Here is a 55,301-nt window from a genome sequence, read left to right as displayed (position 1 = left end):
CGACCGCGATCGCGAGGTCGAATCCGGACCCGCCCTTGGGGAGATAGGCGGGCTGCAGGTTCACGGCGATGCGGCGCTGCGCGATCCCGGCGCCCACCTGGCCGGCCGCGGACCGCACCCGCTCGCGGGCCTGCAGCATCGAGGAGTCCGGCAGTCCCACGACGTGGAAGGCCGGGAGCCCGGAGGCGACATCGGCCTCGACCTCGACGACGGTCCCCTCCAGACCCTGCAGCGCGACCGCGAGAGTGCTGGCCACGGTCATCACGCCACCGCCCGCAGGTGCTCGAGCGAGCAGGCATCCGGTCCGGCGAACACTGCGAGCACGTCGATCCGCAGGTCGCGGTGCGGCGGTGCGCTGCCCAGCAGGTACTGTCCGGCAAGACGGCGCAGCTGCTGGCACTTCCGCGCGGTGACCGCGGCCTGGGGCACGCCCGTCAGGAGCGATCGGCGGGTCTTGACCTCCACGAAGACGAGAGTGCGGTCCTCGAGAGCGATGATGTCCAGCTCGCCGCGACCGATTTGCACATTGCGGTCGACGACCCTCCAGCCGGAGGCTGCCAGGTGCGCGGCGGCGAGGTCCTCGCCGAGCCGACCCAGCTCGCGGGTGGTCAGACCCGGGACGAGGACGCCGTCGGGGACGGGGACGAGGAGCGGGGACGGCGCATCGAGACTGTTCATGGCCTCAGCCTGGGCCGCTGTCCGGACCTGCGCATCCGCGGCGCCACGAATGTGGAGAACCCTCCGCTGAGGAGGAGAGGCGCCTGCGGGGACGCTCCGTGGGAGCGCCCCGGTCCCGGAGCCCGAGCGCTCAGGGCAGGGAGATGTCCGGCTTCGCGATCTCCTCGATGTTGACGTCCTTGAACGTCACGACCCGCACCGAGCGGACGAAGCGGCTCGAGCGGTAGATGTCCCAGACCCACACGTCCGCGAGGGTCAGCTCGTAGAAGACCTCCCCGCCTGCCGTGCGGACCTGCAGGTCCACCTGGTTCGCGAGGTAGAAGCGGCGCTCGGTCTCCACCACATAGGTGAACAGGCTCACCACGTCGCGGTACTCGCGGAAGAGCTGCAGCTCCAGATCGGACTCGTAGTTCTCGAGATCCTGGGTGTTCACCGGTGTCCCTCCTGCTCCGCCGGGCGGATGTCCCGCGATGCTCGTGTGCTCGGTGCGCCGATGCTCAGCGCGCCGCCCAGCTTCCATGATGCGCGATGCTGCCTGTGGAGCCCGTGCTCCGCGAGCGCCGCGCGATGCACAGCCGCACCGTATCCCTTGTTCGAGTCCCACGCATACTGCGGGGCCTGTGCGTGCAGGCGGATCATGTGCGCGTCCCGCGCCACCTTCGCCACGACGCTCGCCCCCGCCACGCTGCAGCAGTCGCGGTCCGCCTTGACCTGGACCGCGACGCGGACCTCCTCCAGCCCGCGCGCCCGCAGGGCCGCGCTGAGCACGTCGACGGAGCCGTCGAGGAGGACGGCGTCGGGCACGAGCCGCTCCCCCTCCGGCGAGCAGAGTCCGTCCAGGGCCCGCAGGGCCGCCTCGGTCAGGGCCGCGGAGATGCCGATCCTGTCGATCTCCTCCGGCTCCACCCAGCCGAGGCTGGTCGAGAACGCGTCCGCGGCGATCTGCGGGGCCAGGGCCCCGCGCCGCTTCGCGCTCAGCATCTTGGAATCGCGCACGCCCTCCGGGAGCGGCGTCACGACCTCTCCCTCGCAGATCCGGATCGCGCAGGCGCCGACCGTGACGGGGCCGGCGAGGGCGCCGCGTCCCACCTCGTCGACGCCGACGACGACCGCCTCGGGGCCGAGCTCGGCTGCCAGGGCGAGCTCGACGTCGTAGGACGGCGCCGTCGAGGACGCCGCGGAGCGCGCTGAGGCGGGCATGCCGGCCCTCAGGCCGGGTCCGGGACGGAGGCGAAGGTCGCGTGTCCGTCGCCGAGACCGGTCCAGTGGCCCACGGGCCAGAAGATCGCGACGGCCTTGCCGGTGACGTTCTCGACGGGCACGTAGGCCTCCTCGCCGTGCGAGTAGTGGTACACGGAGTCCGCGGAGGCGAAGCGGTTGTCGCCCATCACCCACAGGGAGTCCTCGGGCACGGTCACGTCGAAGGCCTCCTGGCAGGCAGGAGTCTCCGGATTGATGTACGGCTCCTCGAGCGTCTCGCCGTTGACGGTGAGCGCGCCGCCCTTCTCCTCGCACACGACGTGGTCGCCGGGCAGGCCGATGAGACGCTTGACGAGGTGATCCTGCGAGGGATCCGGGACGAGACCCACCAGGCTCAGCGCCATCATGATGCGGGTGCGGATGCTGGGGTCCACCGTCGCGTCGCCCTCGATCCAGTCCGCCGGGTCCTGGAAGACGATGACGTCCCCGCGCTCGAGGTCGATCACGCCCGGACTCAGCTTCGAGACGATGATCTTGTCATTCACCTGGAGGGTGGGCTCCATCGAGCTGGAGGGGATGTAGAACGGCTGGATCAGGAAGGTCTTGACGAGCACGGCGATCACGAGCGCGCCCACCATGGTCACGAGATACTCGAGCCAGCCGCCGCCGCGCGTGCGCCTGCGGGCGCGGCCCGAGGGCGCGGAGGCGAGGTGCTCGTCCCGGGCGCCGGAGGTGTCGGGCTCGTGCCCGGGATCGCCGGCCGAACCGGTCGCGGGGGTGGAGGTGCTCATCGGGGCGATCCTATCCGTCAGATCCGTCCGCTCCTGGGAAGCGGCCAGAGGATGCGATGCGCTTCACCGACGACGCGCTCGATGGGGACCATGCCGCCTCCCGGCGCCCCCAGCAGGCTCCGCGAGTCGGTCGAGTCGGCGCGGTTGTCCCCGAGGAGGAACATGCGGCCCTCCGGCACCTCGAGGTCGAAGGCGATCCGGCTCGGCGCGGTGCCGGGGGCGAGATAGGGCTCCTCCAGGGGCACGCCGTCGACGAGGATGCGTCCGTTCGGGTCGCAGCAGGCCACACGCTCCCCGCCGAGGGCGATGACGCGCTTGACCCAGTAATGGCCGGTGCCGTCGTCCCCGCCGAAGAAGTCACGGCCGTCGAAGACGACGACCTCGCCGCGCTCCGCGGTGCGGCGGGTAGTGCGGTCAACGAGGATGATGTCTCCAGGGCGCAGCGTCGGCTCCATCGAGGCGGAGGGGACGGCGAACGGCTCCACGAGCACGTGCCGCACCGTGAACGCGGCGACCAGCAGGAGGACGACGACGGCGGCAGCCGCCAGAAGGGGCTGCCGCCGCAGGGGCCGGGGCTCGGGATCGCTCATGGTGAAGACGAGCTCCGGGTGTCTCGGGCGCGCGGTCAGTGAGCGCGCTTCTCCTTGATGCGGGCCTTCTTGCCCGTGAGCTTGCGCAGGTAGTACAGCTTCGCGCGGCGCACGTCACCGCGGGTGACGACCTCGATCTTCTCGAGGGTCGGGGCGTGCACGGGGAAGACGCGCTCCACGCCGACCCCGAAGGAGATCTTGCGGACGCGGAACGTCTCGCGGATGCCGTCGCCCTGACGGGCGATCACGTAGCCCTGGAAGATCTGGACGCGAGAGCGGTTGCCCTCGACGACCTTCACGTGGACCTTGACGTTGTCGCCGGCGCGGAACTCCGGGATGTCCTCGCGCAGCTGCGCCTTGTCGAGCTCGTCGAACTTCTGCATGATGTCACTCCCGCTGTCTGCCTCAGGTCCGACAGCTCGTTCAGGACGGGCCTCGTGACCCGTCCGGGGAACCGATGGTCCGGCCGGGTCCGTCGAACGGGTCCCTGCCGGTGTGCTGGGCCTCTGGCGGCGACTCCCATCGCCACGGACCTGCCCGGTCGCGTGATGCGCGGCTCCCCTGAGGCAGAGACGCGCGCGACGCGCACAGGGAGCCATTGTGCCAGGACGGAGCCCCGGCGGCAAGCGCGGGGGCCGATGGCGCCGCAGGTCAGCGGGCAGAAGTGCTGTCGTCTGCGTCACCCTGCGAAGCCAGCAGATCAGGGCGGCGCTGCCGGGTCCGCTCGAGAGAGCGCGCGTGCCGCCAGGCGGCGATGCGCCCGTGATCCCCGGACAGGAGGATCTCCGGCACCCGCCGCTCGACGCCGTCGGGATCCGTCCAGCTCGCGGGCCGGGTGTAGATCGGGTACTCGAGCAGCCCGTGGGAGTGGGACTCCTCGACCACCGACTCGGGATTCCCGAGCACACCCGGCACCAGCCGCACGACCGCCTCGGTGATCGCGAGGACCGCGACCTCGCCGCCGTTGAGGACGTAGTCCCCCAACGACACGAGGCGGATCCGGCAGCCGCGGGCGGCCAGGTGCTCGTAGACCCGCTCGTCGATCCCCTCGTAGCGGCCGCAGGCGAAGACCAGCCACGCCTCCTCGGAGAGGGAGCGCGCGCTGGCCTGTCGCAGCGGCTCCCCCGCCGGGTTCGGGAAGAGCACCACGGGCTGCGCCGAGGCGCCGAGCTCCGCCTGCCCCTGCGCGATGACGTGCGCGAAGGCCTCCGCCCACGGCTCGGGCTTCATCACCATGCCCGCCCCGCCGCCCACGGGAGTGTCGTCCACGGTGCGATGGCGGTCATGGGTGAAGCCGCGCAGGTCGTGGACGTTCAGGTCCACGAGCCCCTCGCGACGCGCCTTCCCGATCAGGGACAGGTCCAGCGGCGCGAGGTACTCGGGGAAGATGGTGATGACGTCGATGCGCATCAGCTGCGCTCGCTCTCGGCGTTCTCCGGGTCGAACAGGCCGCCGGGAGGATCGGCGAGGACGACGCCCGCCTCGAGGTCGATCTCGGGGACCAGCTGCTCGACGAAGGGCAGCATGACCCGGCCTCCGGCCGGGGTGCGGACGATGAGCAGGTCCTGGGCCGGATAGTGCTCGAGGTCCGCGACGGTGCCGAGCTCCGTGCCGTCGACGTGGCGGACGGCCAGGCCGATCAGGTCCTCCGGATACCAGGCGTCGGGGTCCTCGTCGGCCTCCTCCGCGAGATCGACCGCGAGGACGAGCTCCGTGCCGCGCGCCTCCTCGGCGGCCGTGCGTCCCTCGATCTCGGCGAAGCGGGCGTACCAGCGTCCTGCCTGGGTGCGCGTGGAGACGATCGTGAGAGGGCGCGGGGTCTGCGCCGTGCCCGTCTCGAAGACGGTCCCGCGGGCCAGGCGCACCTCCGGCTGGTCGGTGCGCAGGATCAGCGCGACCTCGCCACGCAGCCCGTGCGCCTTGCCGATGGTCGCGACGACCACGTCCCGTGTGCTCATGCCAGTCCCTCGTCTCCTTCGTCCTCGGCGGGGTCGCCGCCCCGGTCCTGCTCCTGCACCCCGAATCCGGCATCGTATCCCGCGTCCCCGCAGGTGCGGCCGAGCTCCTCGAGCGGGCCCTGCAGCCCTCCGGAGCTCAGGTCTCCTCCGACCGCATCCGCGAAGGGGGCGCGCACCTGCTCGAGCGCGGCGCGGACCGCGTCGTCGTCGACCGCCTCGATCTCCTGGTCCAGGATCCCGAGCACGGCCTCGACCTCGTCCAGGCGATCGGCGGGGACGGACTGCGGCGCCCTGCCCACGAGCTTGAACATGTTCGAGGTGAGGACGTTCGCGTTCGCGAAGACGGTGAAGGTCCCCGGGGTGTCGAAGACGTCGGCACAGGTCAGCGCCGCAGGCTTGGTGCCCGGCTCCCCCGGGGCCGCGAACCAGGCCGCGGCGGGCGAGGCGGGGGCGCAGCCTGCCGCGAGCTCGCCGAGCTCCGCCTGCAGCGCGCCCAGGTCCGCGCTCTCGCCGGCGGCGGCGTCGCCGCGGAACCATCCGGCGACCGCGGAGGCGCTCTCGCGCAGGCCGGGCTGGGCGTCGGCGAAGGCGGCCTCGACGTCGTCCCCGGTCATCGAGTAGAACATCGGGTCCGCGGCGCCGTTGCTCGGGGCGGTCGCCGCCCGGTCCAGGACGACGCGGGACAGGGGCGTGGCGTAGTCGGGATCGCCCCAGTAGGTGCGGCAGGCGAGGACGCTCGCCTCGTCGAGGACGGGCGCGGTGCCGGACGTGCTGGCGGGCGCCTCGCTCGCCGTGGTCGGCTCCTGCGGCGGGGTCCCGTCCGGCGCGCAGGCCGCGAGCAGCAGCGCTCCCAGCAGCCCGGCGCCCACGGCATGCCGGAGGCGGCGCCGGGAGCCGGCGCCGCCTCGGGTCGAGCGGTGTGCGGAGCGCGCGTCAGCGGCGATCGACATCGACGATGTCCACGCGGACCGGGTCCTCGGACAGCGCCGCGGTGACCGTGCGCAGGGCGCGGGCGGTACGACCGGAGCGTCCGATCACGCGTCCCAGATCCTCCGGGTTGACGCGGACCTCGAGGAGAGGACCGCGCCGGGTGGACTTCTCCTGGACGGCGACGTCGTCGGGGTTGTCGACGATCCCGCGGACCAGGTGGTCCAGGGCCTCGGCGCGGGCGCTCATGCTCAGGCCTCGTCGACCGCGGCCTGGGCGTCCTCGGTGGACTCGCCCTCGGCGGGAGCCTCTTCCGAGCCCGGCTCGACCTGGGCCTTCTCCTTGGCCTTCTTCGCGCCCTCACGGGACTCGGCGGCGGCCTTGTCGGCCTCGGCGACGAGGTCCTCGGCGGAGGCCTTGGCGGCCTTCGTCTTCAGGGTGCTCTCGCCGGCCTCGCCCTTGGCGGCCTGCCAGTCGCCGGTGATCTTGAGGATCGCGGCGACCTGCTCGGTGGGCTGCGCGCCCACGCCCAGCCAGTACTGCGCACGCTCGGACTTGACCTCGATGAACGAGGGCTCCTCGGTCGGGTGATACTTGCCGATCTCCTCGATCACGGCGCCGTCGCGCTTCTTGCGGGAGTCGGCGACGACGATGCGGTAGTACGGTGCACGGATCTTGCCCATGCGCTTCAGACGAATCTTGACGGCCACGAGAGTGGACACTCCTTCGAAGGATGTTCGGGTGAGCTCAGCCTCGGCCTGTGGGGGTCATGCGGGCGCCGGCGTCGTTCGGGGTGTCGCACCACGGCGGGTAGAGGGCCGGCCGGGCGCATACGAAGGACCAGTATGCCAGCCCTGCGGCAACGCATGCCAGCCGGGCCGTCTGTGCCGCTCGGCACAGGCCGGGGCCGGCGCCGGCTCAGAGCAGCTCGCCGCGCAGCACCACGGCGCTCAGCTCGCGCAGGGCTCGATGGTCCTCGCGCGGATCCCGGGGCACGACGAGCAGGTCGGCGGGATCGCCGTCCTCGAGGCAGGGGACGCCCAGGAAGCGGCGCGGCGCCCAGGCGGCGGCCGTGAGGATCTCCGTCGGGGTGAGCCCGGCCCGGGCGAGCTCGTCGAGCTCGTCGTGGATGATGCCGTGGCCCAGCACTCCCCCGGCATCGGTGCCGACCAGCAGCTGGACCCCGGCATCGAGGGCGTCCCGGGTGCGCTGCAGCCGCCCCTCCCGCAGGCGGCGCATGTGCGCGGCGTAGGCGGGGAACTTCCGCTCGCCCTGATCGGCGTACTCCGTGAAGTGGTCGACGTTGACGAGGGTCGTCACGACGGGGACCCCGGCCGCGGCGGCGCGGGAGATCGTCTCGTCGGTGAGTCCGGTCGCATGCTCGAGGCAGTCGAACCCGGCGTCGAGCACGAGCGGGAGGGTCTCCTCGTCGAAGGTGTGGGTCGTGATGCGCGCGCCGGCGGCGTGGGCGGCATCGGCCGCGGCCGCGAAGTCCGCGGCGGACCATGCCGGGGCCAGGTCCCCGGCGGCGCGATCGATCCAGTCGCCGACGAGCTTGACCCAGCCGTCCGCGCGCCCCGCCTCGGCGCGGACGGCGCCGGGCAGATCCGCGGGCTCGAGCTCGTGCGCGTAGCCGATGAGGTAGCGCCGGGTGCGGGCGAGGTGGCGTCCACAGCGGATCAGCTCCGGGAGGCGGTGGCCGAGGGCGCCGCGGGCGTGGTCCTGCAGCGGCCGGGTGTCGATGATGGAGCCGGCGTCCCGGATGAGGAGCACGCCCGTGTCCCGGTCGGTGATCGCCTGTGCCCGCGCCCGCGCGAGCGTCGTCCCGGCGCCGTCGTCACCGATCCCGATGTGGCAGTGCAGGTCCGCGAGCCCGGGCACGACGAAGCCGTCGATCTCGCGGATCTCGGTCCCGGACGGGAGCTCGGGGCGGGCGTGATGGATGCGGCCGCCGACGACCCAGGCCTCCGGGAGCTCGCTCTCGGGGCCCCGCAGCACGGGGCCTCTCAGGTGCAGCACCGACCCCTGTCCGGGGACGCGTGCGCCGCCCTCGTCGCCGTCGTGCCGCTCGCTGCGTCCGCTGCCGGGGGACGCGCCGCCGTTCCTGGTGTCCACGCACCGAGAGTAGCCCGCCCTCGGGGCGACAGCGCTCTTGACACGCCTCCGGCTCCATGGTTCATTAGTCGAGTAATGAACCAGTGCACCGCTCGGGCCTCACGGGGCCGAGCCCCCATGCCGCCCAAGGAGGCGCCGTGCTCGACGGAGACCAGCCCCTCTTCGTGCAGATCGCCGAACAGATCGAGGACTCGATCATGGACGGCAGCCTCCCCGAGGACACGCGAGCCCCCTCGTCCAACGAGCTCTCCGCCTTCCACCGGATCAACCCGGCGACCGCCGCCAAGGGCCTCGGGCTCCTGGTGGACCGGGGAATCCTCGACAAGCGGCGAGGCCTCGGGATGTTCGTCTCCCGCGGAGCCCGGGAGCAGCTGCGCCAGGAGCGGCGCACCGCCTTCGCCGAACGCTTCGTCGACCCCCTCCTGATGGAGGCGCGCCGCCTCGACCTCGATCCCGAGGGCGTCGCCCGCATGGTCCGCGAACGCGCCCGCCTCACCGAGCCCCCGACCCGCCCCACCACCGAGGAGTCGCCATGACCGCCGTCATCGAGGCCCGAGAGCTGACCAAGACCTACCGGCACGTCACAGCGCTGGACGCGGTCAGCTTCGACATCGAGGCCGACACCATCTACGGAGTTCTGGGCCGCAACGGCGCCGGGAAGACCACCGCCATGTCCCTCATGACCGCGCAGAACCTGCCGACCTCCGGCAGCGTGCGCGTGTTCGGACAGGACCCCTACGAGAACGCCCGCGTGCTCCGCCGCATGTGCTTCGTCCGGGAGGGCCAGAAGTACCCCGACGACGCCACCGCCCGCCACGCCCTGGCCGCGGCCCGCCTGTGCTTCCCCCGCTGGGACCAGGACTTCGCCGACCGGCTCGTGGAGGACTTCCGCCTGCCGCTGCGCCGGACCATCAAGAAGCTCTCCCGCGGTCAGCTCTCCGCCGTCGGGGTCGTCATCGGCCTCGCCTCGCGCGCCGAGATCACCTTCTTCGACGAGCCCTACCTGGGCCTGGACGCGGTCGCCCGGCAGCTGTTCTACGACCATCTGATGGCCGACTACGCCGAGCACCCCCGCACGATCCTGCTCTCCAGCCATCTGATCGACGAGATCGCGGACCTCATCGAGCGCGTGCTCGTGATCGAGGACGGCAGGATCCTCCTGGACTCCAGCACCGACGAGGCGCGGGCGCTCGCCACGAGCATCGTCGGGGATGCGGACGCCGTCGCCGCCGTGACCGGAGGACGCGAGGTCATCGATCGCCAGAGCCTCGGACGCGTCGCAGCCGTGACCGTCCTCGGCGCCCTGGACGATGCCGAGCGCCGCCGCGTGGCCGCCGCCGGGCTGGACCTCTCCCCCGTGTCGCTGCAGCAGCTCATCGTGCGGATGACCCAGCGCGGCGCATCCGCCGCGCACCCCGCCCCCGCCGAGCCCGATGTCGAAAGGACGATCCGATGACCGCCGCCGCCCTCGCACCTCCCCCCGCTCCCGGCCCGTCGACCCTGCGCCGCTCGCTCGACGTGGTCCGGATCCAGTTCATCAACCGTCAGACCTTCCTCTGGGTGCCGCTGATCGTGCTGGGCGGCGCCTGGATCGTGAACCTGCTGGTGTACGTGATCATCGTCGCGAACGGCGGCGGCGGACCGATGCACTCCGGCGCCGCCCAGGCGCCCGTGTGGTACTTCGCCGTGATCGGCGGGCAGGCCATGACCCTGACCTTCCCCTTCTCCCAGGCGATGAGCCTGACGCGTCGCGAGTTCTTCCTCGGCACCCTGCTGGCCGCGAGCATCAGCGCGCTCGGTCTCGCGGCGGTGTTCGTGCTGCTGGGGCTGGTGGAGCTCGCGACCGTCGGATACGGCATGGAGGGGTACTTCGCGCACGTCCCGATCATCTGGGGGCACGGTCCCCTGGGAGCCGGTCTCGCCTACTTCACCCTGACGATGCTCTTCTTCGTGATCGGGTTCTGGTACATGACCATCACGCGACGTTTCGGAGCGATGGTCGCGACGGCCGTCGCCCTCCTCGCCGCCCTCCTCCTGATCGGCCTGGTCGCCCTCGCCACCGCCGCCCGGGCCTGGAGCCGGATCGGGGCGTGGATCCTCGATGCCGGACCGGTGGGCGTCTCCGTGTGCGGGCTGCTGCTGATCGCCCTCCTCGCCGTCGGGACAGCGCTCACCCTACGTCGCATGCCCGTGTGAGCCCGGCATCCCCGCGCGGGAGGATCCGCGCGGCACGGACGAGCCCGGCGCATCGGACCCTCCCGGACCCGGCGCGCCGGGCTCGTCCCGTCGGCCTCAGAACCCCTTGCCGAGCAGCTTGCGCATCTCCGGGGGAAGCTGGCTGGGGTCGATGTCCTCGAGGCTCCCGGGCCCGCCCGCACCGCCGCCGAAGGCGGAGCCGCCCTCGGCCTGCTTCTGCGCGGCCTGCCGGGCGAACTCGGCCTCCTCGCGCGCGGCCTTCGCCGGGTTGCGGGACTTCGACTTCTTCCCCTGCTTGGGGGCGGCCTGCTTGCCGCGGGACTTCTTGCCCATGCCCATGCCCGGACCGCCGGGCATCGCGGGCATGCCGCCGCCGGCCATGCCGCGGCCCATCTGCCGCATCATCTGCTGGGCCTGCTTGAAGCGCTCGAGCAGCTGGTTGACGGCCTGGACCGTGGTGCCGGATCCCTTGGCGATGCGGGCGCGGCGGGAGCCGTTGATGAGCTTCGGATCGTGGCGCTCGGCGGGTGTCATCGAGCGGATCATCGCCTCGATGCGCGTGAGCTCCTTCTCGTCGAAGTTGTCGAGCTGCTCGCGGAACTGGCCCATGTTCGGCAGCATGCCCAGCATCTTCTTGATGCTGCCCATGTTCTTGAGCTGCTGCATCTGGGCGAGGAAGTCGTCGAGGGTGAAGTCCTCGCCGGAGGCGAGCTTCTTGGCGGCCTTCTCGGCCTCGGCCTGGTCGAAGGACTTCTCCGCCTGCTCGATGAGGGTGAGCACGTCGCCCATGTCGAGGATCCGGCTGGCCATGCGGTCCGGGTGGAAGCGCTCGAAGTCGCCCAGCTGCTCGCCGGTGGAGGCGAAGAGGATGGGGCGCTGGGTGACGCCCGTGATCGACAGGGCCGCGCCGCCGCGGGCATCGCCGTCGAGCTTGGAGAGCACCACGCCGGTGAAGCCGACGCCGTCGCGGAAGGCCTCCGCGACGCGGGCGGCGTCCTGGCCGATCATCGCGTCGACGACGAAGAGGGTCTCGTGCGGGTTCACCGCGTCGCGGATGTCCCGCGCCTGCTGCATCATCTCCTCGTCGATGCCCAGGCGGCCGGCGGTGTCGACGATGACCACGTCGTGCTGCTGGAACTGGGCGGTGGAGACGCCGTTCATGGCGACGAGGACGGGGTTGCCGACGCCGTTGCCCGGCTCCGGCGCGAAGACGGGGACGCCCGCCCGCTCGCCGACGACCTGCAGCTGGGTGACCGCGTTGGGACGCTGGAGATCCGCGGCGACGAGCAGCGGGGTGTGGCCCTGGTCCTTCATCCACCGCGCGAGCTTGCCCGCGAGGGTCGTCTTGCCGGCGCCCTGCAGACCCGCGAGCATGATGACGGTGGGCGGGTTCTTCGACCAGCTGAGCTCGCCGGTCGCGCCTCCGAGCACCTCGACCAGCTCGTCATGGACGATCTTGACGACCTGCTGTGCGGGGTTGAGCGCCTTGGAGACCTCCTCGCCCAGCGCCCTCTCGCGCACGGTGCCCGTGAAGGAGCGGACGACGGGCACCGCGACATCGGCGTCGAGCAGGGCGCGCCGGATCTCGCGGATGGTCTTGTCGACATCGGCCTCGGAGAGGCGGCCGTGGCCGCGCAGTCCCTTGAGGGAGGCGGTGATGCGTTCGGAGAGGTTGTTGAACACGAAGAGATTCCCCTTGGTCGTGCGGACCGCACCAGTGTAGAGGGATCGCGGCTGCGAGGCCCGTCCAGGAGGCCGCGCCGAGGCCAAGGGCACGCGCTCAGGTCGCGGCGGCGTCCATGAGGCCGCCGATGATCCTCCCGATCGCCGGGGCGTCCAGCGGCCTGCCCCGCTGATCGGTCAGGTAGAGCACGTCGACCGCCCGCTGGCCCAGGGTCATCACGTGGGCGCTGCGCACGAGCAGCTGGTGCACGGAGATCTCCGCGGCCACATCGGCCAGCAGGCTGGGACGGTTGCGGGCGTTGACCTGGATGACGGTGGCCTCCTTCGAGGCGCCGGGGAGCAGGGTCACCACCGGGGTGTCGTCCGCGGTCCGCGGCGGCGGGGCCGGGGCGAGCTCGAGGACCCGTGCGGCCGCCTGGTCGCGGCGCTCCAGCTCGCGGTCCAGGGCCGCGCGCAGAGCCGTCGGGTGGGGCAGGTCGGCCTGGGTGCCCGGAACCCACCACGAGTTCACGGCGACCTCGTCGATCGTCATCACGACCGCGCTGCGCACCTCGATGCGCTGGCGGGCGAGCACGCGGGCCATGGCCGCGAAGACTCCCGGTCCGTCCGGCGCGCCCAGGCAGATCTGCGTGATCGCCTCCTCGCTCGTCGAGGCCGGGTACAGCACGTGGGCGCCGCCGCCGCGGCGCACGGCGGAGATCACGGCCTCCTGCACGGAGCGCTGCGGGGCCAGCAGGAGGCGCGGGAGGGCGGCCGTGCCCGCGAGCGCATCACGGGCCAGACCCGTCAGGTGGTCCACGAGCGAGGAGCGCCAGGTCGACCAGGCGGCGGGCCCGGCGGCGATCGCATCGGCCTCGGTGAGCGCGCGCAGGAGCTCGAGGGTGCCGGGATCGTGGTCCACGGCCGCCAGCAGCTCCTGCAGGGTGCTGGGATCGGCGAGGTCGCGCCCCGTCGCGAGGGACACCAGGGTCAGGTGCTCGCGCACGAGGGTGCCGATCACCGCCACGTCGTCCTCGTCGAAGCCGAGATGGCGCGCCGCCGCCTCCGCGAGCGGGGCCCCCTCGGCCGCATGGTCGCGGGCGTCCGCCCGCTTCCCCAGGTCGTGGAGCAGCGCCGCGACCAGCAGGAGATCAGGACGCGAGACCGCGCCGAGGAACCGATGCGCCTCGCGCACGGTCTCGATCTGGTGGCGGTCCACGGTGAAGCGGTGCACCGCGGAGCGCTGGGGCCGGTTGCGGATCCCGGCCCATCCGGGGATCCAGCGGGCCACGGCGCCCTTCACGTCGAGCGCCTCATATGCCTCGATGATGTGCGCACCGGCGAGGACGTCGACGAACATGTCGCGCTGGGCGGGGGCGAAGGGGCGCGGCGGGGCGGCGGCCAGGCGCTCGAGGGTCGCATCGGCCAGCGGGAGCCCGCTCGCGGCGGCATGCGCGACCGCCGCGAGGTCGCGCAGGGGGTCCGCGGAGCGCAGATCCGCCGAGACCTCCTCGGACTGGACGATCACGCCGTGCTCGAGCCGGGTCAGGGCCGGACGCCGATCCGTGCCGGTGCCGCGGGTGGCCGCACCGCCGGGGGCGGTCGCCGCCCTCGCCGCGCGGATGCTCCGGTGCAGCTCCCAGCTGACCGCGCGGGCGGCATCGGCGAGGTGGGCGAGATGGTCATCGGCCGTCCCGTGCCCGGTCAGCGCGGCCACGGCGTCCTGGTCGGCCCGGCCCAGGCGGGTGGTCGGCTTCCCGGTCACGGCCTGCAGGGCGTCCCGGGCATCGCTCAGGACGCGGGCCGCGCCGTCGACGACCGGGTGGTCGTGGTCGGCGAGCCAGCTCTCCGCGAGGGCCCGGATGACGGTCACGTCCCGCAGGCCGCCGCGGTCGGACTTGAGGTTCGGCTCCGCGGAATGGGCGAGGGGGCCGTAGCGCTGGGCGCGGTCCTCGGCGAGGTCGACGAGCTCCCCGATGCGGCGGCGCGCCTCCCGCCGCCACTGCGCGCGCACCCGGGAGGAGGCGTCCCGCACCAGCTCCGCGTCCCCGGCGACGAGCCGCAGGTCCAGCAGGGACACGGCGGCCCGGAGGTCCTCGCGGGCGACCCGCTCGCACTCCTCGGGGCTGCGCAGGGCATGGTCGAGGGAGGTGCCGGAGTCCCAGACCGGGTACCACAGGGCGCTCGCGAGACGCGCTGCCTCCTCCGGTCCGATCCGGCCCGGATCCACCAGCAGCACCAGGTCGAGGTCGCTGACGGGTCCGAGGTCCCGCCGACCCAGGGAGCCGATGGCGGCGAGGGCGGCGCCGGAGGCGGGGGCGCCGGCCCCGTCCCACAGCCCGATCAGCCAGCCGTCGACGAGGGCGGCGTGATCGGTCCTGCGGGAGGGGCCGGCGTCCGGATCCGCGAAGCCGGCGTGCAGGACGTGCGTCAGCCGGCGGGACGGAAGCGCCTCAGAGGGCATCCGCGCCCCGTTCGCCGGTGCGGACGCGGACCACGGTGGGGACCTCGGTGACCCAGATCTTGCCGTCCCCGATCCGACCGGTCCGGGAGGCGGCGACGATCAGGTCGATGATGTCGGACTCGGCCGGATCGTCCGCGAGGACCTCGATCTTCGCCTTGGGGATCGTGTCGATCGCGTACTCCGCGCCGCGGTAGACCTCGGTGTGCCCGCCCTGGCGGCCGTATCCGGCGACCTCCGAGAGGGTCAGCCCGCTGACCCCGTACTCGCGCAGCGAGTCCGTGACGGCCTGGACGGCGTGCGGCTGGACGATGGCGGTGATGAGCTTCATCGGACCTCTCCTGCGGGGGTGGGCTGGGGCTCCGAGGATCGGACGGGAGCCGAGGTCGCGGGGGTCGCGGGTCGCCCCGGGACGACGGAGCGGCGGGAGGCCGGCGCCCCGACGAGATCGTAGCCGGACTCGGCGTGGTGGGTGATGTCGATGCCCGCGACCTCATCGGCCTCGGGGATCCTCCAGCCCATGAGGGCGCGCAGGACCAGGGCGATCACGGCTGTCAGGACCCCGGAGAACGCCATGGCGCCGAGGGCCACGAGGATCTGGACGATCAGGAGGTCCGCTCCCCCGCCGAAGACCAGTCCCCCATCGGTCGCGAGCACGCCGATCAGGACGGTGCCGACGAGCCCGCCGACCAGATGCACGCCGACGACGTCCAGGGAGTCGTCGATGCCGAAGCGGTGCTTGAGCCCGACGGCGAGGGCGCAGGCGCCGCCGGCGACCGCACCGAGGATGATCGAGGTCAGCGGGGTGAGGGCGGCCGCGGCCGGGGTGATCGCGACCAGGCCCGCGACCACGCCGGAGGCGGCGCCGAGGCTCGTGACGTGGCGGTCGCGGATCCGCTCCACGAGCGACCAGCCGAGCATGGCGGCGGCGGTCGCGACGGTGGTGTTCACCCAGGCCAGACCTGCGGTGGCGTCGGCGGTCCCGGCCGATCCGGCGTTGAAGCCGAACCAGCCGAACCACAGCAGCGCCGCGCCCAGCATCACCAGCGGGAGGTTGTGGGGCTTCATCGGCTCCCGCCCGAAGCCGGTCCGGTTGCCGACGACGAGGGCGAGCACGAGCCCGGCGACGCCCGCGTTGATGTGCACGACCGTGCCGCCGGCGAAGTCGACGGGCTCGGCGAGGCCGGCGAAGATGCCATCGGCTCCGAGCAGCCCGCCGCCCCACACCATGTGCGCGAGCGGCGCGTACACGAGGAGGACCCAGATCGCGCAGAAGACCATCCAGGTGCCCAGCTTGACGCGGTCGGCGATCGCTCCGGAGATCAGGGCCGTCGAGATGATCGCGAAGGTCATCTGGAAGCCCGCGGCGACCAGGAAGGGCACGCCGCTGCCGGCGAGGATCGACTGCTCGTCGGTGCCGGCGAGGCCGAAGAACTGCCGCGGGTCGCCGAGCACGCCGCCGATGTCCTCGCCGAAGGCGATCGAGAACCCGCCGAGGGTCCAGGCCAGCGCGACCACGCCGATCGCCGTGAAGGACATCAGCATCATGTTGAGGACGGTGCGGGCGCGCACCATCCCGCCGTAGAACAGCGAGAGTCCGGGGGTCATGAGCAGCACGAGCGCCGCGCTGACCAGGATCCAGGCGCTCGCTCCCGTGTCCAGGATGAAGGGCTCCATGTCGGGCTCCTGAGGGAGTGCGTCCGGTCCGGGGCTCCTGCCCTGCGGACCGCTCGGCCCGGCGGGCCGTGCGCTCATCGTGCGGTCGCAGCGGTCCGGAGGCCACGCCGAGAAGCTCCCGTGACCGTTCCGTGACATGCCGGTTCAGCATCCGGGACGGACGCATCCGCGTCCTGGACGGGCCCCGGGGGCGGGGGCGGATGCGCGACAGGGCCGATCCATCGCTCCGGGAGGGTCCCGGCGGGATGGATCGGCCCTGCGGTGCGGCGCGGAGGCGCCCGGTCAGTCGCCGATGAGGGCGTCCACGAAACCGTGGGGGTCGAAGGGGGCGAGATCGTCCATGCCCTCGCCGAGGCCGACCATCTTCACGGGGACCCCCAGCTCGCGCTGGACGGAGACGACGATGCCGCCCTTGGCGGTGCCGTCCAGCTTGGTCAGGACGATGCCCGTCACGTCGACGGCCTCGGAGAACACGCGGGCCTGCTGCATGCCGTTCTGCCCGGTGGTCGCGTCCAGCACGAGCAGCACCTCGGCGACCGGGGAGCCGTGGAGGTTCTTCTCCGCGACGCGGCGCACCTTGCCGAGCTCGTCCATGAGGCCCTTCTTGTTCTGCAGGCGGCCGGCGGTGTCGATGATGACGACGTCCGCGTCCTGCTCGAGGCCTTGCTTGACGGCCTCGAAGGCCACGGCGGCCGGGTCGGCGCCGTCGCGGTCCGAGCGGATCGTCTCGACGCCCACGCGGGACCCCCACGTGGCGAGCTGGTCGGCGGCGGCGGCACGGAACGTGTCCGCCGCGCCCAGGACGACGCCGCGCTTCTCCGCCACGAGCACGCGGGCGAGCTTGCCGACGGTGGTCGTCTTGCCCGTGCCGTTGACGCCGACCATGAGGATGACCGAGGGGATGGAGGTGCCGTCCGCGGCCTCGCGGCGGGTCGCGGCCAGGCGCCGGTCCAGGGCCGGGTCGATGATCTTCACGAGCTCCTCGCGCAGCACCTCCCGCACCGCGGCGGGGTCATTCGTGCCGAGCACCCGCATGCGCTCGCGCAGGCCCTCGAGCAGCTCGTCGGTGGGGTCGGGTCCCAGATCCGCGAGCAGGAGGGTCTCCTCGATCTCGTCCCAGGTGTCCTGGTCGACGCTCTCGCGGGTCAGCAGACCCAGCAGGCCGCGGCCCAGGGCTCCTGAGCGGGAGAGGCGGTCCCGGAGGCGGACCATGCGGTCCGCGGCAGGCTCGGGGGTGTCCAGCAGGACGGTGGTGTCGCGCGCCCCGGCCTGGTCCGGGACCGGCTCCGACGGTGCGGCGGGCTCGACCGCGGGGACCGCGGGAGCCGTCCGGGGCTCGGTCCCGGTGCCCGGGTCGCGGTCCTGGTCCCGCGTGTCCTCCTCGAGGGCGGGGGCCTCCGCGGCCTCCGGCGCAGCGCCCTCGGCAGGCTGCTCCGCGGCCCCGACGCGCTCTGCTCCCGGGCGCGGCTCGACGACGCCGACCGGCGCGGCATGCTCCTGGTCGAAGGGTTCGTCGTCCTCGGCCTCCGGCGCCTCCTCACGCCCGGCGGTGAGGGTGTCTCCCCAGGTCGGGGCGGCAGGACGCTCCTTGAGGGCGGTCGCTGCGGAACGCGGGGATCCCGGGGCGGTGCGCTCGCCGGGGCCCTCGCCGTCCCCGGGGCGGGACGACTTCCCGCGCGTGCGCATCCATGCCCACGCGCCGGCGCCGAGCACCGCGATTCCTCCGATGGAGCCGCCGACGACGGCAAGGATCTCCACGATGGGATCCACAGGTCACCTCCAGGTGTGCGGGGGACGCTCCAGGGCGCCGGGACACAGGCCAGTGTAGGGGCCCGCGAGGCCGCCCCCGACCTCAGCCGTCCTCGGGGCGGGTGCGCGAGGAGTGGCGCGCCCGCTCCTGCGCACGGGCGCGCGCCCGCCGCAGACGCGGCATCGCCGTGGCGAGCAGGATCCCGCCGCCCAGCAGCAGCGTGAGGAGGACGAAGACGATCGTGACACCCATGTCCCCATTGTCCCGCGGTGCGGCTGAGCATCGGCCGGACGGAGACGAGGACGCCCTCCCCGGACCGGGAAGGGCGTCCTCGGAGCGGCTCCGGCGGGAGCGCCGGGATCAGGAGAGGCCGGGGAACCAGATCGCGATCTCGCGCTCCGCGGACTCCGGCGCATCGGATCCGTGCACCAGGTTCTGGATGACCGGAAGGTCCCATTCGCGGCCCAGGTCCCCGCGGATCGTGCCGGGCGCCGCGGCGGTCGGGTTGGTGCTGCCGGCGAGGGAGCGGAACCCCTCGATCACGCCCTCGCCCTGGGCGACGACCGCGACCAGCGGGGCGGAGCCCATGTACTCCACGAGCGGAGCGTAGAAGGGCTTGCCCTCGTGCTCGGCGTAGTGGGCGGCGAGCTCCTCGGGGCTCGCGGTGCGCTGGGTCAGCGCGATGATCTCGTAGCCCTTCGCCTCGATGCGGCGCAGGATCTCGCCGCGCAGGCTGCGCTGGACGGCATCGGGCTTGAGCAGGATGAGGGTGCGTTCGGTCGTCATGGCGCTCAGCCTACCGATCCTCGCCGCCCTGGGCCTCCTCGGGATGGGCGGCCCGGTAGCGACGGTCGACCTCGTCCTTCTCGGCGTCGAGCTGGTGCCCCTTGTAGACGCCGAAGACGAACAGCCCCCCGAAGACGAGGCCGATCACCCACATGGCGGGGACCAGGATCCCCAGCAGCAGGATGGGGACCTGCAGGGCCATGCCCGCGTAGTAGGGCCAGGAGCCCCGCTTCAGCATGCCGCTGACCAGCAGCAGACCGACCGCGGTCGCCAGCCCGAAGGCCCAGGTCATCAGGCGATGCTCCGGGCTCAGCTGATGGGCGACCAGCAGGGCGAAGAAGACCACGAGAGCCTCGATGGTGAGCGTCGTCGAGGACAGCATCCGCTGGGCGCCGTGGGCGCGCGGGGAGGGGGTGAGGTCGCGCACCGTCCTCATGCCTCCCCGCCGTGCCCCAGCAGGTCGCGGACCTCCGCCGCAAGGGTCACCGATCCGGCGACGACGACGCCGCCGAACTGCTCCCCTCCCTGCTCGGCGAGATCGACGGCGAGCTGGATCGCATCGGGCAGCGATGCGGCCTCGTGGACCCGGTCCTCATCGTCGAACACGTCGCGGGCCAGGTCGCCGAGCCGGTCGGTCGGGATCGCGCGGGGGGAGGACGACTGGGTGAGGACGATCTCGTCCAGCAGTGGCTCGAGGACCTCGAGGATCGCATCGGCCTCCTTCTCCTGCAGCACGCCGACGAGCCCGATGGTGCGGGTGAACCGGAAGTTCTCGCGGACGGTCGCCACCAGGGTCGCGGCGCCCGACGGGTTGTGCGCGGCGTCGACGAGGACCGTCGGCGCCTGGCGCACGACCTCGGCGCGGCCCGGGGAGGTGATGGTGCCGAGGGCCGCGGCGAGCACCTCGGCGCCGAGCGGCTGGTCGCCGCCGCCCAGGAGCGCCTCGCAGGCCGCGACGGCGAGCAGGGCGTTGCGGGCCTGGTGCTCGCCCAGCAGGGAGAGGAACACGTCCTCGTAGCGGGCGGCGACGCCCTGCAGGGAGAGCATCTGCCCGCCCACGCCCGGCGTGCGCGAGAGCACGGCGATCTGCCGGCCCTCGATCGCGGCGGAGGCCCCGACCTCGTCGAGGCGGTCGCGCAGCACATCGGCCGCGTCCTCCTCGAGCTGCTCCGCGATCACGGCGAAGGCGTCGCGGGTCAGGATGCCCGCCTTCTCCCCGGCGATCTCCGCGATGGTCTCGCCGAGGTACTCCTGATGGTCGAGGCCGATCGCGGCGACGACGGCGACGTCGGGGTCCACGACCCCGGTCGCGTCCCAGGTGCCGCCCAGGCCCACCTCGACCACGGCGACGTCCACGGGAGCGGAGGCGAAGGCCTGGTAACCCATGGCCGTGAGGTACTCGAAGAAGGTGAGCCGCGGTCCGCCGGCGGCGAGGGATTCGGCGTCGACGACCTCCGCGAACGGCGCGACGTCGTGGTAGGCCTGGAGGAAGTCCTCCTCGCCGATGCTCTCGCCGTCGATCGCGATCCGCTCGGTCGGCGAGTGCAGATGGGGGCTCGTCATGCGCCCGGTGCGCAGGCCGGTCTCGCGCAGGATCCGCTCGATGATCCGCGCCGTGGTGGTCTTGCCGTTGGTGCCGGCGACGCGGATGCTGCGGTAGGCGTTCTGCGGGTTGCCCATGAGCTCCATGACGCGGCGGATCCGCGAGAGGTCCGGTTCGATCCGGTTCTCGGGGGCGCGGCCGAGCAGGGCCGCGTACACGTCGCGGAGCTCCTGCGACATGGCAGGTCGGGGGGTACGGGACAACGTGGGCTCCTCACAGAGCAGGCGGGGGTGCGGCGCGGCGGGCGGGCGCGGCCGATGATCCTCCCCAGTCTACGAGGACGATCCCGGGACGTCCCGGTCGCACGGCCGCACGGCCGCGGCGCCGTCCGATCGCCGCCCGGTCCGCGGCGCGCCCTGCCGCGCTGCTCCTCCCCACGCCCCGCCCGTCCACAGCGGCCGCCCGCGCCCGGCGGGCCGTCCCCCGCCCTGCCTAGAGTCGGCGCCGTCCCCGATCGGCGGGGACGCTCCGGGCCGGGGTCCGGGCGCGGCTCCCGATGGGGACCGGTGCCCATGTCCCTCCCGCACGCAGCGCCCTACGCTGATCGTCGATGCCCTGCCCCGTCCGGCGATCCCGAGATCGGAGTCCTCGCATGTCCTCGATGACCCTCCCCCTGCAGGAGGCCGCGCGCGCCGCCGTCCGCGGCGGCACGCCCCCGCGGGACTGGAACCCTGTCTACCGCGCCCTGGCGGCCGGCGTCGTCGCGGGGGCCGAGGCGGCGGGGACGGCGGGTCCCGCGGACGGCGGGACGCCGGAGGGACCGGAGACGGACGAGAGGACGGACGTGCTGCAGCGACAGCTGTCGGCACGGGCCCTGCTCGTCGTGACGGCCACGCAGGAGGACGGCTCGACGCGGCGCCTGCGGATCGGACTGGCCCCGGACGGCGCGACCTTCGAGTCCTCGCGCGACGGGGAGGACTCGCGCTGGTGGTCGGCGCCGCTTCCTGCGGCCGGGGAGGAGATCCTCGCCCTGCTCGCGGAGGCCGGCGTGCACGGCCCCGCCGCGCTCACCCTCGACGACGCGGCGCCCGCGCTGCGACCGAGTCCCGCGCAGCTCGAGCGGGTGCGCGAGGAGCTCGCTCGCGGAGCGGGTCCCGAGGAGGCGTTCGCCGCGCTCGAGGACCTCGACCCCCGCCTGCGCGACGCGCTGGCGGCCCGCGGGACGCGCCTCGCCCTCTCGCTCACCCTGCACGATCCGCAGGAGGGGCCGGGCGACGCCGCGGCGGCCTCCTTCTCCCGGCTGTGGGTCCGCGGCGCCCTCGGCCTGTACCGCAGCGATGCGGACGGACCGCCCGGGCAGGTGCGTCCTGTCGGCGACGGGGACGTGCTCGGCACGGCCCTGCCGCTCCTCGAGCAGGGCCTGGCCTTCGCCGCCTCCCGCACCACCCGGGGCGGTGCCCGATGAGCGCCTTCTGCGGGATGGACACCGCGCAGGCCCGCGACCATGCCCAGCGGCTGCGCACCGCCTCCGGCGCGGTGGAGGACCTGCGCTCCCGCCTGGACCCCGCGATCCGCTCCGCGACGTGGACCGGCCCCGACGCCGAGGAGTTCCGGCGCCGCTGGACGGAGCTCTCCTCCGGGCCGCTGGGGACGGCGGTCCAGAACCTCGCCGTGCACGGCGACCGTCTGCTGGGCCAGGCCGACCAGCAGGACGTCACCTCCGACGCCGACGGCACCGAGCATGGTCCCCCCGGGAACCCGAGCACCCTCCCGGCCGCGGACGCCGGCGACTCCCACCTCGGCTACCTCCGCGACGACGATCCGTGGCTGCCCGACTGGCTCGAGGGCCCGCTCGAGAACGGCATGGCGCACCTCGCCGGCACGGCCTCGGACCTGATCGGCTGGGGTGTCGACGCCGGGATCGACGCGCTCGAGGGCGGGCTGGGCCTGTTCGGCGTCAACACCGACGGCATCGCCCAGTTCCAGCGGGACGCAGGCCACCTCGGCGGGGTCCTCGAGGACTGGGCGACGGGCCGCCGGGTGCCGACGGTCGCGGAGCTCGGCGCCTCGTCCCTGCTCGCCGCCGGCTCCGGGCTCATCGGCCTCTACGAGGCGGCCACCGGCACGGACACCCCGCTGCTGGACGACCGGCCCGGCGGCATCGTCGACGGCATCACCACGAGCACCGAGCCCGCCCGCAGCCCGCAGACCCTCCAGGACCTGGTCCTCGAGAACAACGGCCTGCGCCGCCGCGGCGAGGAGGCGGTGGCGGCCGGGAACATCGGGATCCAGGAGGTCCGCAGCGCGGACGGTGCCGAGCCCGTGTACATCGTCCAGGTGCCGCCCACGGAGGGCGAGGCGATCACCGACGTGCCCGGCGCCTACGGCGAGCAGGGCAACTCGCGGGACTGGGGCTCGAACCTGCGCCTGGTCGCCGGGCAGCATCCGGCGGCGATGGACGACGTGCAGGCGGCGATGGAGGCAGCCGGCGTGCCGCCGGGCGCGCGCGTCATGCTGGTGGGGCACTCGCAGGGCGGGATCATCGCCAACCAGCTGGCCGCGGACCCCGGATTCAACAACGCCTCCGGCGCGCCCGGCACCTACGACATCACCCACACCTTCTCCGTCGGATCGCCCGTGCAGACGGTCGTGCCGGCCCAGTCCACGACGGAGTCGGTCAACGTCCACCACGGGTTCGGTCTGGGCCCGGGCGGGGTGAGCGGCGACCTGATCCCCCGTCTGGACCTCGACGGCCTGCAGGTGGACGGCGGGACGCTCGGCGCCCCGAACCGGCACGAGGTCTCCCTGCCCGGCTACCCGGTCCCCTCCCTCGACCCCGTGCGGATCCTGGAGTCCAACCACGACTCGGTGGGGCTGAACGGCGAGGCCGATGCCGGATACGCCGGCTCGGTCGCCGACGCGACCGCGACCGATCCCACTCTCTCGGCCCTGCAGCGCGACCTCACGGGCGTGTACATCGGCCAGGGCACCTACGTCGCGCGCTCGACCGTCGTCTCCGTCGGGCGCGGGGAGCCCTGATCCGCCTCCGGCACCCGCTCAGGCGAAGTCCGACAGGCTGACGCGGCCCGTCCGGGTGCGCTCGGCCTCGAGATCCGGGCGCAGGTCCCAGACGGAGTAGGCGGTGCCGGCGGCGTCGTGCAGGGCGATCGGGTCGACGGCGCGGCTGAGCAGGTCCTCGGCGTCGCGGCGCTCGCGCACGGCCCCCACCAGCGCGGACATGACGCCGTCGAAGATCTCCAGCGCCGCGGGACGATCGGCGGCATCGGTCTGCACCTCGCCACGGATGATCCGCCGGAACTCCGCCTCGGTGGCCTGCTCGAGGGATGCGGAGGTCACGCCGTCCACGCCCTCGGCGGCGGCGGTGAGCGCGGAATCGAGCGAGCCCCCGCCCAGCCCGCAACCGCTGAGACCGGCGGCGGCCGCCGCCAGGGCTCCGAAGATCGTCCGCCTGCTCACCATGCCCAGCTCCTCGCCGCCTGCTCCCGTGCCGCGCGGCCGGGTCCATGTCCGGTGCCAGCATGCCATCCGCCGCCCGGACGCGGAGCGCGCCGGGCCGTCCCTGGGGACGACCCGGCGCATGCCGACGGGGCCGCGCGGCAGCAGATCCGCGGCGGGGCCGCGAGGCGCGGCGCCGGGCGGGCGCCGCGGATCAGCGTCCGATCACCGGCGCGTCACCGAGACGGTGACGGAGCCGCCGGAGACCTTCTCCGTCGCCGCGTGGGCGCCCTCGGCCGGAGCGGCCGGTACGGCCACCTCGAGCGCGAGCACCTCGGCGGCGACCAGCTCCCGGTGCGCGGCGACCGCGGCGACCACCGACGGGTCGCCGTCCACGGTCAGACGGATCCGGTCCGAGACGTCGAGTCCGGCCTCGCGGCGGGCGGCCTGGATGGCGCGGACCACGTCGCGGGCCACACCCTCCGCCTCCAGCTCGGGGCTGACCCGGGTGTCCAGCACGAGGAACTCGCCGCCGCGCAGCACGCCGATCGCCCGGCCCTCCGCGGCCGCGTCGGAGCCGGCCACCAGCTCGAGGACGTACTCGCCCGGGACGAGCGCGAGCCCGCCCGCGGTCACGGTGCCGTCCTCGGCGACGCTCCAGTCCCCGCTCTTGGCGCCCTTGATCGCGAGCTGCACCTGCTTGCCCAGGCGGGGGCCCGCGGCGCGCGCGTTCACGCTGAGCCGCTGCTCGACGCCCATGCCGCGCGCCTCCTCGCCGGAGACGTCCAGCAGGCGCACCGCCTTCACGTTGAGCTCATCGGCGATGATCGCCGCGAAGGGCTCGAGCTGCTCGGGCGCCTCGCGCACCACGGTCAGCTCCGCGAGCGGCAGGCGGGCCCGCAGACCCTCCTTCTTGCGCAGGGCGTTCGCGGCGCTGGCGACCTGGCGCACCTCGTCCATGCGGGCGACCAGGTCGTCCTCGCGCGGGAACAGGTCCGCATCGGGCCAGTCGGTCAGATGCACGGAGCGCCCGCCGGTCATCTGCTGCCAGATGTCCTCGGCCACCATCGGCAGCAGCGGGGAGATGACGCGGGTGAGGGTCTCCAGGCAGGTCCACAGCACGTCGATCGCCTGCTCGTCGCCCTCCCAGAAGCGGTCGCGGGAGCGGCGCACGTACCAGTTGGTGAGCATGTCCAGGTAGTCCTGGATGCTCTCGGCGGCATCGGCGATCGCCAGCTCGGTCAGCTGCTCCTTCACGGTCCGCACCAGGTCGCCGGTGCGGGCGAGGAGGTAGCGGTCCATGACGTCGTCCGCCTCGTACCGGGGTGAGCCCTCGCAGCCGGTCGGCCGGCCCTGCGCGTCCTTCTCCCCCGCCGCGTTCGCGTACAGGGCCAGGAAGTACCACACGCTCCACAGGGGCAGCACGGTCTGGCGGACGGCGTCGCGGATCCGCGGCTCGTCGACGATGAGGTTCCCGCCGCGCAGGATCGGCGAGGACATGAGGAACCAGCGCATCGCATCGGCGCCGTAGGCGTCGAACATCTCGCGCACGTCAGGGTAGTTGCGCAGGGACTTGGACATCTTCTGCCCGTCCTCGCCCAGCACGATCCCGTGGCAGATCACGCTGGAGAACGCGGGCCGGTCGAACAGCGCGGTCGCGAGCACGTGCATGAGGTAGAACCAGCCGCGGGTCTGCCCGATGTACTCGACGATGAAGTCCGCCGGGTTGTGGGTCTCGAACCACTCCTGGTTCTCGAAGGGGTAGTGGACCTGGGCGAACGGCATCGACCCGGAGTCGAACCACACGTCGAACACGTCGGTGACGCGGCGCATCGTGGATCGTCCCGTGGGGTCGTCGGGGTTCGGGCGGGTGAGCTCGTCGATGTAGGGACGATGCAGGTTGACCTCGCCCAGCTCGTCGGTGGGCACGCGGCCGAAGTCGGCCTCGAGCTCCGCGAGGGACCCGTACACGTCCGTGCGCGGGTAGTTGGCATCGTCGCTCTTCCACACCGGGATCGGCGTGCCGAAGTAGCGGTTGCGGGAGATCGCCCAGTCCCGGGCTCCTTCGAGCCACTTCCCGAACTGGCCGTCCTTGACGTTCCCGGGCACCCAGGTGATCTGGTCGTTGAGCTCGAGCATGCGCTCGCGCTGGTCGGCGACCTTCACGAACCAGGAGCCCACGGCCTTGTAGATCAGCGGGTTCCGGCAGCGCCAGCAGTGCGGATACGAGTGGACGTAGCTGGTCTCCTTGAACAGCCGCGACATCCGGGAGAGGTTGCGGATGATAGGGCGGTTCGCCTCGAAGACCTGCAGCCCGGCGATCTCGTCGAGCTCGGTGCCGCGGAAGTAGTCCAGGAACTGGGCGCCGTCGTCGACCGAGAGGATGACGGGGATGCCGTAGGCGGCGTTGACCTTCTGGTCCTCCTCGCCGTAGGCCGTGGCCTGGTGGACCACGCCCGTGCCGTCGCCGGTGGAGACGTACTCGGCGACCGTGATGATCCACGCGTTCTGCGTGCCCCACGTCTCGCGGTCGGCGGAGTAGACGTCCCACAGCGGCGCATACGCGACGTGCTCGAGCTCGGTGCCGGCGAAGCGGCGAGGCGCGGCGGCCGCCTCCGCGGCAGCCGCGTCCTCGTAGCCGAGCTCCTTCGCGTGGGTGCCGATCAGCGCCGCCGCGAGCAGGAAGGCTCCTTCCCCCGCGGCGGTGCCGTCGGCCGCGCCGAGCGGCCCGGCGGGGACGGTCACGTACTCGATCTCCGGGCCCACGGCGAGGGAGAAGTTCGTGGGCAGCGTCCAGGGGGTCGTCGTCCAGGCGAGGGCCTTGACGCCGGCGAGGCCCAGCTCCTGCGCCTTCTCGCCCACCAGCGGGAAGGTCACCACGACCGAGGGGTCCTGGCGGTCCTGGTAGACGTCCTCGTCCATGCGCAGCTCGTGGCTGGACAGGACGGTCTCGTCCTTCCAGCAGTAGGGCATCACGGAGTAGCCCTCGTAGGCGCGGCCCTTGTCGTGCAGGGTCTTGAAGGCCCACAGCACCGACTCCATGAAGGTGGGGTCGAGGGTCTTGTAGTCGTTCTCGAAGTCGACCCAGCGGGCCTGGCGGGTGACGTACTCCTCCCACTCCTTGGTGTACTTCAGCACGGAGGCGCGGGCGGCGGCGTTGAACTGCTCCACGCCCATCGCCTCGATCTCGGACTTCTCGGTCATGCCCAGCTCGCGCATGGCCTCGAGCTCCGCGGGCAGACCGTGGGTGTCCCAGCCGAAGCGGCGGTCGACCCTGTTGCCGATCATGGTGCGGAAGCGCGGGACGACGTCCTTGACGAAGCCGGTGAGCAGATGCCCGTAGTGCGGGAGGCCGTTGGCGAAGGGCGGGCCGTCGTAGAAGACGAACTCCTCGCAGCCCTCGCGCTGGGCGATCGAGGCCCGGAAGGTGTCGTCGAGGCGCCAGAACTCCTGGATGCGGTTCTCGAGCGCAGGAAGGTTCGGCGAGGGGACGAGGGGGGATCCGTTCTTCGGATACGCCATGGGGACCTCCGGGGCGGTGGCGGACAGCTGCTGTCCCGAGGACGCCTGCGGCGCGGTACCACCTCGGTTGGCTCCGGGCCCGCGGCGAAGCGCGGGCACGGGGCCCCCTTGTTCCTCAGCTGTGACGGGCTGGTCCCGGCGGGTTCTACTGGGCGGTCCGTGCGGTCCCGCCGTTCTTCCCGCGGCTCTCCGGTGATGGCCGGGTCGATGCCGATGCCGCCCATGATACGCGTCGGCCGCCGCCTCCCCGCGTCGTGCTCGTCACGTGCCGTCGGCGTCGGCGCGCGGGATCCGGGCGGTGAACACGGTCCGTCCCGGCCGGGAGGCGACGGCGATGTCCCCGCCGTGCGCGGTGAGGATCGCCTGCACGATCGGCAGACCCAGCCCCGCGGTCCCCTCCCCGCCCGATCGTGCCCGGTCGGCACGCGTGAAGCGGCCGAACACATCGCCCTGCACGGACGACGAGATGCCGGGGCCGTCGTCGGCGAGCTCGAGGACGGCGCGTCCCTCCTCGGAGCGCAGCCGGGCCTGCACGATCGTTCCCGGGGGCGTGTGCTTGCGGGCGTTGGAGAGCAGGTTCGCGAGCACCTGGGCGAGCTGGCGCGGATCCCCGAGCACCTCGACGGGCTCGTCCGGAAGGTCGAGCCTCCAGGTATGGGCCGGCGCGGTGACCCTCGCGTCCATCACCGCCTCGACGAGCAGCTCCCCCATGTCCAGGCGCTCCTGCTCGCGGGGGGCGCCGTCGTCGAGCCGGGCCAGCAGGAGGAGATCCTCGACCAGCGAGGTCATCCGAGCCGACTGCGCCTCGACGCGGTCCAGGGCCTCGGCGCCGCCGCCGGTGAGCGTCTCGGTCAGCCGCAGCAGATCCGTGTAGCCGCGGATCGCGGTGAGAGGAGTGCGCAGCTCATGGGAGGCATCGGCGATGAATCGACGCATCCGCTCCTCGGAACGGTGACGGACCTCGAGGGCCCCGTCGACGGTCTCGAGCAGGGCGTTCAGGGCCCTGCCCACCTCCCCGACCTCGCCGCCGCCGCGGGCGATCTCCGGGGGGACGCGCGCGGTGACGGCGACCTCCCCCCGGTCGAGGGGCATGTCGGCGACGCGGGTCGCGACCTGGGCGACGCCCTCGAGGGGCCGGAGGCTCCGGCGCACGAGCCACGAGCCGACGAGGCCCGTTCCCGCGAGGGCGCCGAGCGAGACCAGGACGAGGGTCAGGTCGAGACGTGCGATCGTGCGGTCCGCACCCGCGGTGCTGATGCCGGTCACGAAGGTGTCGTCCTGCACGGCGCGGATCCGGTAGGTGCCGATCCCCAGGTCGACATCGCGGTCATCGGCGCCCCCCTCGGCGGAGGCGAGGGCGCGCTCGAGCGCCGCGAGGTCGGCGGGGCCGAGGTCGCGCAGCGTGCCGTCGGCATCGCGCCAGGCTCCCCGCACGGCGCGGCCGTCCTGGAGGACCGCGCCGAGGAGGAACTCGCCCTGCCCCGGCGCATCGAGGAAGGCCAGCTCATCGGGTCCCGCGCCCGGCTGGGGGCCGGGCCCGCGGGAGACGGTGCGATCCAGCTGGGCGTCGAGCTGGGCGTCGAGCTGGGTGCGCAGGGAGAGATGGGTGGTGACCGCCACGATCACGAGGACGCTCGCGAGCGCCGCGAGCAGCACCGCCACGAGAGCGGTGCGCAGGGTGGGCCGTCCGCGCGCCGGGCGGGCCGCCTCGCTCATGCGGGCCTCAGCACGTACCCCGCGCCGCGGACGGTGTGGATCATCGGCTCCCGGCCGGCGTCGATGCGCTTGCGGAGGTAGGAGATGTACAGCTCGACGATGTTCGCCTGCCCGCCGAAGTCGTAGTTCCAGACGGCATCGAGGATCTGCGGCTTGGACAGCACCCGCTGCGGGTTCTCCATGAGGTACTGCAGGAGCTGGTACTGGGTCGCGGTGAGCGCGACCGGCTCCCCGCCGCGGACGACCTCGTGGGTGTCGAGGTTCATCACCAGATCCCCGACGATCAGCTCCTGCGAGGACTGCGAGGTCACGCCGGAGCGCAGCACAAGCCGATGCAGGCGCAGCAGCACCTCCTCCATCGCGAAGGGCTTGGTGACGTAGTCGTCGGCCCCGGCGGCGAGCCCTCCGATCCGGTCCTGCGGCGCATCCATCGCCGTGAGCAGGAGCGCCGGGATCTCCGGCTGGAACGCGCGCACACGGCGCAGGACCTCGACCCCGTCGATGCCGGGGAGCATGCGGTCGAGCACGAGCACGTCGGGCCTCAGCTCCCGGGCGATCCGCACCGCCTCGAGACCGTCGGCGACGAGGGTCGTGTCCCAGCCGACCATCTGCAGCGGGAAGCGCAGCAGATCCGCGATCGTGGGCTCGTCCTCGACGACGAGCACGCGCACGGCGGTCCCATCGGGCCTGCTGAGGCGTGGAAGGGCGGCGAGCGCGGCGGCGGGGTTCTCGGTCATCATGGCTGCTTCCTGGACGGGCCGGGGAGGGTCCTCGAAGCGTAGCCCGCGGCTCGGGCCGCTCCGCCGTCGCCGCGGGGCGGCACAGGAACCGCACAGGCGGCCCCTCCCCGGTGCACAGCCGCGATGGGCGGTCGTGATCGCCGCCGTGACCCGCGTCCCAGGCCGCCTCCGCCCCGCAGGTCACGCACGTACGATCGGGAGTCGGGCCGGGCACCCGGCCCATGCTGCGAAGTGAAGGATGGATGATGTCGCTGTTCGGAGAGCCGTTCACCGCGAAGGCGCTCAAGTCCGGGATCACCGTCGAGGTCGAGGAGGGCCAGTCCCTCCTGCAGGCCCTGCTCGACGCGGGCATCAGCATGGACTATTCCTGCGAGGGCGGCGTGTGCGGGACCTGCGTCGTGCCGCTGGTCTCCGGCGAGGTCGAGCACATGGACGAGTTCCTCATGGAGGACGAGCAGGAGACCCAGATGATCACCTGCGTCTCCCGCGGGGTCGGGGAGATCGAGATCGACGTCTGAGGCTGCGAGGAGGATACGCGGGTCCGGCGATCAGTCGTCCCGCGCGGCCAGGCGCAGCGCTCCTTCGACGGGTTCCGCGGCCTCCAGCACCCGCAGCCCCCGCTCCGCCAGCCCGGCGCGCACCGCGGCGGACACGGTCGCATTGCGGGTGAGCACGGAGCCGACCAGCACGATCTCCTCGGCGCCGGCCAGGTCGCCGTCCTCCTCGCGGCGCACCGCGTCGACCTTCGCGATCAGCTCCCGGGAGGCCTCGGCGAGGATCTCCTGTGCGACGGGATCCGTCGCGCAGCCCTCGGTGAGCGGAGCGAACGCCCCCCAGGCCGCGGGGGCGAGCGGGTGGATCGCGGCGATCAGCGCCTGTCGCGGATCCTCCGCTCCGTCCGGCGCGATCCCCAGACGGGAGAGCACCGCGGCGGTGAGAGCGCTCGCGGGCCCGCGAGCATCGAGATCGGCGGCCGCCGCCTGCAGGACCCGCCGACCGATCCACACCCCGGAACCGGTGTCGCCCAGCAGCCAGCCCATCCCGTCGACGCGGCGGCAGGGCACGAAGTCCCGGTAGCGCACGGCCGCGGATCCGGTCCCGCCCAGCAGCAGCAGCCCGGAGCCGCCCGCGCTGCCGGCGGCGAAGGCGGTGATCTGGTCGTCGGTGACGGTCACATGCTGCGGCAGGAGTCCGATCCCGGCGAGCGCAGAGCGCACCAGCTGCTCGACCTGGGCATGATGCGCGGGTCCCGCACCGGCTATCCCGAGCGCCGCTCGCACCGGGACCCGTCTCGGATCGATGCCCGCCGCGACGAGCACCTCCTGCACGGTCGTCCTGAGCCCGGCCAGCGCGCCGTCCCCGGTGGAGTTCACGTTGAACCCGGCGCCCTCGGCGGCGGCCAGCAGCCGTCCGTCGCGGTCCCGGACCCGTACGCGGGCCCGGGTCGCGCCCACGTCGGCGCCCAGCAGGAGCGCGGCGGAGGGATCCGAGGTCGGTGATCTCATGCGCACAGATGCTAGCTTTCACCCAGCACAGCGCATCGACGGAGCGCCGCGCGGACCTGTCGCGCTCCGCCTCCCTACGCCGAAAGGCCCCCGATGACCGACATGCCGGACCTGATCGCGCTCTCCTCCCCGACCGAGGAGCGCAATCCCGCGACGACGGACCTCGACACCCTGCCGTCCGCGGAGCTGACGTGGAGGATCCTCGGCGCGGACGCCCAGGTGATCACGGCGGTGCAGGCTCTGGCCGTACCGCTCGCCGCGCTCGTGGACGCCTGCGTGGCCGCGATCGTCGCGGGCGGCACCGTGCACTACGTCGGCGCCGGCACCTCCGGGCGTCTCGCGGTCCTGGACGCGGCCGAGCTCGCCCCGACCTTCAACGCAGGGCCGGAGCTGTTCCGGGCGCACCTCGCCGGAGGGCCCGAAGCCATGCTCCACGCGGTCGAAGGGGCGGAGGACTCCTCGGATCTGGGCGCGGCGCTGATCGCGGAGCACTGCGGCCCCGATGACCTGGTGATCGGCCTGGCCGCCTCCGGCCGTACCCCCTTCGTGGGCGGCGCCCTCGCGGCCGCGCGGGAACGAGGCCTGGTCACGGGCCTGATCTCGGCGAACCCGCAGGCGAGCCTCGCGACGCTCGCGGATCATGCGCTGCTGGCCGACGTGGGTCCCGAGGTCGTCACCGGCTCGACCCGGATGAAGGCGGGGACGGCGCAGAAGCTGCTGCTGAACGCGCTGTCGACGGCGACGATGGTGCGCCTGGGCAAGACCTACTCGAACCTCATGATCGACGTGCGCCCGAGCAACGAGAAGCTGGTGGCCCGCACGGTGCGGATGCTGGTGCAGGCCAGCGGCGTCGATGCCGCGGAGGCGGGCCGGGTCCTGGAGGAGGCCGGCGGCAGCGTGAGGGTGGCGCTGATCGCGCTGCTCGCCGGGTCCGATGCGGCCGCAGCCCGGGAGGCCGCGGACCGGTTCGCCCCGGATGCGGCCCGGATCGGCGATCCCGCCGGGATCCGGGCGGCGGTCGCGTCTCTCGGCACGGCAGGATGACCACGGTCCCGGGCGACGCTCCGGCGAGGCCGGAGGTGGTGTGCCTCTGCGGCTCCCTGCGCTTCGCCCCGGAGATGGCCGCGGCGGCATGGGAGCTGAGCCTTGCAGGATCCATCGTCCTGGCACCCGGCCTCGCTCCGGACGGCGGAGCGGAGCTCACCGCGGAGCAGAGGTCCGCTCTGGGCGTGCTGCATCTGCGGCGGATCGACCTGGCCGACCGTGTCCTCGTCGTGAACCCGGGAGGCTACCTGGGCGAGTCCGTGCGACAGGAGATCGCCTATGCCCGCGCCGCGGGGACGCCGGTCTCGTTCACCGATCCGGTGTGAGCATCAGCCCCGGGAGCGATCCGGACCGGCGAGGTGCCAGGCCGCCCCGAGCAGGGCGAGGACGGCGCCCGCGGCGCCGAGGGCGAGCGGCAGCGGCATCGTCGGACCGGTGAGCAGGACCCACAGGACGATGAGCCCCGCGAAGGCCACGATGGACACGAACGTCGCCGGACGCCCCTCACGAGGGGCGCGGCGGCTGCGATCGCTGCGGGAGGAGGCGTGCGTCATGGTCGACATGCCCCTACCCTCCCCCGGCGACGGGCCCGGCGGCATCATCCGGGGAGCGCGAACGACTACGACGTTCGGAGGGTCCTCGTCAGGTCCGGCTCATCCCTGGGGGTGAGCCCCCGTCGCCGTGCCCTCTCCGCGGGCGTCGGCGGCGGCGAGGCCCGCGAAGACCCCGCCCGCGGCGAGGAGCTCCTCGTAGGTGCCGCGCTCGAGGATGCGGCCGTGCTCCAGAACGATGATCTGGTCGGCGTGGCGGACGGTCGAGAGCCGGTGCGCGATCGAGATGGTGGTCCGCCCTCGGCTGAGGGCGTCGAGGGCGCCGGACATCGCGCGTTCCGTCGCGGTGTCCAGCGCGCTGGTCGCCTCGTCCAGCAGCAGGACCGGCGGGTCGCGCAGGATCGTGCGGGCCAGCGCCAGACGCTGCTTCTCGCCGCCGCTGAAGCGGTAGCCGCGCTCGCCGACGACCGTCGCGTAGCCGTCCGGGAGCGCCGCGATGTGCTCGTGGATCTGGGCGATGCGACAGGCGGCGACGAGGTCCTCGTCGCTCGCCTCGGGGGCCGCGAAGCGGAGGTTCTCGGCGATGCTCGCGTGCAGCAGGTACGTCTCCTGGGTGACGACGCCGATCGCGGCGGCGAGCGACTCCATCGTGACCTCGCGCAGGTCGTGGCCGTCCAGGGTGATCCGGCCGGAGCTCGGATCGTAGAGGCGGACCATGAGGTAGCCGGTGCTGGTCTTGCCGGAGCCGGTCGCCCCGACGAGCGCGGTGTGGGTGCCCGGCTCGACTGTCAGGTTGATGCCCCGCAGGGACGGCGCCTCGGCCCCCGGGTAGGTGAAGGTGACGTCCTGCATCCGCAGCTCCCCGCGCACCTGCCGGGGGTCGAGGGCGATCGCATCGGGCGCATCGGAGATGGTGATCGGCGCGTCGAGATACTCGAAGACGCGGGTGAACAGGGCGAGGGAGGCGTTGACCTGCGTCGCGACACGGAGCAGGCCGTTCATCTGCGGGAACAGGCTGGACTGGAGGGCGACGAAGGCGACGAGCGTGCCGATGGACACGCGCGCGTCCCCGCCGAACAGGAGCATGCCGCCCAGCAGGTAGGTCAGCGCCGGGATGATCGCCAGCAGCACCCCGTACAGGCCCTGGTGCCAGCGCCCGGCCATCTCGGACTCGATCTCGAGGTCGGCGAGATCCCGGGAGTCCCCGGCGAAGCGGTCGGTGAGCGCCGTGGTGCGGCCCATCGTGGTCGCCAGCAGCACCCCCGAGACGCTGAGGGACTCCTGGATCCCGGCGGAGAGGTCCGCGGCCTTCGCTTGGCGGCGGGCGACGACGGCGCGGCGTCGCCTGCCCACGCGCCGGTTCATCCACACCGCTATCGGCAGGGTGATCAGGGAGAACAGCGTCAGGCGCCAGTCCATGGCGATCATCGCGAGGACCGCGACGACGATGCCTGCGACGGAGGAGACGATCTGGGTCATCACGGTCGTGACGACGGCCTGCATCGAGCCGATGTCGGAGAAGATGCGGGACTGGACCTCTCCGGTGCGGGTCCGGGTGAAGAACCCCAGGCCCATCTGCTGCAGGTGCCCGTACACGGCGACGCGGAGGTCGTGCATGACGGCCTGGCCCACACGGGTGGAGAGCATCGCCTGGAGGACGCCGAGGGCCGCGCCGACGACGGTGACGCCCACGAGCCCGGCGACGCAGGCGCCCAGCAGGTCCAGGCGCTGCTGCGGGAGGGCGACGTCGACGATCTCCCGGATCAGGAAGGGAGAGACGACCCCGGCGCCCGCGCCGAGGCCGATGAGCAGCCCGACCAGCGCGAGCGTGGGCCGGTAGTCGCGGAACAGCCGCAGCACCCGGCGGACGTCCGCCTTCTGCCCCGGGGCCAGGCGGAGGTCCGAGGGGAGACCCCGGCCCATCCCACCGGGGCCGCCGTGGGTCACAGGCCCCGGTTCCGGGCGACCTTGTGCGCCGCGGCCTGCGCGAGCGGGCGGATCGTGACGAGATCGAGGTTCACGTGCTGGGGGGCGTTCAGGGCGTAGGCGATGACGTCGGCGCAGTCCTGGGCGGTCAGCGGATGCTCCACGCCGTCGTACACCTTCGCGGCGGCCTCGGCGTCGCCCAGGCGGACCAGGGAGAACTCCTCGGTGCGCACCATGCCGGGGGCGATCTCGATGACGCGGATCGGCTCCCCGTTCAGCTCGAGCCGCAGGGCATCCGCGATCATGTGCTGCCCGGCCTTGGCCGCGTTGTAGCCGGAGCCGTTCTCGTAGGCGACCTGCGCGGCGGTCGAGGACAGGATGAGGATGCTGCCGCGGCCGCTCGCCCGCAGCGCCGGCAGCAGGGCCTTCGTGACCCGGGCGGTGCCGGCGACGTTGGTGTCGTACATGCGCTGCCAGGCGTCGAGGTCGGCCGCGCCGACGGGCTCGAGGCCGAAGGCGCCGCCGGCGATGTGCAGGACGGCATTGAGCTCCCCGTCGAACAGCTCCTGGACCCGTGCGGAGAGCGCGTCGACGCTCCCCTGGTCCGTGACGTCGACGCCGAGGGTCTCCACCCCGGTGTCCGCGGCGAGCTCGGCGAGACGGTCCTCGCGGCGGGCCACGGCGAGGACGCGCCAGCCGTCCGCGGCGAGGCGCGCGGCGCTCGCGCGGCCGATCCCGGAGGACGCTCCGGTGACGACGGCGGTCAGGGGCTTCGGGGCGGGAGCGGCGTGGGGGGAGGTCATGGATCCGAGGATACGTCGCGGATGCGACATGGCACCGCGGATGCGACATGGCACCGCGGATGCGACATGGCACCGCGCATGCGCCACGATGGTCCGATGACCGTCTCTCCCGCTTCCGCATCGACCGTCCTGTTCGACCTGGACGGCACGCTGGTCGACTCGATCGGCGTGATCCTGTCCTCCTACCGGCATACGCTGGCCCGCTTCGGGATCGAGGGGGTCCCGGAGCCGGTGGTGCGCAGCTGGATCGGCCGAGCCCTGGAGGACTCCTTCCGGGACGTGGCGGGAGGTGACGCGTCCGCGGCCGCGGCCATGGCGGCGACCTACCGCGAGCACAACATCGCCCATCATGATGCGGCGGTCGCCGCCTATCCGGGCGCCGTCGCGCTGGTGGGCCGGCTGCGGGCGGGAGGACGCCGCGTGGGGATCGTGACCTCGAAGGGCGGGAGCCTCGCGCGGCGAGGTCTCGAGCTGACCGGCTTCGGGGTCGTGGACGTGCTCGTCGCGAAGGAGGACACGCGCGCCCACAAGCCCGATCCGGAGCCGCTGCAGCATGCGCTGGCGATGCTCGACGCAGGACCCGGGGAGGCCGTCTACGTCGGGGACGCGGCGACGGACCTGCAGGCCGCGGAGGCGGCGGGCATGCCGGGCATCGGCGTGACCTGGGGCGCGGGGGCCCGCGCCGACCTGGAGGCCCGCTCCCCCGTCGCCGTGGTCGACACGGTCGCCGCGCTCGCTGCGATCCTGCGGGCCTGAACCGTGCGGGTCACCAGGTGCTCTCCTCGTCGGTGCGGTGGTCCTCCGGCTCGATCTGCAGGGTCGCGTGGTCCAGTCCGTGCTTCTCGCGCAGCACCTGGTGGGCGGCGTCGAGGACGCCATGCGAGTCCGCCTCCGCGCGGATGCGCAGGTGCGCGGTGATCACGTCCATGCCGGAGGTCAGGGTCCACAGATGGAGGTCGTGGACCTCGAGCACCTCCGGCACCGCGGCGAGGTCCGCCTCGACCCGGGCGGGGTCGAGGCGGCGCGGGGTCTCCTGGCCCAGCACGACGAGGACGTCGCGGCCCAGCATGACGGCTCGGACGGCGACGAAGGCGCCGATCGCCAGGGCGACGGCGGTGTCCCAGGCGGCGCTGCCCGTGGCGGTCACGAGCACGCCCGCGGCGATCACGCCGAGGGAGCCGACGGTGTCGGCGACGACCTCGAGGTAGGCGCCCTTGAGATTGAGGCTCTCCCCGGCGCCGGCCCGCAGCAGCGCCATCACGACGAGGTTCACGAGGAGCCCGAGCGCGCCGACCACGAGCATGGGGGTGGTGCCGACCTCGGCGGGCGAACCGATCCGACCGATGGCCTCGATCACGACGAAGGCGGCCACGGCGAGCATGACGAGCACCGCGAAGAGAGACGCGAAGACCTCGATCCGGTAGCGGCCGTAGCTGCGGCGCCCGCTGCGGTCGGGGCGCCCGGCGATGACGGTCGCGCCGAGCGCGGCGGCGAGCGTCAGCACGTCGGCGGCCATGTGCCCGGCGTCGGACAGCAGCGCGAGGGAGCCGGAGAGGAGCGCGGTGACCAGCTCGATCAGGAAGAACCCGCCGATGAGGACGACGGCGAGGGTCAGGCGGCTGCGCCATCGGGCGGCCGCGGAGCCGGAGCGCTCGGAGGGAGCGGGCCCGTGGGAGTGCCCGCCGCTCATGCGTGGGCTCCGTCCTCGTGCGCAGCAGCCGCGGCGTGGTCCGGGGCGGCGTGCGAGATGTGCGCGAGGGCGACCTCCAGGAGGGTGCGCACGTGCGGGTCGGCGAGCGCGTAGTACACGCGGCGGCCCTCGCGACGGGAGGAGACCACCCGGTGGGCGCGCAGGAGCTTCAGGGCGTGGGAGGCCGAGGAGTCGGACTGCTCGGAGGCCTCGGCGAGCTCGTGGACGCTGCGCTCCGCCTCGAGCAGGGCGATCAGCAGGCGCAGGCGCCCGGGCTCGCCGAGGAGCGAGAAGACATCGGCCATGTCTCGCACCTCCTCATATGAATAAGTGTTCATATGAACAAGGTACGCAACGTGACGTCGGGGTTCAACCCCTCCTGCCGCCGCGCCTCAGATGCCGTGCACCTCGTGCGTCCCGGCCGCCGGGAGCGGATCGATCCGGCCCCGGCTCAGCCGCGTCATCACCGCGGCGATCGCCCCGTCCCCGGTCACGTTCGTGGCCGTGCCGAAGGAGTCGATCGCGATGTACGAGGCGATCATCAGCCCCACCGCCGCCTCCCCGAAGCCCAGCATCGAGGACAGGATCCCCGCGGCCGCCATGATCGCCCCGCCCGGGACGCCGGGGGCGGCGATCATCACCACGCCCAGCATGAGGACGAAGCCGATGAGCACCGGCACCGAGAGCGGCATCCCCGTCACGACCATGATCGCCACCGCGAAGGTCGTGATCTTCAGCGTCGAGCCGGCCAGGTGGATGGTCGCGCACAGCGGGATCACGAAGTCCGCGATCGCCTCCGGGACGCCGTTGCGCTTGGCGCACTCCGCCGTCACCGGGATGGTCGCGGCCGAGGAGCTGGTTCCGAGAGCGGTCATGTACGCCGGGGCCATCGTCCACAGCATGCGCAGCGGATTGCGGCCCATCGCCGCCCCCGCGACCGCGTACTGCAGCAGCAGCACGATCAGCGTCATCGCCAGCACGATGACCACCACCACGAAGAAGGTGCCGATCACGGTCATGATCTGCCCGTTCATCGTGAGGCCCAGGAACATGCCGAAGATGTACAGCGGCAGCAGCGGGATGATGACCGCCTCGATGATCCGCACCACGATCGTGCGGAACTGATCGAAGGACTCGTGGAGGGCGCCTCTCGGCACGAGCGTCAGCCCGATGCCGAGGCAGAACGACAGCACGAGCGCCGTCATCACATCGAGGACCGGAGGGATCTCGAGGGAGAAGAACGGGGCGATCGCCGAGTCCTCGGGGTTCTCGAGCGGGCCGACCTCGGAGCCGGAGAGCAGTCGCGGCAGGAGCAGCAGGGACACGGCGAGCGCGAAGAAGCCGCACAGGATCGTCGAGAGGTAGGCGATGCCCGCGGTCGCGGCGAGCATGCGTCCTGCGCCGCGGCCCAGCTCCCCGATCGCCGGTGCGACGAGTCCGACGATGATCAGCGGGATGAGGAAGCCGAGGAACGCGGAGAAGACGCCGTTGAAGGTCGTGAAGACGCGGGCCGCGGCCTCCGGCAGGACGAGCCCGAGCAGGATGCCGAGGACGATCGCCACCGCGATCCGCGGCAGGAGGCCGAAGCGCGGGCGCGCGAGGGCTTCAGGGGATGAGGACATGGACGGCTCCGTCGGGTCGGGGCCGACCGCGGCCGGCCCGGGGAACAGGACGGTCCAGGCTAACGTCCAGGACGCTCCCGGAAGGCGAGGACGAAGAAGACCGCGACGGCCGCGGCGAGCGCCGCCGGGATCAGCCAGACGGCGCGCCAGTCGTGCGTCCCGTCGGCGAGGCGGAAGGCGTCCACGAGGGGGCCGGAGATGAGCGAGCCGAGGAGCAGGCCGACCCCGTAGGTCGCGAGCGAGATGAGCCCCTGGGCGGCGCTGCGGACCCGGGAGGGGGCGAAGCGGTCGGTGTGGATCTGCCCGGCGACGAAGAAGAAGTCGTAGCAGACGCCGTGCAGGATCAGCCCGATGAGCACGAGCGCATAGAGCCCGTCGGCATCGCCGACGGCGAACAGGGTGTACCGCAGCGCCCAGGCGAGCATGCCGATGACGAGGGTCCACTTCACGCCGAGCCGGCGCAGCATGAGCGGCATGGCCAGGAGGAACAGCGCCTCCGACACCTGCCCGAGAGACTGGACCGCGGCCGCCGAGGACACCCCGATCTCGTTGAGGTAGAGGTTCGTGAAGTTGTAGTAGAACGCCAGCGGGACGCAGATGAGCACCGACGCGATGAAGAAGACCAGGTAGGAGCGGTCCTTGAGGAGCGCGAGCGCATCCAGGCCCAGGATGTCCCGCACGGACGGTCGCTGCGTGCGGTCCTCGGGCGGCGTGTCCGGGAGCGTGAAGGCGTAGACCGCGAGCAGCGCGGAGCCGATCGCGGCCATCACGAAGGTCAGCTCGAGCCGCTCCCCTGCCTCCCAGCCGAGCCAGCCGATCACCAGGCCCGCCACGATCCATCCGATCGTGCCGAGCACCCGCACGGAGGGGAACTGGCGGTCCGGACGGGCCATGCGGCGGAAGCTGATGGAGTTCACGAGCGCCAGCGTCGGCATGAAGGCGACCATCGCCGCCAGGGCGAAGACGAAGAAGGGGCCGAACTCTTGCTGGCGGCCGGCCAGCAGGAGCATCAGCGCGCTCACCGCATGGAGGATCCCGAGGATCTTCTGCGCGGGGAAGAAGCGGTCGGCGACGAGGCCGACGACGAACGGGGCCAGGATCGCGCCGAGGCTCTGGGTGAGGAAGGCGAGGGCGATCTGGCTGCCGGTCGCCTCGAGCTCGACGGCGAGGTAGGTGCCGAGCGTCACGAACCAGGCGCCCCACACGAAGAACTCGAGGAAGAACATGAGGGACAGGCGCAGACGCAGCGGCGTCATCAGTGATTCGCGGGGAGGGATGGCGGGCGAGGGCGGGGAGGAGGCCGTGGGGGCGGACATGCGCCCTACGGTAGCGCGAGGGTGAGACCGATCACAGATCCCCATGGGCGACAATGGGGCGGTCGCCCGATGGGCGGCCCCGCCGGGGAAGGATCGAGGAGCAGCATGGCACGCACCTACGCGACGGTCGGCCCGATGATGTCCTATGCGTACGACCGGGTCGTCGACGCGCGGACGCCCGGGCAGGCGATCGAGCGAGGCCCCCTGTTCACCGCGCTTCTGCGCCGCATGATCGAGTTCGTGGCGATGTCCCCGAGCAGCCGCCGGGCCTTCGTCGGCACGATGACGCGCCTGTCCATGTCGACGGGGAGCCTGCTGGCCGAGCCCGACCTGGACGACTCCCGGCCCGACCTCATGGCTCGCCTGCTCCCGCCCGCGGAGGGCCCTGATGACGGCGCGGTCCTCGTCGTCGTCCTCGGCGCGGAGGGCCGGGGCACCCGCCGCCGCATCGAGCGGATGCTCCCGCTGCTGGGCGCCTCGCCGCGCAGCCGCCTGCTCCTGGTCTCCCGCTCCGCGCATCGGGCCGAGTACGAGGGCCCCGGTGCGGAGCGCGTCATCGAGGCGAGCTGGGAGCGGATCTCCCGCAAGCTCCCCAAGGCGGACCCGGACCATGCGGAGCTCTGGCGCACGATCGGCGAGATGGGGAGGACCGCCGGGCAGCCGATCGTCCAGCTCCCGCTGAATCCCCGCCGCCTGCTGCGGGACCACGACCTGGCGCGGGAGATGCAGGCGCATCTGGATGTGTTCCACCATGCCTGCCGCGTCCTGCTCGGCGTCTCGCCCCGCTTCTCCACGCACCCGTCGCTGCGCGAGGCCCGGCTGCAGGCCGGAGACTCCCGCGGACGGGCCGGGCTGCGGTTCGGCGAGCTCGAGGGCGGCGTCGCCACGCATGCGGTCCGCGGCGCCGAGGTCCTGGCACCGCTGCCGATCGGCGCCCTCGAGGGCGAGACCGACCGGGCCGCCGCACAGGAGCTCCTGGACCGCATCGCCCGCGGGCCGTCCTGGCGCACCGCCCCCGCACCGCCCCTCGGTGCCGAGGCCCCGGGGACCGAGCTCATCGGCACCGCCGCGAGCGCCGATCTCGAGGGCGCCCGCCGGCTGCTGTGGTCGCTGCTGAACCCCGTCCTGCTGCGCGAGCTCGGCTTCGAGCCCGCGCCCGCTCGGCTGCAGCCGGTCGTGTCGGCCCGGGCGCTCGCGGTGCGGCTGGTCGCGATCAACGATCCCGACGGTCCCCTGTACCGGATCGGCGTCGGCGGCCGCGAGCGCTGGCGCTCGCTGACCCCGCGGGTCACGCGCGAGGCCTGCGAGGAGCTGCCCCGCGAGTCGTACGCGGTCGCGCCGCAGAAGAACCAGTCCACGGGCGAGTACGTGTGGGAGGTCCACAAGGCGCTCTTCTCCCTGACGATCGCGCCTCGCGGATCCGCGGGCCGGCCGCGTCCCGGCGGCCTCGGCGAGGCGCCCGAGGTCTCCCGCACCCTGGCCGCCCTCGACCCGGAGAAGGCGGGTGCCCGATGAGCCTCCTGCACGGCGAGTTCAAGGTCCGCGGCGGAAAGCTCGTGTCCGTCGACATCGGGGTCGAGGACGGTGCGATCACGACCGCGCACGTCTACGGCGACTTCTTCCTCGAGCCGGACGACGCCCTCGAGGACATCGCCGCCGCCGTCGTCGGGGCCGGCGCGGAGGCGAGCACCGCGGCGCTCGCAGAGCGGATCAGCGCGCGCCTGGCCCGCCGGGAGGAGCCGGCGACCATGATCGGCTTCGACGAGACCGCGGTCGCGATCGCCGTGCGGCGCGCCCTGGGACGGGCGATCTCCTGGGAGGACATCGTCTTCGACGTGATCGGTCCGGTGACGATGCCGCCGGTGATGCATGTGGCCCTGGACGAGGTGCTCCCGCACGAGGTGGCCTCGGGTGCGCGCCCGCCCCTCTTCCGGATCTGGGACTGGGACTCGCCGCTCGTCGTGATCGGCTCCTACCAGTCGCTGCGCAACGAGGTCGATCCGGACGGGGCGCAGCGGCACGGCATCGGCGTGGTCCGGCGGATCACCGGCGGCGGCGCCATGTTCATGGAGCCCGGCAACTGCATCACCTACTCCCTCGTCGTGCCGACCTCGCTGGTCGAGGGGCTCAGCTTCGAGCAGGCCTACGCCTATCTCGACGACTGGGTGATGGGAGCCCTCGCCGAGATCGGGGTGAGGGCCCGGTACGTGCCGCTGAACGACATCGCCTCCGAGCAGGGGAAGATCGGCGGCGCCGCGCAGCGCCGCTTCGCCGGCGGGGTGCTGCTGCATCACGTCACCATGTCCTACGACATCGACGCGCAGAAGATGGGCGAGGTGCTGCGCACCGGGAAGGAGAAGCTCTCCGACAAGGGGACCCGCAGCGCCGTCAAGCGGGTGGACCCGATGCGCTCGCAGACCGGCCTGCCGCGGGAGCAGATCATCGACGGGTTCCTGGACTTCTTCCGCGCCCGATACCGGACGCAGGACTCGTCCTACACCGAGGCCGAGCTCACCGCGGCCCGGGAGCTCGTCGAGACCAAGTTCGCGACCCCGGAGTGGACCTCGCGCGTTCCCTGATCCCTTGTGCACGCCGGGGCGTGCCGGTAATGTCGAACGAGTGTCTGCCTACGGAAGCCTCGCCGCCGCGACGTTCCGCCAGTACTCCACCTACCGTGTCGCCACCGCCGCCGGTGTGTTCACCAACTCCGTCTTCGGCCTGATCCGCGTCTCCATCCTGCTGGCAGCCCTCGATGCCTCCGGCCAGGAGATCGGCGGCTACACCGCTCTGCAGGCCGCGACCTACGTGTGGCTGGGCCAGGCGCTGCTCGCGCCGATCGAGGTCTTCGGGACCCGGGCGATCGGCGATCGCGTCAAGTCCGGGGAGATCGCGGTCGACCTGCTGCGCCCCGCTCCCCTGCTCGCCGTCCACCTCGCCCAGAAGGTGGGTCGCGCGGGGTTCCTGCTGCTGGGCCGCGGCGTGCCGCCGCTGCTGATCGGCGCGCTCGTGACGGGTCTGGCCCTGCCCGAGAGCCCGTGGTCGTACCCGCTCGGGCTGATCTCGATCGCCCTCGCGATCCTCGTGTCCTTCCTGGCCGATGCGATCGTCAACCTCAGCGCCTTCTGGCTCGTGGAGATGCGCGGCTTCCAGACCCTCTACATGGTCGTTATGAACCTGCTGTCGGGCTTCCTCATCCCCATCACCTGGTTCCCGGGCTGGCTCGAGACCCTCGCGCGCTGGACGCCCTTCCCCTCGATGGTGCAGACCCCGATCGACGCGCTGTCCGGGCGGCTCGGCCCCGCGGAGGCTCTGCCCGCGATCGGCCTGCAGCTGCTGTGGGCGGGGATCCTGGCGCTCGCGGCCCAGGCGATGGTCCGCGCGGGCACCCGATCGCTGGAGGTGCAGGGTGGCTGAGCAGGGCGCCTCCCCGCAGGGGACCTCGACGCTGCGCATGGTCCGCACCCTGTACGGCTCACGGATCCGCGCCCAGCTGTCGTACCGGGCGAACTTCGCCACGGACGCCGCCTCGCAGGCCCTCATGTCCGCGATCGAGTTCCTCGAGCTGTGGGTGATCCTCGGCCACGTCGACACCTTCGGGGGGCTCACACTCGTGCAGGTCATGGTGGTCTTCGGCCTCGCCTCGGCGGCCTTCGCGATCGCGGACCTCGCCTTCGGGGAGATCGACGGCCTCTCGACGTACATCCGCACCGGCAAGCTCGAGACGCTCATGATCCGGCCCGTGCCGCTGCTGCTGCAGATCTCGAGCCTGGACCTGTCGCTGCGGCGCATCGGACGGCTCGCGGTGGGACTGGCCATGTACGTGACCGCGCTGGTCCTCGCCGGCTTCTCCCCTACTCCGGCGACCCTGCTGCTGGCGATCGCCGCCCCGGTGATCGGCGCCGGGATCTTCTCCGCGCTGTTCGTCATGGCCGGCGCCCTGCAGTTCTGGCTGATCGACGGGCGCGAGTTCGCCAACGCCTTCACCTACGGCGGCAACTACGTCGCCCAGAACCCCGCGAGCGTCTTCGCCCTGCCGATGCGCGCGCTGTTCACCTTCGTCATCCCGACCTCCCTGGTCGCCTATGCCCCGACCCTCGTCCTGCTGGGCCTGCCCGGGCCCCGCTTCGTGCCGAGCTGGGCGGGCTGGATCGGCCTCCCGGTCGCACTGCTGGCCTGGGGCCTTGCCCTCCTGCTGTGGCGGTCCGGCGTGCGGCGGTACACCGGCGCCGGCGGATGACCCCTCACCTCCCGCCCACGCCACCCCTGCTTCCCCGTCGCCCCCACCGACCCGGACCCGCGAAGGAAAGGACGTCCCCATGGACCTCGCGATCGATGCGCAGCACCTCACCCGGGAGTTCACCGTGCGCCGCCGCGGCGCGGGCCGGTCGGTGGTGCGCGCCGTCGACGACCTGACCCTGCGCCTGGAGCACGGCGAGGCCGTCGGCTTCGTCGGCGCGAACGGCGCCGGCAAGTCGACGACCATCAAGATGCTGACCGGGATCCTCACCCCCACCCGCGGGGAGGTCGCCGTGCTGGGCCGCCGTCCCGTGCCCGAGCGCCGCCATCTCGCCCGGGAGATCGGCGTCGTCTTCGGCCAGCGCTCCCAGCTGTGGTGGGACCTGCCGCTGCAGGACTCCTTCGAGATCCTCGGCTCGATGCATCGCCTCAGCCCGGGCGCGAAGGCGGCGCGCCTCGAGCGGCTCGTCGCCGGTCTGGACCTCGCGCCCTTCCTGGACCGGCCGGTGCGACAGCTGTCCCTGGGCCAGCGCATGCGCGGTGAGGTCGCCGCGGCGCTGCTGCACTCCCCGCGCCTGGTGGTGCTGGACGAGCCGACCATCGGCCTGGACATGATCTCCAAGGAGGGCCTGCGCCGGTTCCTCGTCGAGGATCGCGCCGAGCGGGGCACCACACTGCTGCTGACCACGCATGACATGGCCGATGTGGAGCGTCTGTGCGAGCGGATCGTGGTGGTCAGCGACGGTCGCACCGCCTATGACGGCACGCTCGCCGGGCTGCGGTCGAGCCTGCGCACGCCGCGGGAGCTGGTGCTGGACCTCGCCGAGCCGCGGGATGCCCTGGTCCTCCCCGGCGGCGTGGAGCTCCTCGCCGTCGAGGCGGGAGGGATTCGGCATCGGGTGCGGTTCCTGGCCGAGGAGCATTCCGCCGCCGCGCTCATCGCCGCGATCTCCGCGCAGGTCGACATCGCGGACCTGTCCATGGCCGAGCCCGCGATCGAGGACCTCGTGCGGGAGATCTTCGCCCGCGGCGCCTGACCGCGCCTCCTCGGGCGGGGCGGCGACGGGTCGGCGTCCGCGGGGGACGCGGGAGGATGCGCGGACGAGGAGTCGCGCACGAAGGGCGGCCGCGATTGGGCACGCGGGCCGCCGTCCTGGAACAATGGGAGGCATGACCGATACCTCTGCGCGCCCTGAAACAGGCTCCACCATCCCCGACCGCCCCTCCCTCGAGGGCCTCGAGGACGCGTGGGACAGCGTATGGAGCGCATCCCAGGTCTACGCCTTCGACGCCGAGACCACCCGCGACCAGGTGTTCAGCATCGACACCCCGCCCCCCACCGCCTCGGGGTCGCTGCACATCGGCCACGTGTTCGGCTACTCGCAGGCGGACATGATCGCCCGCTACCAGCGGATGCGCGGCAAGAACGTGTTCTACCCGCTGGGCTGGGACGACAACGGCCTGCCCACCGAGCGCCGCGTGCAGAACTACTTCGGCGTGCGCTGCGACCCATCGCTGCCCTACGACCCGGACTTCACGCCCCCGCAGGAGGGCGGCGACAACAAGTCCGCCAAGGCCGCGAACCAGCTGCCCGTCTCGCGCCGCAACTTCATCGAGCTGTGCGAGAAGCTCACCGAGATCGACGAGAAGTCCTTCGAGGACGTGTTCCGCACCCTGGGCCTCTCCGTCGACTGGAACTACAGCTACCAGACCATCAACGCGCACTCGCGGGCCACCAGCCAGCGCGCCTTCCTCGAGAACCTCGCCGCCGGCCAGGCCTACCAGGCCGAGGCCCCCACCATGTGGGACGTCACCTACCGCACCGCCGTCGCCCAGGCGGAGCAGGAGGATCGCGACCGGGACGGCGCCTACCACCGGATCGGCTTCACCCGCACCGACGGCACCGGCGAGAAGGTCTTCATCGAGACGACCCGCCCCGAGCTGCTGCCCGCGTGCGTGGCTCTCGTCGCCCATCCCGACGACGAGCGCTACCGGTCCCTGTTCGGCACCACCGTGACGTCCCCGCTGTTCGACGTCGAGGTCCCGGTGCATCCGCACCCTCTGGCCCAGCCGGACAAGGGTGCGGGCATCGCGATGATCTGCACCTTCGGCGACGCCAACGACGTCATCTGGTGGCGCGAGCTCGGTCTGCCCACGCGCAGCGTGATCGGCCGCGACGGCCGCTTCCTCCCCGACGCCCCCTGGATCACCTCCCCGACGGGCCAGGAGGTCTACGCGCAGCTCGCAGGGCTGACCGTGTTCAGCGCCCAGAAGAAGGTCGTCGAGCTGGTGAGCGCCTCCGGCGACCTCGTCGGGGAGCCCACGAGGATCAGCCATCCGGTGAAGTTCTACGAGAACGGCGACAAGCCGCTCGAGTTCGTCACCTCCCGGCAGTGGTACCTGACCAACGGCGGCCGCGACCAGTCCGAGGACGGCCTGCGGCATGCGCTCATCGAACGCGGCGCCGAGCTGACCTGGCATCCCTCCTACATGGAGTCCCGCTACCGCAACTGGGTCGAGGGGCTCACCGGCGACTGGCTCATCTCCCGTCAGCGCTTCTTCGGCGTTCCCTTCCCCGTCTGGTACGCCGTGGGCGAGGACGGCGAGGTCGCCTATGACCGCGTCCTCACCCCCGAGATCGCGGACCTCCCGATCGACCCGACCATCGATGTGCCCGCCGGCTACACCGAGGCCCAGCGCGGCGAGCCCGGCGGCTTCGTCGCGGATCCCGACATCCTCGACACCTGGGCGACCTCCTCCCTCACCCCGCAGCTCGCCGGTGACTGGAACGGGGACGGCGACCTGTTCTCGAAGGTGTATCCGATGGACCTGCGCCCCCAGGGCCACGACATCATCCGCACCTGGCTGTTCGCGACCATCGTCCGCTCCCACCTGCAGCAGGACGCCCTGCCGTGGAAGCATGCCTCGATCAACGGCTGGATCCTCGATCCCGATCGCAAGAAGATGTCGAAGTCCAAGGGCAACGTGGTCACGCCCATCGGCCTGCTGCACCAGCACGGCTCCGACGGCGTGCGCTACTGGGCCGGTCGCGCCCGCCAGGGCGTGGACACCGCCTTCGACGAAGGACAGATGAAGATCGGCCGCCGCCTGGCGATCAAGATCCTCAACGCCTCCAAGTTCGCGCTCGGCTTCGGCGAGGCGCCCGCGGACCCCGCGGGGCGTCTGGCGGCGGACCCGGCGGCCGTGACCGAGCCCGTGGACCGCGCGCTGCTGGCCTCGCTCGCCCAGGTCGTCGACGCGGCGACCACGGCGATGGAGGACATGGACTACGCCCGCGCCCTCGAGGTGACCGAGCCGTTCTTCTGGACCTTCTGCGACGACTACATCGAGCTGGTCAAGGAGCGGGCGCACGGCAACGTCGGCGAGGCCGGCGCGGCCTCCGCGCGGGCGGCGCTCGCGATCGCCCTCGAGGTGCAGCTGCGCCTGTTCGCCCCGGTGATCGTCTTCGCGACCGAGGAGGTCTGGTCCTGGTGGCGGGAGGGCAGCGTGCACACGCAGCCCTGGCCGGAGTCCGCTCCGCTGCGCGAGGCGGCCGCGGGTCAGGACGCCTCCGTCCTGGAGACCCTCTCGGCCCTGGTCATCGCGGTGCGTCGGATCAAGTCCGATGCGAAGGTCTCCCAGAAGACGCCGATCCTCCAGGTGACGCTCACGGTCCCGGCAGCGCGCGCGGCCCAGGCCGAGGCGGGCCGCAGCGATCTGATGGCTCTGGGGCGCATCGAGACGCTCCAGATCGTGGGCGGCGAGGTCGAGGAGACCTCCGCGAGCGGGGTCGAACTGGGCGAGCCGCCCCTCAAGCAGCCCCGCGGCTGAGGCCGCCGGGACCCCACGGGCCCGTTCGCAGCCGCTCCTTCGGGAGCCGGGGCGGGCGGGCCCGTGCCATGGAGGTCAGAAGGGCCACTTGTCGGCGACCCAGTCCGCCCCGGCGTCGAAGGCCTCGCCCGCGTCGCCGATCGCGTCGTCGATGTCGTAGTCGCCGGGCGTGAAGGTGTTCACGATGCTGTTGGGGCTCACGGCGAAGGAGACGTCCGCGTTCAGACCGAGCTCGACGGCGAGATCACCGCCGAGGCTGAAGCCGACCTGGTCCGTGGACAGGACCACCCCGGCGTTCCCGCCGACCCCGGCACCGGCGTCCCCGCCGAAGGACGCGGAGCTCGTGAACCAGCCGCCGGGCGAGGTGGAGGTGAAGTTGACGGCACCCTTGGCGCCCACGAAGGCTCCGGCGTCGAAGCCGGCGCTCCAGCCGTTGATGGTGCCGTCCTCGTTGCGGGTCGCGTGGGAGTAGACGTTCGCGTGGGCCTCCGCGCCGACGAAGCCGTTCAGCCCCACCGCGTTGCTCGCGCCGAACGGCCCCATGACCGAGGAGCTGATCTCGCCGTACAGGCCCGAGCCCGCCCTGGCCCCGGCGCTGAAGCCATCGCCGTAGGTCACGCCCGCCTCGCCGTAGACCTCGGCTCCGGCCCGTCCGTTCGAGGTCAGCGCCACGCCGCCGGGCAGCTCCGCCCGCATGTCGTAGCCGATCTCCGCACCGGCACGGCCGCCGGCCGAGTGCGTCGTGTTGCCGTACTCGTCCACCGTGGTGCTGGCGCCGTAGTCCAGCCAGGTCTTCCCGTACCCGTCGATGTACCCGGCGCCGTTCTCGACCTCCCGGCCGTCCCAGTACGTGTCCCCCTCCTGGGTGAAGCCGACCGGTCGGCCATCCTTCCCCGAGGCCCCGTTCGAGCCGTAGCCCTGGTCGCCGTAGAAGTACGGCGGGGCCGCCCCACCGGGGTCCTGCCCGGGTCCCGCCTCGCCCGGGAACGGGAACGGGAAGGGCGACGGCAGCGGGAAGGGGCCGGGCATCGGCATGGGCTGTCCCGAGGGCCCCTGTCCGTCGCCTGCGGAGGCCGCGTCCTGCGCGTCCGCCTGGGCGGTGAGCTCATCGGACCAGTTCCGCAGGGCATCCGCCCGCTCCGCGAGGAGCTCTCGCACGCTCGACTGCCAGCGCTCGCGGAAGGCGTCCGCGTCCGGGCCCTCCCAGGCGACCGACCCGACCGTCGAGGACGTGGTGCCGATCAGGTCCCGAAGCATGCCGGACCCGCGCAGGCAGGCGCTCGCCTGCGCGCGCATCTGCTCCGTGTCCGCGCCGTAGAAGCCCGCCATCGTGCCACCGTCCTCGTCCATGCTCGACCTGCTCGTCCCTGACGTGGCACGAGACTAGGGCGAGCCGAGGGGGCACGACCATGGGGAGGAGTACCCATGGGCACCCTCAGGTGGTCCCATGGAGGTGACCTTCCGCTCCTCCGGCCCTCGCGCGAACCACCGCGTGGGGCCGATGCCGATGCTCGCCGGCCTCGCCGCACGGCGGGGAGGACCGATGCTCAGCGGACCACCTGGCGGTGCCCGGCGTCGATCCGGCGGGTCCAGCCGCGCGCGTCGAGGTGCTCCAGCAGGGGCACGGCCACGCGGCGGGTGGTGCGCAGGGCCTGCCGGGCCCGGCTGAGGGTGAAGGGCTGCGGCAGAGCGGCGAGCTCCCGCATGGCGAGCGCCGGCGCGTCCGGGAGCAGGACGACCTGTCCCGTCAGACGCAGCAGCCGTCCGGCCCGCTCCGCGGCGGCGAGCTCCCGCGGGCCGAGCCCTGCCTGGGCGAGGTCCTCGGCCTCGGGGGCGCGGAAGGGGTCCCGTGCCAGACGCTCCTCGAGGGCACGCAGCCCGGGCTCCGCCGCTCCGAAGCCCGGCCGCTGCACGCAGCTGATCCGTCCCTCGGCCTCGAGGAGCGAGGGCCGCTCCTCCTGCGCCGTCGCGAGCACGAGGTCGAGCAGCGCGGGATCGGGCAGGCCGAGCAGATCGGTCGCCGCACCCCGGGGGATCCCGGCGCTGAGCGGGTCGCGTTCCCGGTCCGCCCGGACCGCGTCACGCAGCCCGCGCACCCAGCCCGCGAGCGCCTCCCGGTCCACCAGCCACCTCCCGTGCGGGAGGACCGAGGCGGGCATCGCGCCGCCCGCCCGATGGCCCAGCAGTCGCAGCCGTGCCCGGGGCACGGCGGCCCGCCGCGCGACCTCGGCCCCGAGATCCCCCTGCTCGGGCATCGCGGCGAGAGCCGCGGCCCTCCGGCTCCCGTCCCCGCGCCGGGTCAGCGCCGGCGGGTCGGCGTCGAGGACCTGGACCCCGGCGAGCACGCCGCGGTCGCCTCCGCGCAGCACCATCCGGTCTCCCAGCCGCAGCGGCAGCGCGCCGCCGAGCTGAAGGCGCGCATGATCGGGGCCCAGCGGCCGCAGCCGGGCCGGGACGGAGGCGGTCCCGACGTGGACGCTCACCGAACGCGGGGCGTCCAGGAGGCCGGCACCGGTGCGGCGGCGCACGTCGACCAGGTCGCTCAGGTGCCAGCCGTCCGGGGTGAGGAGCACATCGCCGCGGGAGACGGCCGCCGCCTCGATGCCGCGCAGGTTCGCCGCGGCCCGCGTGACCGGTCCCAGACGGGGAACCGGGTCGCCGTGTCCCTGGAGCCCGCGCACCTGCACCGGACGCGACCCCGCGGAGGTGTGCAGGACCAGCCGGTCCTCGAGGCGCAGCGCGCCCTCGGCGAGGGTTCCCGTGACCACGGCGCCGGCGCCGGCGATGCTGAAGGCGCGATCGATCCACAGGCGCAGCGGGGCCTCCTGCCCCACCGGCGCCGCCGCCAGCACCTGGTCGAGGCGGGAGGCGAGCTCCGCGAGGCCCTCCCCCGTCCGGGCGGAGGTCACGACGGCAGGGGCGCCCGCGAGCCCGGTCCCCGCGAGCTCCTGGCGGGCGCGGGCGAGGGCGGCCTCCGCCTGGCCGGGGGCGGCGAGGTCGGCGCGGGTGAGCGCGAGGATCCCGCGGTCGATGCCGAGGGCCGCGACGGCGTCGCGGTGGTCGGAGGACTGGGCCTGCCAGCCCGCATCGGCAGCGATCACGAAGCAGACGACGGGGGCGGGGCCGAGTCCCGCGAGCATGTTCGCGAGGAAGCGCTCGTGCCCGGGGACGTCGACGAAGGAGACCTCTCGACCGCTGGGGAGGCGGGTCCAGGCGAAGCCCAGGTCGATGGTCAGGCCGCGGCGCCGCTCCTCCTCCCAGCGGTCGGGCTCGATCCCGGTCAGCGCACGTACGAGCGCGGATTTGCCGTGGTCGACGTGCCCGGCGGTCGCGACGACGCTGCGGGAGGTCATGCAGACGTCCCGTCCGCGGCGGCGAGGACGGCGGCCAGCAGCACGTCCTCCTGCGCCGGGGGGACGCAGCGCAGGTCCAGCAGGCAGGAGCCCTCGCGGAGCGTTCCGACGACGGCCGGGGCTCCGCGGCGCAGCGGAGCGGCGAGGCTCCCCGGGACGGCGACCGCCCAGCCGGGCAGGGGCACCTCGGCTCCCCCTCCCCCGCCGACCCGCCCGTCGTGCGGGACGACCCGGGCGGGCACGCCCGAGCCGTCGATCCGCGCCGCCAGCTGCTCGGTGCGCCGCCGCAGCTGCGAGGCCTCGGCGCGCAGGGAGGAGAGCACGGGCGGGACCGGTCCGACGAGGGTCGCCTCGAGAGCGGCGAGCGCGAGCTTGTCCGCGCGCACGGCGCGCGCCAGCGGATGTCGTGCGAGAGCGTCGATGACCCCGGCGCGGCCCAGGAGGATGCCGGCCTGGGGTCCGCCCAGCAGCTTGTCCCCGCTGGTGATGACGAGATCTGCGCCGGCCTCGAGGGCTGTGCGGGCGTCGGGCTCCTGCGGGAGGGACGGCTCGGGGGCGAGCAGCCCGCTGCCGAGGTCCGCGATGAGGGGCAGCGCATGGGCGTGGGCGAGCTCGGCGAGCTCCGCGTGCGGGACCGAGGCCGTGAAGCCGGTGATGCGGTAGTTGCTGGGGTGGATGCTCAGCAGCGCCCCGGTGCGTTCGGTGATCGCGGCGCGGTAGTCGGCGAGGTGCGTGCGGTTGGTCGCCCCGACCTCGCGGATCCGGGCGCCGGCGGAGGCGATCAGGTCGGGCAGGCGGAAGCCGGCGCCGATCTCGATCATCTCTCCGCGGGAGAGGATCACCTCGCCGTCCCCGGCGAGCGCCGTCGCCGCCAGCAGCAGCGCGGCCGCCCCGTTGTTGACGACCAGGGCATCGAGCTCCTCGCCGGACGGGAGCACGGCGGGGCAGGAGCGCAGCAGCGCGGCGCGGGCACCCGCCCCGCGACGGGAGCGGACCCCGGCGGCGAGGTCGAACTCGACATCGGCGTACCCGGCCGCGTCGGCGACGGCCCTGCGCGCGGCCGGCGACAGCGGGGCCCGGCCCAGGTTCGTGTGGACGATGACCCCGGTCGCGTTGAGCACCGGCCGCATCGACGCGGGTCTGCTCGCCGCGAGAGCGGCGGTGACCTCCTCGACCACCGCCTCCGGCGGGATCTCGCCGCGGCGCGCCCGTTCCTGGACGCCGCGCACCACCTCGCGCACTCGCTGGCCGCCGAGGCTCTGCTCGGCACGGAGCGCAGCGGGAAGGGCGAGCAGATGATCGGTGCGCGGGATCCGGCGTCGGGTATCCTGCGCGCTCATCTGCTCCTCCGGGGTCCTCGTGGCTATGGCGGAGGCGGACGGGAATCGAACCCGCCCAGCCGAGGTGCTCGGCTGCACTGGTTTTGAAGACCAGGGGGCCCACCAGGACCCGGACGCCTCCATCGCCGCACGCTACACCACCTGCATGATCGCACGCGCGGACCTACACTCGGCGCCATGACCTCCCCCAGCTCGCCCCGGCCCGTTCCCCCGCCGCCCTCCCCGCCTTCGCTGCCGGGCTCTCCCGCCGTCCGGTTGACCACGATGGCCCACGGCGGCGGCTGCGCGAGCAAGATCCCGCCGGGAGAGCTCGAGGAGGCGGTCTCCGCCCTCGCCGGGCAGGTCCACGGGTCGATCCTGGTCGGCCTGGACGACGGCGACGACGCGGCCGCCGTCCAGGTCCGCGAGGACCTCGCCGTCCTGTCGACCGCGGACTTCTTCACGCCGGTGGTCGATGATCCCTTCGACTGGGGGCGCATCGCCGCCGCGAACGCGCTCTCGGACATCTATGCGATGGGCGGGGATCCCGTCGTCGCGATCAACCTGGTCGGCTGGCCGCGGCAGAGCCTCCCCTACGAGGTCCTGCAGGAGGTGCTGCGCGGCGGCCTCGAGATCGCCGCCGGCGCCGGAGTGCCGGTGATCGGCGGGCATTCCGTGGACGATCCGGAGCCGAAGTACGGGATGGCGGTCACGGGGACCGCGCGTCCGGACCGGCTGCTGCGCAACGATGCGGCCGCGCCGGGGATGCCGCTCACCCTCACGAAGCCGATCGGGGTGGGCCTGCTGAACAACCGGCACAAGGCGACGGGCGAGGTCTTCCCGGCCGCGATCGCCTCGATGACGGCGCTGAACCGGGACGCCGCCCGGTCAGCGCTCCGGACCGGGGCGCGGGCCGCGACCGACGTGACGGGCTTCGGGCTGCTCGGGCACCTGCACAAGATGCTGCGCGCCTCGGGGATCGGCGCGGTCCTCGACCGGTCCGCGGTCCCGCTCGTGGACGGGGCGGCGGAGGCGCTGCGGGACGGATTCGTCTCCGGCGGCACGCGCCGGAACCTCGACTGGGTGCGGCCGCACGTGCGGGCCGGGTCCGGGATCGGCGAGGAGGATCTGCTGCTGCTGGCCGATGCGCAGACCTCCGGCGGGCTGCTCGTGGTCGGCGAGGTGCCGGGATATCCCGTCATCGGGGAGACCGTGGACGGGTCCGGCATCGAGATCCGCTGACCCGCTCCGATCAGGCGTCCGCCGATCTGCGGGGGCCGGTGGTGATCGAGTCGTCGACGACCCCGGCGGCTCGGCGGGCCTCGAGCCGCTCCCGCTGCGGGATCATGACGCGGCGCGGATCCTTGACCGATTCGAGACCGGCCTCGAGGACGCCGAAGCGGGTCAGCGCGCTCGCGGTCGCCAGGGCGATCCCGCTGGCCGCGGCGATCACGCGGCTGCGCCCGCCCAGCAGCGCACCGATGCCGCCGGCGACCGCGAGGCGCTCCGCCCAGCGCAGCTTCCGGCCCGCCGCCCCGGTCTCGAGCGGCTCCGCCTCGAGCGGATGCATGCCCGCCTTCGTCACGTGCATGCCGGCCACGTCCCCGACCGCACCGAGGGCGGCGAGGGCCCGCACGGGCCCGGTCTCCGCGGGCGGCGTGGTGAGCAGGGCGAGACCGCTCGCCGCGATGGTCGCGGAGGACACGAAGACGTAGGCGAGGCCGCGGCGGGAGGCGGCCCACGTCGGCACGGCCGTGTCCCCCAGGAGCACGGCCGTGTACGCCGCCAGCGGCGCGCCGAGGGCGGCGGAGGCGGCGGCCGCGGGGGCTTCGGCGCAGCGCAGGACGGGGCGCAGCGGTCCGAGCGGCAGGCGCCCGGCCAGCATGCGGTCGACCTCCACGGCGGCCGCGATGCCCGCGGTGCTCGCGAAGCCGGAGAGGATCCAGGTGCCGAGGCTCATGGGGCTGGTGGGCTTGAGGACCCGCAGCATGTGCAGGAACCGCTCCGGGCGGCCCAGGTCCGCGATCAGCGCCGGGGTCCCGACGCCGACGGCGGCGAGCGCGGTCAGCCGGGCGTTGCGACGCAGCCGCGGTCGCCCGGTGAGCGCGGCACCGGCCCCCAGCAGGGAGGAGGCGCCGGCGAGCCCGCCGACGAACAGGTACAGGCCGATGGGCGCACCCCACGGCGGAGCCTTGACGACGGGCCGACCGTAGTAGGAGCTGAACTCCATGTCCTGGACCATCGGCATCTCGCGACCGCCGTCGCCCGAGCCCAGGCGGCCGAGGTCGCCGCGATGCGCGGGCGGCGGCCCGACCCGTCGCCGACGGCGGCGAGCGC

At 73.1% G+C, this 55,301-nt stretch carries 54 protein-coding genes and 1 tRNA gene (1 of these 55 running past the window's edge); 16 read left to right on the top strand and 39 right to left on the bottom strand.

The genetic code is table 11. The features are described from left to right. The 13 genes from ACFFF6_RS16705 to ACFFF6_RS16645 all read right to left on the bottom strand — a co-directional run. Nucleotides 1-262: the 5' portion of a YifB family Mg chelatase-like AAA ATPase gene (locus ACFFF6_RS16705; RefSeq protein ID WP_376982622.1), read on the bottom strand. It extends 1,274 nt beyond the left edge of the window; 262 of the gene's 1,536 nt are visible here — the first part of the coding sequence; the start codon lies at nt 260-262; the stop codon falls past the left edge of the window. Beyond that, nucleotides 262-678 (bottom strand): YraN family protein, encoded by a 417-nt coding sequence (locus ACFFF6_RS16700; RefSeq protein WP_376982621.1) that lies wholly within the window; start codon nt 676-678, stop codon nt 262-264. The genes ACFFF6_RS16705 and ACFFF6_RS16700 overlap by 1 nt, the downstream gene beginning before the upstream one ends. A 130-nt stretch (nt 679-808) precedes the next feature. Beyond that, on the bottom strand, nt 809-1,111 hold the full coding sequence (locus tag ACFFF6_RS16695) for a DUF2469 domain-containing protein (RefSeq protein ID WP_376982620.1): 303 nt from the start codon (nt 1,109-1,111) through the stop codon (nt 809-811). Beyond that, nucleotides 1,108-1,878 (bottom strand): ribonuclease HII, encoded by a 771-nt coding sequence (gene rnhB, locus ACFFF6_RS16690; protein WP_376982619.1) that lies wholly within the window; start codon nt 1,876-1,878, stop codon nt 1,108-1,110. Before rnhB ends, ACFFF6_RS16695 begins: the two co-directional genes overlap by 4 nt. Nucleotides 1,879-1,886: 8 nt before the next feature. Further along, nucleotides 1,887-2,669: a signal peptidase I gene (gene lepB / locus ACFFF6_RS16685; RefSeq protein ID WP_376982618.1), complete on the bottom strand. Its 783-nt coding sequence runs from the start codon at nt 2,667-2,669 to the stop codon at nt 1,887-1,889. Between the two features lie 17 nt (nt 2,670-2,686). Next, nucleotides 2,687-3,259 (bottom strand): signal peptidase I, encoded by a 573-nt coding sequence (lepB, locus tag ACFFF6_RS16680; RefSeq protein ID WP_376982617.1) that lies wholly within the window; start codon nt 3,257-3,259, stop codon nt 2,687-2,689. 35 nt (nt 3,260-3,294) lie between these two features. Beyond that, nucleotides 3,295-3,642: a 50S ribosomal protein L19 gene (rplS, locus tag ACFFF6_RS16675; protein ID WP_376982616.1), complete on the bottom strand. Its 348-nt coding sequence runs from the start codon at nt 3,640-3,642 to the stop codon at nt 3,295-3,297. A 268-nt stretch (nt 3,643-3,910) separates the two neighbouring features. After that, a complete protein-coding gene (trmD, locus tag ACFFF6_RS16670) occupies nt 3,911-4,669 on the bottom strand; it encodes a tRNA (guanosine(37)-N1)-methyltransferase TrmD (RefSeq protein WP_376982615.1) in 759 nt (252 codons plus the stop codon). Further along, nucleotides 4,669-5,217: a ribosome maturation factor RimM gene (rimM, locus tag ACFFF6_RS16665; protein WP_376982614.1), complete on the bottom strand. Its 549-nt coding sequence runs from the start codon at nt 5,215-5,217 to the stop codon at nt 4,669-4,671. The genes trmD and rimM overlap by 1 nt, the downstream gene beginning before the upstream one ends. Continuing rightward, a complete protein-coding gene (locus ACFFF6_RS16660) occupies nt 5,214-6,167 on the bottom strand; it encodes a hypothetical protein (RefSeq protein WP_376982613.1) in 954 nt (317 codons plus the stop codon). The genes rimM and ACFFF6_RS16660 overlap by 4 nt, the downstream gene beginning before the upstream one ends. Beyond that, entirely contained in the window at nt 6,151-6,393 is a 243-nt protein-coding gene (locus tag ACFFF6_RS16655; RefSeq protein ID WP_376982612.1) for an RNA-binding protein, read from the bottom strand. The genes ACFFF6_RS16660 and ACFFF6_RS16655 overlap by 17 nt, the downstream gene beginning before the upstream one ends. Before the next feature lie 2 nt (nt 6,394-6,395). Beyond that, nucleotides 6,396-6,854, bottom strand: coding sequence for a 30S ribosomal protein S16 (gene rpsP / locus ACFFF6_RS16650; protein WP_376982611.1), 459 nt, complete (start codon nt 6,852-6,854; stop codon nt 6,396-6,398). Nucleotides 6,855-7,062: 208 nt separating this feature from the next. Beyond that, nucleotides 7,063-8,163: an amidohydrolase family protein gene (locus tag ACFFF6_RS16645; protein WP_376982627.1), complete on the bottom strand. Its 1,101-nt coding sequence runs from the start codon at nt 8,161-8,163 to the stop codon at nt 7,063-7,065. 233 nt (nt 8,164-8,396) lie between these two features. Between ACFFF6_RS16645 and ACFFF6_RS16640 the strand changes: the two genes are divergently transcribed. From ACFFF6_RS16640 to ACFFF6_RS16630, 3 genes are read left to right on the top strand one after another with little or no spacing between them, the layout of a single operon-like run. Continuing rightward, the gene (locus ACFFF6_RS16640; RefSeq protein ID WP_376982610.1) at nt 8,397-8,795 is read left to right on the top strand and encodes a GntR family transcriptional regulator; all 399 of its coding nucleotides are present in this window, start codon (nt 8,397-8,399) and stop codon (nt 8,793-8,795) included. Next, on the top strand, nt 8,792-9,715 hold the full coding sequence (locus tag ACFFF6_RS16635) for an ATP-binding cassette domain-containing protein (RefSeq protein ID WP_376982609.1): 924 nt from the start codon (nt 8,792-8,794) through the stop codon (nt 9,713-9,715). Before ACFFF6_RS16640 ends, ACFFF6_RS16635 begins: the two co-directional genes overlap by 4 nt. Beyond that, complete coding sequence (locus tag ACFFF6_RS16630; RefSeq protein ID WP_376982608.1) at nt 9,712-10,455, top strand: hypothetical protein; 744 nt, start codon at nt 9,712-9,714, stop codon at nt 10,453-10,455. The genes ACFFF6_RS16635 and ACFFF6_RS16630 overlap by 4 nt, the downstream gene beginning before the upstream one ends. Before the next feature lie 96 nt (nt 10,456-10,551). On the opposite strand, the gene ffh is transcribed toward ACFFF6_RS16630, so the two are convergent. From ffh to ACFFF6_RS16585, 9 genes are all read right to left on the bottom strand, one after another. Beyond that, entirely contained in the window at nt 10,552-12,138 is a 1,587-nt protein-coding gene (ffh, locus tag ACFFF6_RS16625) for a signal recognition particle protein (protein ID WP_376982607.1), read from the bottom strand. A 97-nt stretch (nt 12,139-12,235) separates the two neighbouring features. After that, the gene (locus tag ACFFF6_RS16620) at nt 12,236-14,581 is read right to left on the bottom strand and encodes a [protein-PII] uridylyltransferase (RefSeq protein ID WP_376982606.1); all 2,346 of its coding nucleotides are present in this window, start codon (nt 14,579-14,581) and stop codon (nt 12,236-12,238) included. After that, on the bottom strand, nt 14,571-14,909 hold the full coding sequence (locus ACFFF6_RS16615; RefSeq protein ID WP_376982605.1) for a P-II family nitrogen regulator: 339 nt from the start codon (nt 14,907-14,909) through the stop codon (nt 14,571-14,573). The genes ACFFF6_RS16620 and ACFFF6_RS16615 overlap by 11 nt, the downstream gene beginning before the upstream one ends. Further along, a complete protein-coding gene (locus ACFFF6_RS16610) occupies nt 14,906-16,255 on the bottom strand; it encodes an ammonium transporter (protein WP_376982604.1) in 1,350 nt (449 codons plus the stop codon). Before ACFFF6_RS16610 ends, ACFFF6_RS16615 begins: the two co-directional genes overlap by 4 nt. 282 nt (nt 16,256-16,537) lie before the next feature. Continuing rightward, nucleotides 16,538-18,013 carry a signal recognition particle-docking protein FtsY gene (gene ftsY / locus ACFFF6_RS16605; RefSeq protein WP_376982603.1) on the bottom strand — a complete coding sequence of 492 codons (1,476 nt, stop codon included), beginning with the start codon at nt 18,011-18,013 and terminating at the stop codon, nt 16,538-16,540. A gap of 94 nt (nt 18,014-18,107) precedes the next feature. After that, nucleotides 18,108-18,257: a hypothetical protein gene (locus ACFFF6_RS16600; protein ID WP_376982602.1), complete on the bottom strand. Its 150-nt coding sequence runs from the start codon at nt 18,255-18,257 to the stop codon at nt 18,108-18,110. Nucleotides 18,258-18,365: 108 nt separating this feature from the next. After that, on the bottom strand, nt 18,366-18,791 hold the full coding sequence (gene ndk, locus ACFFF6_RS16595; RefSeq protein ID WP_376982601.1) for a nucleoside-diphosphate kinase: 426 nt from the start codon (nt 18,789-18,791) through the stop codon (nt 18,366-18,368). A 10-nt stretch (nt 18,792-18,801) separates the two neighbouring features. Next, nucleotides 18,802-19,227 (bottom strand): DUF4233 domain-containing protein, encoded by a 426-nt coding sequence (locus ACFFF6_RS16590; RefSeq protein WP_376982600.1) that lies wholly within the window; start codon nt 19,225-19,227, stop codon nt 18,802-18,804. Further along, on the bottom strand, nt 19,224-20,573 hold the full coding sequence (locus ACFFF6_RS16585; protein ID WP_376982599.1) for a bifunctional folylpolyglutamate synthase/dihydrofolate synthase: 1,350 nt from the start codon (nt 20,571-20,573) through the stop codon (nt 19,224-19,226). The genes ACFFF6_RS16590 and ACFFF6_RS16585 overlap by 4 nt, the downstream gene beginning before the upstream one ends. 422 nt (nt 20,574-20,995) lie before the next feature. On the opposite strand from ACFFF6_RS16585, the gene ACFFF6_RS16580 reads away from it, so the two are divergent. Beyond that, nucleotides 20,996-21,799, top strand: coding sequence for a hypothetical protein (locus ACFFF6_RS16580; protein WP_376982598.1), 804 nt, complete (start codon nt 20,996-20,998; stop codon nt 21,797-21,799). After that, the gene (locus tag ACFFF6_RS16575) at nt 21,796-23,373 is read left to right on the top strand and encodes a WXG100 family type VII secretion target (RefSeq protein ID WP_376982597.1); all 1,578 of its coding nucleotides are present in this window, start codon (nt 21,796-21,798) and stop codon (nt 23,371-23,373) included. Before ACFFF6_RS16580 ends, ACFFF6_RS16575 begins: the two co-directional genes overlap by 4 nt. A gap of 18 nt (nt 23,374-23,391) precedes the next feature. Here the strand turns inward: ACFFF6_RS16575 and ACFFF6_RS16570 are convergent, their stop codons facing one another. The 4 genes from ACFFF6_RS16570 to ACFFF6_RS16555 form a co-directional block, all read right to left on the bottom strand. Further along, on the bottom strand, nt 23,392-23,814 hold the full coding sequence (locus tag ACFFF6_RS16570; RefSeq protein ID WP_376982596.1) for a hypothetical protein: 423 nt from the start codon (nt 23,812-23,814) through the stop codon (nt 23,392-23,394). A 201-nt stretch (nt 23,815-24,015) separates the two neighbouring features. Then, nucleotides 24,016-27,312, bottom strand: a complete 3,297-nt coding sequence (gene ileS, locus ACFFF6_RS16565; protein WP_376982595.1) for an isoleucine--tRNA ligase — start codon at nt 27,310-27,312, stop codon at nt 24,016-24,018. 261 nt (nt 27,313-27,573) lie between these two features. Beyond that, nucleotides 27,574-29,028, bottom strand: a complete 1,455-nt coding sequence (locus ACFFF6_RS16560; RefSeq protein ID WP_376982594.1) for a sensor histidine kinase — start codon at nt 29,026-29,028, stop codon at nt 27,574-27,576. After that, on the bottom strand, nt 29,025-29,768 hold the full coding sequence (locus ACFFF6_RS16555; protein ID WP_376982593.1) for a response regulator transcription factor: 744 nt from the start codon (nt 29,766-29,768) through the stop codon (nt 29,025-29,027). The genes ACFFF6_RS16560 and ACFFF6_RS16555 overlap by 4 nt, the downstream gene beginning before the upstream one ends. 245 nt (nt 29,769-30,013) lie before the next feature. Between ACFFF6_RS16555 and ACFFF6_RS16550 the strand changes: the two genes are divergently transcribed. Beyond that, complete coding sequence (locus ACFFF6_RS16550) at nt 30,014-30,286, top strand: 2Fe-2S iron-sulfur cluster-binding protein (protein WP_376982592.1); 273 nt, start codon at nt 30,014-30,016, stop codon at nt 30,284-30,286. A 30-nt stretch (nt 30,287-30,316) separates the two neighbouring features. On the opposite strand, the gene ACFFF6_RS16545 is transcribed toward ACFFF6_RS16550, so the two are convergent. Continuing rightward, a complete protein-coding gene (locus ACFFF6_RS16545) occupies nt 30,317-31,273 on the bottom strand; it encodes a BadF/BadG/BcrA/BcrD ATPase family protein (protein ID WP_376982591.1) in 957 nt (318 codons plus the stop codon). Nucleotides 31,274-31,366: 93 nt separating this feature from the next. On the opposite strand from ACFFF6_RS16545, the gene ACFFF6_RS16540 reads away from it, so the two are divergent. Both ACFFF6_RS16540 and ACFFF6_RS16535 read left to right on the top strand, forming a co-directional pair. Then, nucleotides 31,367-32,317: an N-acetylmuramic acid 6-phosphate etherase gene (locus tag ACFFF6_RS16540; protein ID WP_376982590.1), complete on the top strand. Its 951-nt coding sequence runs from the start codon at nt 31,367-31,369 to the stop codon at nt 32,315-32,317. Next, a complete protein-coding gene (locus ACFFF6_RS16535; RefSeq protein WP_376982589.1) occupies nt 32,314-32,643 on the top strand; it encodes a hypothetical protein in 330 nt (109 codons plus the stop codon). The genes ACFFF6_RS16540 and ACFFF6_RS16535 overlap by 4 nt, the downstream gene beginning before the upstream one ends. A gap of 3 nt (nt 32,644-32,646) precedes the next feature. Here ACFFF6_RS16535 and ACFFF6_RS16530 read toward each other — a convergent pair whose 3' ends face one another. The 3 genes from ACFFF6_RS16530 to ACFFF6_RS16520 all read right to left on the bottom strand — a co-directional run bounded on the left by ACFFF6_RS16530 (nt 32,647) and on the right by ACFFF6_RS16520 (nt 35,597). Then, the gene (locus ACFFF6_RS16530) at nt 32,647-32,880 is read right to left on the bottom strand and encodes a hypothetical protein (RefSeq protein ID WP_376982588.1); all 234 of its coding nucleotides are present in this window, start codon (nt 32,878-32,880) and stop codon (nt 32,647-32,649) included. A 90-nt stretch (nt 32,881-32,970) separates the two neighbouring features. Then, entirely contained in the window at nt 32,971-34,791 is a 1,821-nt protein-coding gene (locus ACFFF6_RS16525) for an ABC transporter ATP-binding protein (RefSeq protein ID WP_376982587.1), read from the bottom strand. A gap of 20 nt (nt 34,792-34,811) precedes the next feature. Next, entirely contained in the window at nt 34,812-35,597 is a 786-nt protein-coding gene (locus tag ACFFF6_RS16520) for an SDR family oxidoreductase (protein ID WP_376982586.1), read from the bottom strand. A 96-nt stretch (nt 35,598-35,693) separates the two neighbouring features. Between ACFFF6_RS16520 and ACFFF6_RS16515 the strand changes: the two genes are divergently transcribed. After that, the gene (locus tag ACFFF6_RS16515; protein ID WP_376982585.1) at nt 35,694-36,353 is read left to right on the top strand and encodes an HAD family hydrolase; all 660 of its coding nucleotides are present in this window, start codon (nt 35,694-35,696) and stop codon (nt 36,351-36,353) included. Nucleotides 36,354-36,363: 10 nt separating this feature from the next. Here the strand turns inward: ACFFF6_RS16515 and ACFFF6_RS16510 are convergent, their stop codons facing one another. From ACFFF6_RS16510 to ACFFF6_RS16495, 4 genes are read right to left on the bottom strand one after another with little or no spacing between them, the layout of a single operon-like run. Beyond that, the gene (locus tag ACFFF6_RS16510) at nt 36,364-37,287 is read right to left on the bottom strand and encodes a cation diffusion facilitator family transporter (protein ID WP_376982584.1); all 924 of its coding nucleotides are present in this window, start codon (nt 37,285-37,287) and stop codon (nt 36,364-36,366) included. Then, nucleotides 37,284-37,625 (bottom strand): ArsR/SmtB family transcription factor, encoded by a 342-nt coding sequence (locus tag ACFFF6_RS16505; RefSeq protein ID WP_376982583.1) that lies wholly within the window; start codon nt 37,623-37,625, stop codon nt 37,284-37,286. The genes ACFFF6_RS16510 and ACFFF6_RS16505 overlap by 4 nt, the downstream gene beginning before the upstream one ends. Nucleotides 37,626-37,679: 54 nt before the next feature. After that, the gene (locus ACFFF6_RS16500) at nt 37,680-38,909 is read right to left on the bottom strand and encodes a dicarboxylate/amino acid:cation symporter (protein WP_376982582.1); all 1,230 of its coding nucleotides are present in this window, start codon (nt 38,907-38,909) and stop codon (nt 37,680-37,682) included. A 59-nt stretch (nt 38,910-38,968) separates the two neighbouring features. Next, the gene (locus ACFFF6_RS16495; RefSeq protein ID WP_376982581.1) at nt 38,969-40,225 is read right to left on the bottom strand and encodes a nucleoside permease; all 1,257 of its coding nucleotides are present in this window, start codon (nt 40,223-40,225) and stop codon (nt 38,969-38,971) included. Between the two features lie 105 nt (nt 40,226-40,330). On the opposite strand from ACFFF6_RS16495, the gene ACFFF6_RS16490 reads away from it, so the two are divergent. The 6 genes from ACFFF6_RS16490 to valS all read left to right on the top strand — a co-directional run bounded on the left by ACFFF6_RS16490 (nt 40,331) and on the right by valS (nt 48,292). Further along, nucleotides 40,331-41,740: a hypothetical protein gene (locus tag ACFFF6_RS16490; protein ID WP_376982580.1), complete on the top strand. Its 1,410-nt coding sequence runs from the start codon at nt 40,331-40,333 to the stop codon at nt 41,738-41,740. 5 nt (nt 41,741-41,745) lie between these two features. After that, nucleotides 41,746-42,804 carry a lipoate-protein ligase LplAB gene (gene lplAB, locus ACFFF6_RS16485; protein WP_376982626.1) on the top strand — a complete coding sequence of 353 codons (1,059 nt, stop codon included), beginning with the start codon at nt 41,746-41,748 and terminating at the stop codon, nt 42,802-42,804. 40 nt (nt 42,805-42,844) lie between these two features. Further along, nucleotides 42,845-43,639, top strand: a complete 795-nt coding sequence (locus ACFFF6_RS16480; RefSeq protein ID WP_376982579.1) for an ABC transporter permease — start codon at nt 42,845-42,847, stop codon at nt 43,637-43,639. Next, nucleotides 43,632-44,462, top strand: a complete 831-nt coding sequence (locus ACFFF6_RS16475) for an ABC transporter permease (protein WP_376982578.1) — start codon at nt 43,632-43,634, stop codon at nt 44,460-44,462. Before ACFFF6_RS16480 ends, ACFFF6_RS16475 begins: the two co-directional genes overlap by 8 nt. Nucleotides 44,463-44,541: 79 nt before the next feature. Further along, nucleotides 44,542-45,498 carry an ABC transporter ATP-binding protein gene (locus ACFFF6_RS16470; RefSeq protein WP_376982577.1) on the top strand — a complete coding sequence of 319 codons (957 nt, stop codon included), beginning with the start codon at nt 44,542-44,544 and terminating at the stop codon, nt 45,496-45,498. 133 nt (nt 45,499-45,631) lie between these two features. After that, entirely contained in the window at nt 45,632-48,292 is a 2,661-nt protein-coding gene (gene valS, locus ACFFF6_RS16465) for a valine--tRNA ligase (protein WP_376982576.1), read from the top strand. Between the two features lie 75 nt (nt 48,293-48,367). On the opposite strand, the gene ACFFF6_RS16460 is transcribed toward valS, so the two are convergent. The 4 genes from ACFFF6_RS16460 to ACFFF6_RS16445 form a co-directional block, all read right to left on the bottom strand. Continuing rightward, nucleotides 48,368-49,642, bottom strand: coding sequence for a hypothetical protein (locus ACFFF6_RS16460; RefSeq protein WP_376982575.1), 1,275 nt, complete (start codon nt 49,640-49,642; stop codon nt 48,368-48,370). Nucleotides 49,643-49,839: 197 nt separating this feature from the next. Further along, nucleotides 49,840-51,645, bottom strand: a complete 1,806-nt coding sequence (gene selB / locus ACFFF6_RS16455) for a selenocysteine-specific translation elongation factor (RefSeq protein WP_376982574.1) — start codon at nt 51,643-51,645, stop codon at nt 49,840-49,842. Further along, nucleotides 51,642-52,985 (bottom strand): L-seryl-tRNA(Sec) selenium transferase, encoded by a 1,344-nt coding sequence (selA, locus tag ACFFF6_RS16450; protein WP_376982573.1) that lies wholly within the window; start codon nt 52,983-52,985, stop codon nt 51,642-51,644. Before selA ends, selB begins: the two co-directional genes overlap by 4 nt. 26 nt (nt 52,986-53,011) lie before the next feature. Beyond that, nucleotides 53,012-53,106, bottom strand: a tRNA-Sec gene (locus tag ACFFF6_RS16445). 56 nt (nt 53,107-53,162) lie between these two features. Between ACFFF6_RS16445 and selD the strand changes: the two genes are divergently transcribed. After that, nucleotides 53,163-54,206 carry a selenide, water dikinase SelD gene (gene selD / locus ACFFF6_RS16440; protein WP_376982572.1) on the top strand — a complete coding sequence of 348 codons (1,044 nt, stop codon included), beginning with the start codon at nt 53,163-53,165 and terminating at the stop codon, nt 54,204-54,206. 10 nt (nt 54,207-54,216) lie between these two features. Here selD and nrfD read toward each other — a convergent pair. Further along, nucleotides 54,217-55,301: NrfD/PsrC family molybdoenzyme membrane anchor subunit (gene nrfD, locus ACFFF6_RS16435; RefSeq protein WP_376982571.1), on the bottom strand; the 1,085-nt coding region annotated here is incomplete at its 5' end.

This window comes from Brachybacterium hainanense, from assembly GCF_042434575.1.
GTDB classification, from domain to species: domain Bacteria; phylum Actinomycetota; class Actinomycetes; order Actinomycetales; family Dermabacteraceae; genus Brachybacterium; species Brachybacterium hainanense.
This window is presented reverse-complemented; position numbering and strand designations above follow the sequence as displayed.

Coding starts and splice junctions, on each gene's coding strand:
- ACFFF6_RS16515 (WP_376982585.1), top strand. CDS start 35,694: ATGACCGTCTCTCCCGCTTCCGCATCGACCGTCCTGTTCGACCTGGAC.
- ACFFF6_RS16555 (WP_376982593.1), bottom strand. CDS start 29,768: ATGATGACCGAGAACCCCGCCGCCGCGCTCGCCGCCCTTCCACGCCTC.
- ACFFF6_RS16495 (WP_376982581.1), bottom strand. CDS start 40,225: ATGTCCGCCCCCACGGCCTCCTCCCCGCCCTCGCCCGCCATCCCTCCC.
- ACFFF6_RS16470 (WP_376982577.1), top strand. CDS start 44,542: ATGGACCTCGCGATCGATGCGCAGCACCTCACCCGGGAGTTCACCGTG.
- ACFFF6_RS16505 (WP_376982583.1), bottom strand. CDS start 37,625: ATGAACACTTATTCATATGAGGAGGTGCGAGACATGGCCGATGTCTTC.
- ACFFF6_RS16550 (WP_376982592.1), top strand. CDS start 30,014: ATGTCGCTGTTCGGAGAGCCGTTCACCGCGAAGGCGCTCAAGTCCGGG.
- ACFFF6_RS16520 (WP_376982586.1), bottom strand. CDS start 35,597: ATGACCTCCCCCCACGCCGCTCCCGCCCCGAAGCCCCTGACCGCCGTC.
- rimM (WP_376982614.1), bottom strand. CDS start 5,217: ATGAGCACACGGGACGTGGTCGTCGCGACCATCGGCAAGGCGCACGGG.
- ACFFF6_RS16630 (WP_376982608.1), top strand. CDS start 9,712: ATGACCGCCGCCGCCCTCGCACCTCCCCCCGCTCCCGGCCCGTCGACC.
- ACFFF6_RS16620 (WP_376982606.1), bottom strand. CDS start 14,581: ATGCCCTCTGAGGCGCTTCCGTCCCGCCGGCTGACGCACGTCCTGCAC.
- ACFFF6_RS16600 (WP_376982602.1), bottom strand. CDS start 18,257: ATGGGTGTCACGATCGTCTTCGTCCTCCTCACGCTGCTGCTGGGCGGC.
- ACFFF6_RS16610 (WP_376982604.1), bottom strand. CDS start 16,255: ATGGAGCCCTTCATCCTGGACACGGGAGCGAGCGCCTGGATCCTGGTC.
- rnhB (WP_376982619.1), bottom strand. CDS start 1,878: ATGCCCGCCTCAGCGCGCTCCGCGGCGTCCTCGACGGCGCCGTCCTAC.
- ACFFF6_RS16540 (WP_376982590.1), top strand. CDS start 31,367: ATGACCGACATGCCGGACCTGATCGCGCTCTCCTCCCCGACCGAGGAG.
- rplS (WP_376982616.1), bottom strand. CDS start 3,642: ATGCAGAAGTTCGACGAGCTCGACAAGGCGCAGCTGCGCGAGGACATC.
- ACFFF6_RS16530 (WP_376982588.1), bottom strand. CDS start 32,880: ATGTCGACCATGACGCACGCCTCCTCCCGCAGCGATCGCAGCCGCCGC.
- ACFFF6_RS16615 (WP_376982605.1), bottom strand. CDS start 14,909: ATGAAGCTCATCACCGCCATCGTCCAGCCGCACGCCGTCCAGGCCGTC.
- ACFFF6_RS16700 (WP_376982621.1), bottom strand. CDS start 678: ATGAACAGTCTCGATGCGCCGTCCCCGCTCCTCGTCCCCGTCCCCGAC.
- ACFFF6_RS16525 (WP_376982587.1), bottom strand. CDS start 34,791: ATGGGCCGGGGTCTCCCCTCGGACCTCCGCCTGGCCCCGGGGCAGAAG.
- ACFFF6_RS16660 (WP_376982613.1), bottom strand. CDS start 6,167: ATGTCGATCGCCGCTGACGCGCGCTCCGCACACCGCTCGACCCGAGGC.
- selD (WP_376982572.1), top strand. CDS start 53,163: ATGACCTCCCCCAGCTCGCCCCGGCCCGTTCCCCCGCCGCCCTCCCCG.
- ACFFF6_RS16510 (WP_376982584.1), bottom strand. CDS start 37,287: ATGAGCGGCGGGCACTCCCACGGGCCCGCTCCCTCCGAGCGCTCCGGC.
- ACFFF6_RS16535 (WP_376982589.1), top strand. CDS start 32,314: ATGACCACGGTCCCGGGCGACGCTCCGGCGAGGCCGGAGGTGGTGTGC.
- ACFFF6_RS16500 (WP_376982582.1), bottom strand. CDS start 38,909: ATGTCCTCATCCCCTGAAGCCCTCGCGCGCCCGCGCTTCGGCCTCCTG.
- ACFFF6_RS16655 (WP_376982612.1), bottom strand. CDS start 6,393: ATGAGCGCCCGCGCCGAGGCCCTGGACCACCTGGTCCGCGGGATCGTC.
- selA (WP_376982573.1), bottom strand. CDS start 52,985: ATGAGCGCGCAGGATACCCGACGCCGGATCCCGCGCACCGATCATCTG.
- ACFFF6_RS16545 (WP_376982591.1), bottom strand. CDS start 31,273: ATGAGATCACCGACCTCGGATCCCTCCGCCGCGCTCCTGCTGGGCGCC.
- lepB (WP_376982617.1), bottom strand. CDS start 3,259: ATGAGCGATCCCGAGCCCCGGCCCCTGCGGCGGCAGCCCCTTCTGGCG.
- ACFFF6_RS16490 (WP_376982580.1), top strand. CDS start 40,331: ATGGCACGCACCTACGCGACGGTCGGCCCGATGATGTCCTATGCGTAC.
- ndk (WP_376982601.1), bottom strand. CDS start 18,791: ATGACGACCGAACGCACCCTCATCCTGCTCAAGCCCGATGCCGTCCAG.
- ACFFF6_RS16460 (WP_376982575.1), bottom strand. CDS start 49,642: ATGGACGAGGACGGTGGCACGATGGCGGGCTTCTACGGCGCGGACACG.
- ACFFF6_RS16635 (WP_376982609.1), top strand. CDS start 8,792: ATGACCGCCGTCATCGAGGCCCGAGAGCTGACCAAGACCTACCGGCAC.
- selB (WP_376982574.1), bottom strand. CDS start 51,645: ATGACCTCCCGCAGCGTCGTCGCGACCGCCGGGCACGTCGACCACGGC.
- trmD (WP_376982615.1), bottom strand. CDS start 4,669: ATGCGCATCGACGTCATCACCATCTTCCCCGAGTACCTCGCGCCGCTG.
- ACFFF6_RS16575 (WP_376982597.1), top strand. CDS start 21,796: ATGAGCGCCTTCTGCGGGATGGACACCGCGCAGGCCCGCGACCATGCC.
- lepB (WP_376982618.1), bottom strand. CDS start 2,669: ATGAGCACCTCCACCCCCGCGACCGGTTCGGCCGGCGATCCCGGGCAC.
- ileS (WP_376982595.1), bottom strand. CDS start 27,312: ATGGCGTATCCGAAGAACGGATCCCCCCTCGTCCCCTCGCCGAACCTT.
- ACFFF6_RS16580 (WP_376982598.1), top strand. CDS start 20,996: ATGACCCTCCCCCTGCAGGAGGCCGCGCGCGCCGCCGTCCGCGGCGGC.
- ACFFF6_RS16585 (WP_376982599.1), bottom strand. CDS start 20,573: ATGTCGCAGGAGCTCCGCGACGTGTACGCGGCCCTGCTCGGCCGCGCC.
- ACFFF6_RS16590 (WP_376982600.1), bottom strand. CDS start 19,227: ATGAGGACGGTGCGCGACCTCACCCCCTCCCCGCGCGCCCACGGCGCC.
- valS (WP_376982576.1), top strand. CDS start 45,632: ATGACCGATACCTCTGCGCGCCCTGAAACAGGCTCCACCATCCCCGAC.
- ACFFF6_RS16560 (WP_376982594.1), bottom strand. CDS start 29,028: ATGAGCGAGGCGGCCCGCCCGGCGCGCGGACGGCCCACCCTGCGCACC.
- ACFFF6_RS16570 (WP_376982596.1), bottom strand. CDS start 23,814: ATGGTGAGCAGGCGGACGATCTTCGGAGCCCTGGCGGCGGCCGCCGCC.